This is a genomic window from Streptomyces sp. NPDC001056 (assembly GCF_053598955.1).
On sequence record NZ_JBSFLI010000042.1, the window covers coordinates 1 to 57671 of the forward strand.

Here is a 57671-nt window from a genome sequence, read left to right on the forward strand (position 1 = left end):
ATCTGGCGTTGACTTTTGGCACGCTGTTGAGTTCTCAAGGAACGGTCGCTTCCTTTGTACTCACCCTCTCGGGCTTTCCTCCGGGCTTCCCTTCGATGTTTCCGACTCTATCAGATCTTTTCTCGATCCGATTTCCTCGGCGCTTTCCAGGTTTTCGCTTTCGCGTTTCCCTTTCCGGCGGTTCCGACTTTATCAGAAGCTCTGAGTCGGTTTCCCACCCGGTCCGGGGCACCATGTCCAACGCGTGAAGTGTCGGGGTTCCCACCGGGCGAGGTCGTAAACGTACTGGAGCGGGGCGGCCCGATGCAAATCGAGGCGCCCCGCTCCGGGTCCGAGTCGACGGGACGTCAGACCTCCACGACCACGGGCAGGATCATCGGCCTGCGGCGGTAGTTGTCCGAGACCCACTTGCCGAGCGTGCGGCGGATCAACTGCTGGAGCTGGTGGGGCTCCACGACACCGTCCTGGGCGGACCGCTCCAGGGCCGCGTCGATCTTCGGGACGACATCGACGAAGGCCCCGTCCTCGATACCCGAGCCGCGGGCCTGGATGTGCGGGCCACCGGTGATCTTGCCCGTGGAGGAGTCCACGACCACGAAGACCGAGATGATGCCCTCGTCACCGAGGATCTTGCGGTCCTTGAGCGCGGGCTCACCCACGTCGCCAACGGAGAGCCCGTCGACGTAGACGTAGCCGGCCTGGACCTTGCCGGAGATCTTGGCCTTGCCCTCGACCAGGTCCACCGCCACGCCGTCCTCGGCGATGACGATCCGGTCGTGCGGGACACCCGTGAGCGCGCCCAGCTCGGCGTTGGCGCGCAGGTGGCGCCACTCGCCGTGCACCGGCATCAGGTTCTTCGGGCGGCAGATGTTGTAGAAGTACAGCAGCTCGCCCGCGGAGGCGTGACCGGAGACGTGCACCTTGGCGTTGCCCTTGTGGACGACGTTGGCGCCCCAGCGGGTCAGACCGTTGATCACGCGGTAGACCGCGTTCTCGTTCCCGGGGATCAGCGACGAGGCCAGGATGACCGTGTCGCCGTCGACGATGCGGATCTGGTGGTCGCGGTTGGCCATCCGGGACAGCGCCGCCATCGGCTCGCCCTGGGAGCCCGTGCACACGAGGACCACCTCGTGGTCGGGCAGGTCGTCCAGCGTCTTCACGTCGACCACCAGGCCCGGCGGGACCTTCAGGTAGCCGAGGTCACGGGCGATGCCCATGTTGCGGACCATGGAGCGACCGACGAAGGCGACCCGGCGGCCGTACTCGTGCGCGGCGTCCAGGATCTGCTGGATGCGGTGGACGTGGCTGGCGAAGCTGGCCACGATGATCCGCTTGCGGGCGCCGGCGAAGACCTGGCGCAGCACGTTGGAGATGTCCCGCTCGTGCGGGGTGAACCCGGGGACCTCGGCGTTCGTGGAGTCGGTCAGCAGGAGGTCGATGCCCTCCTCGCTGAGCCGCGCGAACGCGTGCAGGTCGGTGAGGCGGTTGTCCAGCGGGAGCTGGTCCATCTTGAAGTCGCCGGTGTGCACCACCATGCCCGCGGGGGTGCGGATGGCGACGGCCAGGGCGTCGGGGATGGAGTGGTTGACGGCGATGAACTCGCAGTCGAAGGGGCCGATGCGCTCGCGGTTGCCCTCGGCCACCTCCAGCGTGTACGGCCGGATGCGGTGCTCCTGGAGCTTGGCCTCGATCAGCGCGAGGGTCAGCTTGGAGCCGATCAGCGGGATGTCCGGCTTCTCGCGGAGCAGGAAGGGCACACCGCCGATGTGGTCCTCGTGGCCATGGGTGAGGACGATGCCCTCGATGTCGTCGAGGCGGTCCCGGATGGACGTGAAGTCCGGCAGGATCAGGTCGATTCCGGGCTGCTCCTCCTCGGGGAAGAGCACTCCGCAGTCGACGATCAGCAGACGGCCGCCGTACTCGAAGACCGTCATGTTCCGGCCGATCTCGCCGAGACCGCCGAGCGGGGTGACCCGGAGGCCGCCCTCGGGGAGCGGCGGGGGCGGGCCGAGTTCAGGGTGCGGATGACTCAAAAGACTCTCCTCAACCACACGCGCCACGTACCGGTACGGCACGTGGCGCGCATGACGTTCGTGCGAAGCAGTTGTCGTTGTGATACGGGCACCGGTGGCCCGTGCGGGTATGCGGTTGTGTCTTCAGTTGTGAAGCCCGGGGAGCTTCTGGACCGCGAGGGCCCGGGTGGTGCTGAAGTCTGTTGCTAGAGCTGTACCCCGCCGGCGGCAAGATCGATCTTGAGCTGGGCGATCTCCTCGGGCGAGCACTCGACCATGGGCGAGCGCAGCGGGCCGCCGGGCAGTCCGAGCAGGTCGAGCGCGGCCTTGGTGGTCATGACGCCCTGGGTGCGGAACATGCCGGTGTAGACCGGGAGCAGCTTCTGGTGGATCTCGGTGGCCTTGACGACGTCGCCGGAGGTGTAGGCGTCGATCAGGGCGCGCAGGTCGGGGGTGACCAGGTGGCCGACGACCGAGACGAAGCCGACCGCGCCCACGGACAGCAGGGGCAGGTTCAGCATGTCGTCGCCGGAGTACCAGGCGAGGCCGGACTGGGCGATGGCCCAGCTGGCGCGGCCGAGGTCGCCCTTGGCGTCCTTGTTGGCGACGATCCGGGGGTGCTCGGCGAGCCGGACGAGCGTCTCCGTGTTGATCGGGACGCCGCTGCGGCCGGGGATGTCGTAGAGCATGTTCGGCAGGCCCGTCGCGTCGGCGACGGCCGTGAAGTGCCGGTACAGGCCCTCCTGCGGGGGCTTGTTGTAGTACGGCGTGACGACCAGGAGCCCGTGGGCACCGACACGCTCGGCCTCGCGGGCCAGCTCGATGCTGTGGTGGGTGTCGTTGGTGCCGACGCCGGCCACGACATGGGCGCGGTCGCCGACCGCTTCCAGGACGGCTCGTACCAGGTTCGATTTCTCCGCGTCGCTGGTGGTGGGGGACTCGCCGGTGGTGCCGTTGACGATCAGGCCGTCGTTGCCTGCGTCCACCAGGTGGGCGGCGAGCCGCTGCGCGCCGTCGAGGTCGAGTGCGCCGTCCGCCGTGAAGGGCGTGACCATGGCGGTGAGGACCCGCCCGAAGGGGGTCTGCGGAGTCGAGGTCGGAGCCATGGGTAACACGCTACTCGGTGCTCCGTGCGCGGTCTGCCCGTGGGGTATCGGGTAAGTCCGGACAAAGATGGAACCCGGCACTGCCTGCTCGGGGGTTCAAGCAGTGCCGGGTCCGTTTGATCAGGCTAGATGAACTTCTCTAAATGCCGCAATACGGACACTTCAGGAGGCTGACCCGTACATCCGTTCCGTGCGGCCCGACGACGCGCGACAGGGCCTCGTCAGGGGGCCACGCGGCCGTTCGCGTTGTACGCGGCGTACGTCAGCGGCATGAGCTTCGCCCACTCCGCCTCCATCTTCTCGCCCACCATCTCGATCTCCCGCTGCGGGAAGGACGGCACCCTGGCCAGCTCGTGCTGGGTGCGCAGGCCGAGGAAGTGCATCAGGGAGCGCGCGTTGCAGGTGGCGTACATCGAGGAGTACAGGCCGACGGGAAGCACCGAGCGGGCCACCTCGCGGGCGACGCCCTCGGCGAGGAGCTGCTGGTAGGCGGCGTACGACTGCTCGTACGACTCCTCCAGGGTGCCCTTGACCGCGGCGTGCTGCTCCGGGGTGCCCTCGACGAAGACGTACTTTCCGGGGCGCCCCTGCTGGACGAGCTTGCGGGAGGTGTCGGGGACGTAGAAGACGGGCTCCAGCTCGCGGTAGCGGCCGGACTCCTCGTTGTACGACCAGCCCACGCGGTGCCGCATGAACTCGCGGAAGACGAAGATCGGGGCGCTGATGAAGAAGGTCATCGAGTTGTGCTCGAACGGGCTGCCGTGCCGGTCGCGCATCAGGTAGTTGATCAGGCCCTTGGAGCGCTCGGGGTCCTTCTTCAGCTCGTCCAGGGACTGCTCGCCGGCGGTGGAGACGCGGGCGGCGAAGAGGACGTCGGCGTCCGAAGCGCTGGACTTGACCAGCTCGACGGTGACATCGCTGCGGAACGTGAGCGACTCGGGGGTGGTCACGGGGCTTGGGGTCCTTCCCATCACTTCGGTGGTTCGCGCCCACCTTACGGGGGCACCCGCCGGGGCCGGAGCAGGACCTCACCCCAAGAGAACGCACCGACGATTTTTTCTGACATGGGCACCTTTTGCGGTACTCGATCGTCTGTACCGGTGAGACCTGCACGTTCGACCCCGAACCGGGAAAGGAGTAGCACCGCGATGTCCCGTCGGCGCGAGCCCGTACCTTTCGCCTTCCTCGCCGAGGCCGAGACGTTCCGCAGCAATGTGACTCCCCCGCCGCGGCAGCGGGGGTCCTTCGGCGAGACAGCCGGCCGCTGGCTGCTGGGTCTGACCGTCGTGGCCGGGCTGGTGGGCGCGCTGATCATCGGCATGCCGGCGCTGTCCACGCCGTCCGATCCGCCGGTTCCGCAGTCCCAGGCGTCCCAGGGGCGCTGACCCTTACGGCGGCTCCGGGCTGGTGAGCGGGCAGGCGGCCGGATAGCCTCACCGGGCACAGCCCCCGCGAGCACCGAGTGAGGAACCGCCGTGCCCCTGCCCTTCCTGACGGCCGACCGTACCTTCGAGGCGGCCTCCGAGAGCGCACTGCCGTACGACGACCGGAACCGCTGGCGGCGTCCCTACCGTCCCGGTCCCTGGCGGGTGGGCGTGGCGGCACTGGTGCTGATGGTCGCGTCGTTCGTGCTGTTCGCGGCGGTCCTCATCGCGTTGACCGGGTCGTCGTCGTCCGCGGGTGTCGTGCTCGGCATCGGTCTGGTGGTGATCGCCGGGGCCTTGCGGATGCTGCGGGTGGGGGTGTGGGTGAGCCCCCGGGGCGTACGGCAGGTCGGACTGCTGGTGACGCGGACGGTGCCGTGGGAGCGGGTCGTCTCCGTGCGGACGGTGCAGCAGCCGGTGCGGTGGCTGGGACTGCCGCGGACGGTGCAGGGGCAGGCGTTGGTGCTGGCCCGCAGGGACCGGGCGGCGGGGGATGCGACGGCGCTGCTCACGACCCACACGTTGGACTTTCTCGACCGGCCGGCGGCGTTCGACCGGGCGGCGGACGCGGTGGAGGCGTGGGCGGCGGAGCGCGGCCGCTGAGGCCGGCGAGGGCTGCTTGCCCGGCACCGTTCGCGTGCCGCACGAGTGCCCGGAGCAAAAGCGCCCCCCAAGAGGCGCGGAACGGCGCGACGATCCACGACGCACCCGCAGGTACGAGGTCCGCCGGTGTCGCGCAGCGTTACGCGTCGGTCGGGATGCGGCCCGCATGCAGGGCGATGGCCCGTTGCATGGCCTTGCGGGCGCGGGGCGTGTCGCGGGCGTCGTGGTAGGCGACGGCCAGGCGGAACCAGCAGCGCCAGTCGTCCGGGGAGGACTCCGTCTCGGCCTTGCGCCTGGCGAAGACCTCGTCGGCGGAGTCGCGGTCGATGCGGCCGCCGGCCGTGCGGGTGAGCTCGTCCACGGGGAGGCCGCCCTCCGCGTCGAGCTCGGCGGCGAGCCGGTTGGCCCGGCGGACGAACTGGGTGTTCTTCCACAGGAACCACAGACCGATGACCGGCAGGATCAGCACCGCGATCCCGAAGGTGACGGTGAGAGCCGTACCGGTCTCTATGAGCAGCACGCCCCGGCTGCCGACCAGGACGAAGTAGAAGACCAGGACGGCGGCCGTGACAAGGTAGTTGATCTTCGCGCGCATGGCAGGGACTGTTCTCAGCTCAGGTCCAGGAAGTGTTCCAGGCCGAAGGTCAGGCCCGGAGTGGTCACCACGCGGCGCGCGCCGAGCAGGATGCCCGGCATGAAGCTGCTGTGGTGCAGGGAGTCGTGGCGGATGGTGAGGGTCTCGCCCTCGGCGCCGAGCAGCACCTCCTGGTGGGCCAGGAGACCGCGCAGCCGTACGGCGTGCACGGGGACGCCGTCCACGTCGGCGCCCCGGGCGCCGTCCAGCGCGGTGACCGTGGCATCCGGCGCGGGGGCGGTACCGGCCGCGCGGCGGGCCTCGGCGATGAGCTGTGCCGTGCGCGTGGCCGTACCCGACGGCGCGTCCACCTTGTTCGGGTGGTGCAGCTCGACGACCTCGACCGACTCGAAGTACGGCGCCGCGAGCTGTGCGAACTTCATCGTCAGCACGGCCCCGATGGAGAAGTTCGGGGCGATGAGCACCCCGGTGTGCGGGGACTGGTCGAGCCAGCCCTTCAGCTGCGCGAGGCGCTCGTCGGTCCAGCCGGTCGTCCCGACGACCGCGTGGATGCCGTGGCGCACGCAGAAGTCGAGGTTGCCCATGACCGAGGCGGGGGTGGTCAGTTCGACGGCGACCTGGGCGCCGGTCTCCGCCAGCGTCTCCAGCTTGTCGCCCCGGCCGAGGGCGGCCACCAGCTCCATGTCCTCGGCGGCCTCGACCGCCTTGACCGCCTCGGACCCGATCCGGCCCCTGGCCCCGAGGACCGCCACGCGCAGCTTGCTCATCTTCGCTTCCTTACCGATCCTTGCTGACTTACCGGCTCACCGGGCTGCCGGCTTGCCGATTTCCGATGACGGCGGGGGTCAGGCGACGGCGTCGTGCAGTCGCGCGGCCTGTTTGTCCTTCAGCGGGCCGATGACCGACAACGACGGGCGCCGCCCCAGGATGTCGCGGGCGACCGAACGGACGTCGTCCGGGGTGACCGCGGCTATCTTCGCCAGCATGTCGTCCACGGACATCTGCTCGCCCCAGCACAGCTCGCTCTTGCCGATGCGGTTCATCAGCGCGCCGGTGTCCTCCAGGCCGAGGACCGTGGAGCCACGCAACTGGCCGATGGCGCGGGCGATCTCGTCGTCGGTCAACCCGTTGGCGGCGACCTGGTCGAGCTCGTCGCGGCAGATCCGCAGCACGTCGTGCACCTGGCTGGGACGGCAGCCGGCGTAGACGCCGAACAGGCCGCAGTCGGCGAAACCCGAGGTGTACGAGTACACGCTGTAGGCCAGGCCGCGCTTCTCCCGGACCTCCTGGAAGAGCCGCGAGGACATGCCGCCGCCGAGGGCGGTGTTGAGGACGCCCATGGCCCAGCGGCGGTCGTCGGTGCGGGCGAGGCCCGGCATGCCGAGGACGACATGGGCCTGCTCGGTCTTGCGGCCGAGCAGTTCGACCTTGCCGAAGGTGCGGATCGTGCGGCTGCCGTCGCGCGGGGCGATGGGCCGTGCGGCCGGGTCCTTCAGCGCGCCCGCCTTCTCGAAGGCCGCGCGGACCTGTCGTACGACCTTGTTGTGGTCGATGTTGCCGGCGCAGGCGACCACGAGGTGGGTCGGGTCGTAGTGCTTCCGGTAGAAGCGGCGGATGCGGTCGGCGGTCAGGGCGTTGACGGTGTCCACGGTGCCGAGGACGGGGCGGCCGAGGGCGTTGTCGCCGAACATCGTGTGCGCGAAGAGGTCGTGCACACAGTCGCCGGGGTCGTCCTCGGTCATCGCGATCTCCTCAAGGATCGCGCCGCGTTCGACGTCGACGTCCTCCTCGACGATGAGCGAGCCGGTCAGCATGTCGCAGACCACGTCGATGGCCAGCGGCAGGTCCGTGTCGAGCACGCGTGCGTAGTAGCACGTGTACTCCTTGGCCGTGAACGCGTTCATCTCGCCGCCGACGGCGTCGATCGCGGCGGAGATGTCCAGCGCGGAACGGCGCTCGGTGCCCTTGAAGAGCAGGTGCTCCAGGTAGTGCGTGGCGCCGTTCAGGGACGGGGTCTCGTCACGGGAGCCGACGTGCGCCCAGATGCCGAAGGTCGCGGAGCGGACCGAGGGCAGGGTCTCGGTGACGACGCGCAGGCCCCCGGGGAGGGTGGTCTTGCGGACGGTACCGATGCCGCCGGTGCCCTGGATGAGGGTTTGGGTACGGGCGACGGCCCGCGCCTCCGAAGAGGAGCGGGCCGTCACCTTCGAGCCACGGGACGTCACTTCTCGGCGTCGTCCTTCGCCTCGTCGCCGTCCTCGCCCTCGATCACCGGGATGAGGGAGAGCTTGCCGCGCGAGTCGATCTCGGCGATCTCGACCTGGACCTTCTGGCCCACGCCGAGCACGTCCTCGACGTTCTCCACGCGCTTGCCGCCGGCCAGCTTGCGGATCTGCGAGATGTGCAGCAGACCGTCCTTGCCGGGCAGCAGGGAGACGAACGCACCGAAGGTGGTGGTCTTGACGACCGTACCCAGGTAGCGCTCGCCGACCTCGGGCATCGTCGGGTTGGCGATGCCGTTGATCGTGGCGCGGGCGGCCTCCGCCGAGGGACCGTCGGCGGCACCGATGTAGATCGTGCCGTCGTCCTCGATGGTGATCTCGGCGCCCGTGTCCTCCTGGATCTGGTTGATCATCTTGCCCTTGGGGCCGATGACCTCACCGATCTTGTCGACCGGGATCTTGACGGTGATGATCCGCGGAGCGTTCGGGGACATCTCGTCGGGCCGGTCGATGGCCTCCATCATCACGTCGAGGATGTGGAGACGCGCGTCGCGGGCCTGCTTGAGGGCCGCGGCCAGGACGGAGGCCGGGATGCCGTCCAGCTTGGTGTCGAGCTGGAGGGCGGTCACGAACTCCTTGGTGCCGGCGACCTTGAAGTCCATGTCGCCGAAGGCGTCCTCCGCACCGAGGATGTCGGTGAGGGTGACGTAGTGCGTCTCGCCGTCGATCTCCTGGGAGATCAGACCCATGGCGATACCGGCGACCGGGGCCTTCAGCGGCACACCGGCGTTCAGCAGCGACATGGTCGAGGCGCAGACCGAGCCCATGGACGTCGAGCCGTTGGAGCCGAGGGCCTCGGACACCTGGCGGATCGCGTAGGGGAACTCCTCGCGCGCGGGCAGCACCGGCACGAGCGCGCGCTCGGCGAGGGCGCCGTGGCCGATCTCGCGGCGCTTCGGGGAGCCGACGCGGCCGGTCTCGCCGGTGGAGTACGGCGGGAAGTTGTAGTTGTGCATGTAGCGCTTGCGGGTCACCGGGGAGAGGGTGTCCAGCTGCTGCTCCATGCGGAGCATGTTCAGGGTGGTGACGCCCAGGATCTGGGTCTCGCCACGCTCGAACAGAGCGGAGCCGTGCACCCGCGGGATGGCCTCGACCTCGGCGGCCAGGGTGCGGATGTCGGTGACACCGCGGCCGTCGATGCGCTTCTTCTCCTTGATGACGCGCTCACGGACCAGGGTCTTGGTCAGCGAGCGGTACGCGGCGGAGATCTCCTTCTCGCGGCCCTCGAACTCCGGGAGCAGCTTCTCGGCGGCCAGACCCTTGACGCGGTCCAGCTCGGCCTCGCGCTCCTGCTTGCCGGCGATGGTGAGCGCCTGGGCGAGCTCGGGCTTGACCGCGGCGGTCAGGGCCTCCAGGACGTCGTCCTGGTAGTCCAGGAAGATCGGGAACTCGCCGGTGGGCTTGGCGGCCTTGGCGGCGAGGTCGGCCTGGGCGCGGCACAGGACCTTGATGAACGGCTTCGCGGCCTCAAGACCGGCGGCGACGACCTCCTCGGTCGGCGCCTCGACGCCGCCCTCGACCAGCTTGATGGTCTTCTCGGTGGCCTCGGCCTCGACCATCATGATCGCGACGTCGCCGTCCTCCAGGACGCGGCCCGCGACCACCATGTCGAAGACGGCGTCCTCAAGCTCGGTGTGCGTCGGGAAGGCGACCCACTGGCCGCGGATCAGCGCGACGCGGACGCCGCCGATCGGGCCGGAGAAGGGCAGGCCGGCCAGCTGGGTGGACGCGGACGCGGCGTTGATCGCGACGACGTCGTACAGGTGGTCGGGGTTGAGCGCCATGACGGTGCAGACGACCTGGATCTCGTTGCGCAGGCCCTTCTTGAAGGACGGGCGCAGCGGGCGGTCGATCAGGCGGCAGGTGAGGATGGCGTCCTCGGAGGGACGGCCCTCACGGCGGAAGAAGCTGCCGGGGATCTTGCCGGCGGCGTACATCCGCTCCTCGACGTCCACCGTGAGGGGGAAGAAGTCGAGCTGGTCCTTGGGGTTCTTGGAGGCGGTGGTGGCCGACAGCACCATGGTGTCGTCGTCCAGGTACGCCACGGCGGAGCCGGCGGCCTGCTTGGCCAGGCGGCCCGTCTCGAAGCGGATGGTACGGGTGCCGAAGGCGCCGTTGTCGATGACGGCCTCGGCGTAGTGGGTCTCGTTCTCCACTAGCGTTTTCTCCTCGTCTTCGTCCCTGGTCTGCCCGTGTGGCAGGGGGACGGTGGTGGAGAAGCGCGCCTGCGGTGCGGGCCGGTCTTCGATCGAAGCACCCGGGGCTCGCTTCCCCCCGGGGGCCACTACCGAGGACCGGCGGCGGCGTGGTGCGCTTCTCCTCGTTCTGTGTCGTGCGTCCTGCGTTCCTGCGTTGTGCTACCACACTACAAAGCGTGAGTGACACCGCGCACGTTTCCGCACGTACAGCAAAGGGAGCGGCCCCCGAGTCCTGCCGGGAACCGCTCCCCTCACGGCGTCCTTACTTGGCGCCGGCCGCACCGCGGCGGATGCCGAGGCGGTCGACCAGCGCACGGAAGCGCTGGATGTCCTTCTTCGCCAGGTACTGCAGCAGGCGACGGCGCTGACCGACCAGGATCAGCAGGCCACGACGGCTGTGGTGGTCGTGCTTGTGGGCCTTGAGGTGCTCGGTCAGGTCGGAGATCCGACGGGACAGCAGAGCGACCTGGACCTCGGGGGAGCCGGTGTCACCCTCCTTGGTACCGAACTCGCCGATGATCTGCTTCTTCGTAGCGGCGTCGAGCGACACGCGTACTCCTCATAGTCTGTTGAGGCCACCGAGTGCCCCCGGTCTGCATCTCGGGGGAGCTTCCGTGACTCGGAAGGCGGGGATCCGCTGCGCGCGGCCTCCAGGGCACGGGGCTCCGGGGGTGCGTACACGAACGGCCGTCACTCAGGGTACCAGGCGGTGGCGGGCCCGTTTCCCCCGGTCGGCGAACCCCTCCGGGGGGCGGCGCACGGCCACTAGGGTGACCCTCGGGACTGTACGTCACCGGGACCGTACGTTACGTCGGGAAGGGGTCGCCGCGAGATGGCGGAAACGGAAGCCGAGACCAGGGCACGCAAGGAACGCGAGCGCGACGAGCTGTACGCGCTCGACATCTCGGGCGTCGAGTGGCACTGCGCCCCGGGCACCGAGGAGCACGAGGAGCGCGTCGAGATCGCGTACCTCCCCGAAGGAGCCGTCGCGATGCGCTCCTCCCTCGACCCCGACACGGTGCTCCGCTACACGGAGGCGGAGTGGCGGGCGTTCGTGCTGGGGGCGCGGGACGGGGAGTTCGACCTGAAGCCCATGGCGCACAACGGCGGGCTGGACGTGCAGTAGCCATGGAGGAGGTGCGGCGCCTGGGGTGCCGCCCCTTCTCGTGTGGGAGAGGTCAGTGTCCGAGGCCGGCGGTGCCGACGCCGAAGATCGAAACGACCTCTCCCCCCTTGCGCGGGTCGTCGGACTCCAGCTGGTAAGGGGCGAAGAAGACGCGGCCCCGCTCGTACAGGATGAACGAGAACTCGGGGTCGTCCCCCACCTTCCCCCCGTATTTCACGTCGCCCTCCGGCAGGTGGAACAAGAGGTACGGGGTCTCCTTGCCGGTCCGCGGGTTCCAGTCGACCATCGCCGCCGGCTGCACCTCGTCCAGGCTGCTGCGGTAGATGATCAGGTCGTCACCGTTCATACGGACAGGGAGCACCGACTGGAACTGCCGCCCGGAGAACGTGGCGACGGCGGTGCCCTTCCTGACGTCGAATGCCGTGATGTGGTTCGTGGGCTTGAGGACGTCGTCCCCGTCCTTGCCCCTGACGAAGATCCGGTCGCGGCCGACCACGATGCCGGTGCACTTGTCGACGACACCGAAGTAGCCCAGGATCTCCGGGTCGCAGTAGGGCTCGTACTTCTTCAGCGAGATGGTGGCGAGGCGCTCGCCGTTCCCCGGGTCGAGGGTGATCAGGTCCGTGACCATGGTGTCCCCGGCCGCGACGGCGATCACGGGCGGGTCGGAGGACGGCAGGAAGACATCCTGGACGCCCTTGCTGACCGGATACCGCCACACGATCCGGCCCGTGCGCGGCTGGAGCTTCTCCACCCGGTAGGTGCTCTCGTCGTCCTCCTTGCAGACGACCAGGGCCAGCAACGCGCGGCCTCCGGCGTAGCCCGCGTCGTGGCACTGCGACGTGGCGAGGGTGGTGTTCCACAGCCGCCTGCCGCTGTCCATGTCGTACGCCGCCGAGCCCTGTCTCCAGGCGATGGCCACGATGCTCCTGGTCAGAGCGACGTTGGTGTTGGTGACGTAGGCGAAGTCGGCCGCCGGGATCTTCCGCTTCCACAGCTGCTTGCCGGTGTCGAGGTCGAGCATGAGCACCTGGTCGCAGATGCCGTGCGCCGGCTGGACGACGACCGCGGTCCGGCCGTCGACGGTGACGTCACGGCTGACGGCGCAGACGGAGCCGTCGAGGCGCAGGGTCCAGGCCGTGTTGTCGGTGTCGTTCGAGCCGCCGATCTTGTAGCCCGTGATCCGGTCGCCGACCGCCCGCGCGACGATCTTGCCCGTGGCCCACGTGCCGGGCGCATGCCGGGTGGCGCCCTTGGCGACCTCCTCCTCGTGCCTGACGACGGTCTCGCCCTCCGGGGAGACGGGCGCCTTCTCCCTGCTCGCGCGGTCGTCCCGCACGTCGTCCGGGGACTGCCGGATCGCCTCGGCGTCGGTCCGGCCCTTGCCGTCGCCGGACGAGTGGGACCAGAACAGCCCCGTGCCGGCGCAGAGCACGACCGCCACGGCCGCCGCGATGCCGCCCAGGAGACGGCGTCGGCGTCGGCTGCGCGACTGGTCGGCCGCGAGCGCGGACTGGGTGTACATGGACGGGGGCGGGCCGAAGCTCACGCTGGGGGATCCTTTTCTTCGCCGCCTCGCCGGGGGCGGGGGGCCGGCCGTGCCGGGCCTGGGGTCACTTGCTGGTCATCGCGCGGGCCGCCGCGTACACGTCGAACACGGCGAGCGCGAGCGGCACCAGCGTGAGGAGCACGAAGCCCTCGATGATCTCGAGGAAGCGGCCCCAGAACGGGCTCAGGCCCCGGCGCGGAACGATGAGCCCGAGGGCCGCCACGAGAGCCGCCCCGGCCGCGATCGCGGCGGCGAGCCAGACGGCGCGGATGTCGAGGCCGGAGCGGTCGCCGGTGAGCGCGTCGCGCAGGATGGACTGCGGCGGGTTGAGCGCCAGACCGAGGCCGAGCAGCACGAGCGAGCCGAGCCCGGCCGCCAGCAGCGGCGCGACCTGCCCGGTGTAGCGGAAGAGCTGGGCGCGCATCAGGAGCGCCACGGCCGTGGCGAGGGCGAGCAGTTGGGCCCAGATGTCGTCGGAGAAGCCGAGCACCGCGCAGGAGGCGAGAGCGGTCAGCGCGCAGCCGCCGACGAGCCCGACGAGGATCTCGTGCCCGCGGCGGGCCTGGGCCTCGATCCGCTTCATGTCGACCGGTTCCTGGACGACGGTCTCCGTGCCGTAGGCGCTGTTCTGGGCGGAGTTCGGCGGTTCGAAGCCGATGGGCAACCGGGCGAAACGCATGGACATACCCGGCAGGAAGGCCAGGCCGCCGACCGCGAGGGGGGCGCACAGGGCGGCGATGTCCTTGGGCGTCCAGTGCACGAGGATGGCCGTGAACACCGTGACCAGGCCGAGCGCGGACGCGAGGACGAAGGCGACGAACGGGGCGTCGCCGCCCGGCGTGCACAGGGTCAGGACGACCGAGGCGAGCAGAACGGCCGCGCAGGCGAGCAGGAACTGGAGCTTGCCGATGCCCTGACCGTGGGCGAGGGCGAGGAGGCCGGAGCCGGCCACACCGGCGTTGGGCAGGGCGCCGAGGCCCAGGGCGATCGCGGCGCCCCGGTCGTCGTAGACCCGGCCGCGGACGGCGGCGAAGACGACGAGGAGCACTCCGGCGACGCCCGCGAGGATGCCGGGCAGGCTGTGCATGTCGTGCCGGGGATCGGCCTGCCAGGTGACGAAGGCGAGCAGGGTGGACAGGACGCCCGCGCCGACGAGCCCCGCCGCGCGGGTGAGGTCGTCGCTCCACAGGGTGCGGTGCCGCGTCACCGAGGAGGCGACCGCCTCGGAGACGTCGTCGAAGACGGCCGGCGGCAGCGACTCGGAGAAGGGCCGCAGGATGAGCAGTTCACCGTCGAGAATCCGCTGGGCCGCGAAGGAGCGCGCGCTGTCGAGGACGGCGCCGTCCCGCCGCACGAGGTGGTAGCCGACCGGGGCGCCCTCCGCGGGGTCCTGCCGGGAGAGCCGGAGGATCTCCGGGTAGATGTCGGCGACCGGGATGTCGTCGGGCAGCGCCACGTCGATCCGGCTGTCGGGCGCGACGATCGTGACCCGGCAGAAACCGAGCCCCGACCCCGACCCCGTGCCGGGCACCGCTGCTCCCGTGGTCGTCGTGCTCACCTCGTACTCCCCCTCAGTAATGTTCCTGCGCCCGTGATGTGAAAATCCTGCGCCTCTTCCCGGGTGGAATCCACGGGAATCGGCGCGAAGGGCGTCGTCCGGCTCCACCAGGAGTGGCCTGCGGCGACGCCTCGCACGGAATACCCCGGTTTACGGGGTGTGTTCGCGTGTGCTCAAGCGAACACCCGGCACCCTACCCCGCACCGGTCACCCGTGGAGTCAGTAGGATCACGCGGCGGCCTGCGTCCGTCCGTCAACGGGGGACGGACCTCATTCTTGGGGCCCGGCTGAGGAATTGGGGAGCAGTGAGTCACATCGTCGTGAAGCGCCCGCCGCGGGCGCTGCCGTCCGAAGTGCCCACAGGGGAGGTAGTTCTCCAGCCTCCCCCGGAACTACCGCGGGGGCCGCAGGAAAGCGTCCTCATGCAGCTGCTGCCGACGCTCGGCATGGGCGGATCGGTGGTCTTCTTCTTCACGAACGGACAGCCGTTCATGAAGATCATGGGCATGGTGATGATCGCGTCGACGGTCGCCATGTCCATCGCGATGGTCATCCGCTTCCGGCGCGGTTCCCAGGGACAACTCGCCGATGTGCGGCGCGACTACATGCGCTATCTGTCGCAGACCCGCGGCGCCGCCGTGGACACCGCGAAGGCGCAGCGCGATGCCCAGTACTACCTGCATCCCTCGCCCGAGCAGTTGTGGGCGCTGGTCGCCGAGGGCAGCCGGGTGTGGGAACGCAGGCCGGGCGACGAGGACTTCGCCCAGGTGCGCATCGGCCTGGGCTCGCAGGAGCTGGCCACGCCGCTCATCGCGCCCGAGTCCGGCGCGGCCGGCCGGCTGGAGCCGCTCACCGCGGGGGCCATGGAGCGCTTCCTCGACGTCCACGGCACCCTGAGTGATCTGCCGATGGCCGTGTCGCTGCGTGCCTTCTACCACGTCACCGTCAGCGGCGACGCGGAGTGCGCGCGCTCGACCGTGCGTGCCCTGACCGGCTCGCTGGCCGCGCTGCACTCCCCCGAGGACCTGGTCATCGCGGTGGCGGCGGGCCGCGAGACGCTCCCGCGCTGGGAGTGGGTCAAGTGGCTGCCGCACGCCCAGGCGCCCGACTCGGTGGACGGGGCGGGCACCCGGCGGCTGATCGGCTCCGACGCCCTTGGACTCGAAGGCCTGCTGGCCGACCGTCTCGCCGGCCGCCCCCGGTTCCACCCGAGCGGCGCGCCGCTCCTGGAGGAGCCCCACATCGTCGTCGTCCTCGACGGGGTCTCCCTGCCGCAGGACTCCGTCCTGTCCAACATGGAGGGGCTCCAGGGCGTCACGGTGATCGAGGTCGTGCCCGGGGACCTCACCGGCGCCCGCGGCGACCTCGCGGTCATCGCCCAGCCCGGCATCCTGCGCCTGGAGTCCGCGAACGGGGACATCTACGAGGGCACGCCGGACGCCCTGTCGTACGAGTCCGCCGAGGCCCTCGCCCGGCAGCTGGCCCCGCTGCGGCTGGCCTCCGGCGGTGACGACGACGAACCGCTGCTGGCCAACCTGGAGTTCACCGATCTGCTGAACCTCGGGGACGCGGCATCCGTGGATCCGCAGCGCACCTGGCGACCACGGGGACTCGCCGAACGACTGCGGGTGCCGATCGGTGTCGGCCCGGACGGCCGGCCCGTGATGCTGGACCTCAAGGAGGCCGCCCAGGAGGGCATGGGCCCGCACGGGCTGTGCGTGGGCGCGACCGGTTCCGGCAAGTCGGAGCTGCTGCGCACCCTGGTGCTGGGCCTCGCCGTCACCCACTCCTCGGAGACCCTGAACTTCGTCCTCGCCGACTTCAAGGGCGGTGCGACCTTCGCCGGCATGGCGCAGATGCCGCACGTGGCGGCGGTCATCACCAACCTGGCCGACGACCTCACGCTGGTCGACCGCATGGGCGACTCGATCCGCGGCGAGCTGAACCGCCGCCAGGAGCTGCTGCGCGACGCGGGCAACTACGCCAACATCCACGACTACGAGAAGGCGCGCGCGGCCGGCGCCCCGTTGCAGCCGATCCCCTCGCTCGTCCTGGTGATCGACGAGTTCAGTGAACTGCTGACCGCCAAGCCGGACTTCATCGAGATGTTCGTGCAGATCGGCCGCATCGGCCGTTCGCTGGGCGTGCACCTGCTGCTGGCCTCGCAGCGTCTGGAGGAGGGCCGGCTGCGCGGCCTGGAGACGTATCTGTCGTACCGGATCGGTCTGCGCACCTTCTCCGCGGCCGAGTCCCGCGCGGCGCTCGGCGTCCCGGACGCCTACGAGCTGCCGAACGTGCCCGGTTCCGGCTTCCTGAAGTTCGGCACCGACGAGATGGTGCGCTTCAAGGCGGCGTACGTCTCCGGGGTGTACCGCTCCGGGGGCAGGCAGGGCGCTGCGGCCGGGGGGCCGCTGCCCGTCGACCGGCGGCCGGTGCTGTTCACGGCCGCGGAGGTGCCCGTGCACTACGCGCCGGTGCCGAGGCAGCGCACGGATTCGGCGGCGCAGGTCGACGACGCCCTCGCGGACACGGTGCTCGATGTGATCGTGCGCCGACTGGAGGCGCAGGGGCCGGCGGCGCACCGGGTGTGGCTGCCGCCGCTGGACAGCCCGCCCTCGCTGGACGCGCTGCTGCCCAAGCTCACGGCCGTGGAGGGGCGCGGGCTCACGCAGCCCGGCTACGAGGGCGCGGGACGCCTCGTCGTCCCGGTGGGCCTGGTCGACAAGCCGTACGAGCAGCGTCGTGAGCCGTTGTGGCTCGACTTCTCCGGTGCCGCGGGCCATCTGCAGCTCCTGGGCGGCCCGCAGTCCGGCAAGTCCACGCTGCTGCGGTCGCTGATCTGCTCCTTCGCGCTGACGCACACGCCGTACGAGGTGCAGATCTACGGCCTCGACTTCGGCGGCGGCGGTATGGCGGCGGTCTCCGGACTGCCGCACGTGGGCGGCATCGCCTCCCGGCTGGACCCGGAGCGGGTACGGCGTACGGTGTCCGAGGTCTACGGTGTGCTGCGGCGCCGCGAGGAGTACTTCCGGACGGCGGGCATCGCCTCGATCCAGGACTTCCGCACCCGGCGCGAGCGCGGCGAGATCTCGGTCACCGACCAGCCGTGGGGCGACGTCTTCCTGATCATCGACGGCTGGGGCAACTTCCGCACGGAGTACGACAGTCTGGAGCCGGCCGTCCTGGAGATCGCCTCTCGCGGCCTCGGTTACGGCATCCACCTGGTCCTGACGGCGTCGCGCTCGATGGAGGTCCGCGCGAACATGAAGGACCACGTGATGAACCGCCTCGAACTGCGGCTCGGCGACACCATGGACTCCGAGATCGACCGCAAGGTGGCGGCGAACGTCCCGGCGGGCGTGCCCGGCCGCGGTGTGTCGCCGCAGAAGCTGCACTTCATGGCGGCGGTGCCGCGCATCGACGGCCTGACGTCCGACACGGACCTGGCGGACGCGACGGCCGCGCTGGCGGCCGAGGTATCCCGGCACTGGCAGGCGCCGGGGGCGCCGCAGGTACGGATGCTGCCCCGGGAACTCCCCATGGAGCAGTTGCCCGCGGGCGACCGGTTCCCCCGGCACGGGGTCGCCTTCGGCATCGACGAGAACGACCTGGAACCGGTCTTCGTCGACTTCGAGACGGACCCGTTCTTCATGGTCTTCGGCGAGAGCGAGTCGGGCAAGTCGAACCTGCTGCGGCTGCTCATCACGCAGCTGACGCGGCGCTACTCGGGCGACGAGGCGAAGTTCTTCGTGGTCGACAACCGGCGCTCGCTGCTGGACGTCACCCCGGCCTCGCACCTGGCCGAGTACATCCCGATGTCCAACTCCATGGACCACCACATGGTGGCCCTCGCCGACCTGATGAACCGGCGCACGCCCACGGCCGATGTGACGGCCCAGCAGCTGCGGGAGCGCAGCTGGTGGCGGGGCCCGACGGTGTACGTGGTGGTGGACGACTACGACCTGGTGTCGACGTCCAGCGGAAACCCGTTGAGCGGCCTCACCGATCTGCTGCCGTTCGCCCGTGACGTCGGCGTGCGGTTCATCATCGCGCGGTCGACCGCGGGCGCGGGCCGGGCGTCGTTCGAGGCGTTCATGCAGCGGATGATGGAACTCGGCGCCCAGGGCGTGGTGCTGGCCGGCGACCCGAGCGAGGGCGACATCCTCGGCGGGGTGCGACCGCGGCCGATGCCGGCGGGACGGGGGGTCTTCGTGTCGCGCAGGCGGGGGAAGATGCTGGTGCAGACGGGGTTGGTGGACGTGGAGTACTGACGCTCCTGTCTAGGGGCTCGGCAGCATTCCGCCGAGCCTTGGCAAGGTGCAAAGCCTCGGATGAAATGTCGATATGACCGGCTGGTGACCTGTCCGGGGCTTCGGTCTCCGGGAGGTCTCAGGAGACGGGGGAGGAACAACCACATGGCATGGGACGAATGGGAGCAGCTCAAGGCGGACGCGCAGCAGCGCGGTGCCCATATGCAGCTGAACCAGCTCGCAGAGCCGGGCGGAGGGGGAGGCGCGGCCCCCACCGGCGACCTGACCGTGAGCCAGGAGGATCTGAAGGCCGTGGGTGACGCCGCCTACTCGCTGTACACGGACTTCAACCAGTGCAACGACATGGCGCGCATATCGTCGATGAAGGCCGCCGGGGGGCTGACCGATCAGGGCTTCCTCCTGGGCGAGGCCCTCGACCACGTGGCGACACGGTGGGTGGATCAGGTCCAGTCCCTGCTCGACGCGTGCGTGCACATCTATTCGCACCTCGACTTCACCAAGGCCATTCACCGCGGTGACGAAGAGCGGACCTACGCGACCATCAGCAGCATCTCGACCCTGGACAAGGGCTTCGACCAGCACCGGGGGTACTGATGGATCTGAACGCACTGCTGAACGGCGACTTCGCGGAACTCGGTCAAGCCATCACCGACTGGGAGTTGATGACGAAGCGGCTGGCCGCCCTCGAAAGCAACGCGCGGGACAACCTCAAGGCGAAGGCCATGAAGGCGCGTTGGGCAGGCGTCAACGCGACGGTCTCGCGGGAGTTCGTGGCGAAGACGGCGGACGAGTTCACGGACGCGCACACGCAGGCGCAGAGCATCGCCAACATTCTCACGGACACCCGCGAGGAACTCATCAGCTATCGCCAGAACCTCCAGGAGACCCTCGACACCGCGCGCAAGAAGAACCTGACGGTCGTGGACGACGGCTGCGGCATGTTCCACGTCCAGATGATCGTCCATCCCGACAGGGCCGCCAAGGGCACGACCGTGCCCGAGCACACCGACGTCGACGAGGATCTGCTCCGCGAGGAGGTGCAGCGGATCCTCAGCAAGGCAACGGAAAGTGACAGCTCGGCGGCACGGGTGCTCAAGTCCCTCGTGGACAGTGTCAAGGAGGGCTTCGCGGACTCCGCCTACGGGGACCGCGACGCCGCCGTCGCCGCGGAGAAGAAGGCCGCGCAGGACACGAAGGACGCCAAGGAGGCCGCGGGACTGTATTCCCGGCTCGACGGGCTCAACGACGCGGAGATGAAGCGGCTCGTCCAGCTGACGGAGAACGGCAAGGACTCGCCGGTCTTCGCGAGCGAGCTGATGAAGGACCTGGACTACCGCGGCCGGGACGGTCAGGAGGGGCTGCTGCTGCTCGCCCAGAACCTGGAGGGCGGCGGCATGGACGGGCAGATGTCGGACACCGAACGCCGGCTGCGCGACGCCCTGTCAGCCAACCTCGCCACCGCCACGCGTCCCGGCGCGCCCCTCGGTCCCGACGGCGGAGTGCCCTCGGAGTGGGCCCGGAATCTGGTCAAGACGGCCCGCGAGGGCAACGACCTGCCCCAGCAGGTCCCCGGCTCCCTCAGCGGCGGGGGCACCGGCCTGGGGATCCTCACCAAGCTCATGGGCTCCGGCGACGCGGTCTACGACGGCAGCCTGCTGTCGGCCACCGGCGACGAGATACGCGACTACGAGACACACACCAAGCATCCGTACGACGGTATCTCCGACAACTGGCAGGGCACCCAGGAAGACCCCATGAAGGGCCTGATGCAGGCCATGAGCCGCAACCCCCAGGCAGCGGAGTCCTACTTCGACCCGCACCAGAACGACAACCTCAACTACTTCCTCAAGGAACGCGACTGGCCGGGCGGCGATGTCGAGAACAAGATGCCGCAGGACCTGATCGACAGCTCCGCGCGGCACTATTTCGGCGACGCCCTCGAAGCGGCGGCGACCGGGCACCGGCCCGGTATCCAGACTCCGGAGATACCAGCCCGTCACGACCCCGCACAGGCGGCGATCTTCTCCGACGTCGTGACGGCGTACGGCCATGGCATCGCCGGCGATCCGGTGGGCGGCATGCCGGCGGGACTGCACCACTCGATGGGCGGCATGCTCTCCGACTACATCGGCGACGTCCACGAGATCCTCGGTCAGGAGCGCGACACGCCCACCGACTACAGCGGCCTGACCATTCAGAACAAGGACCTGGTCCCCGTCATGCGGGCGATGGCGGAAGACGGTCACGCCTTCGCGCAGGTGCACGACGCCGAGACCTCGTACGTCGCTCAGGAACTCGACAAGTACGACGGCCAGGCGTTCGTGGACAAGAACGCGCCCGGCGCCGACGAACTGCAGGCGTTCGTGGGCCAGTCGAACTCCGCGCTCGGACAGATGGACGCGGTGCGCGCCGACGTCATCTACCAGATGGGCGAGGACAAGAAGAGCATCAACGCCTGGAACAAAATGATGTACTACCACGTGATCGGTGGCCCGGTCACCGGCATCCCGCTGGCCGGAGACACGATCCAGCGCATGGTCGACGTAGGTACCGCCGAGTACCAGAACAACCTCAACTCCCAGGTCGACCAGGAGACGCGGCAGCATCTCGCCGATCACTTCTCCGCCGGTCACCAGCAGGTGGACAAGATGCTGGAGAAAGCCGTGCACGAAAAGCTGCCGCAGAGCCAGTGGCATCTGATGGACCAGGACCCCGGTCAGTTCGAGAACAACCTTCAGGGTGCCGGACTGACCCGCTACCACGACGGCCTGACGAACGGCGTCGGTTACATGGGGAAGCCCGCAGGCTGATGAACCGGAGGAAGAGGACAGGAATCGTCTTGGCCGTGACGGTGGCGGTGCTGGTGGCCGCGGCCGGAGTCACCGTCGCCGTCCTGCGCGGTGGTGGCAGCGGTTCGGCCGCGGAGCAGAAGTCCTTCTGCTGGGGGACGCTGAAGCGTGGCGACGTCGCCGCGCTCGGCACACGTCCCCTCCATCGGTACGCGTCCGACGAGGGAGACCTCATGGGGAGCACGCTCGCCACCTGTCAGGTGGGGGCGGGTCTCGACGCGCACGGGGTGATGAAGCAGTTGCAGTTCTCTCTTTCCGTGGGCGGCTCACCGAGCAACGACGTCTGGCACCTGGCGGACGACGTGGCAGGGGTCTCGCCCTTCCGGGCACCGCTCGCGGGCGTGCCTGGCTGGGTCAACCAGAGCATGGCGGGGGTGCTGCTCCCGGCGTCCTGCTCCGCTCGGCTCCACTTCGGCGGCGCTGCCTACGTCCGGGTGCAGACCCTGGCCGACCAGGACAGGACGTGGCGCGACGGCACGCTGCAGAGGCGGATGGCCGATGTCCTGATGACGGCCGCGACAGGGCTCACGCGTCAACTCGGCTGTTCGAGCGCGTCCTTCAAGACCACGGCCGCCGCCCCGCGGTTGCTCGAAGGCCACGCGCCAGCCGCTGGGAAGGCCTGCGGCCTGCCTGGCTTCGGTGTCCCGGCGAAGTACACGGAGCAGTACGCGACCGACGGTGACTTCAGACTCTGGAGCTGCGCGCTGCGTGCGGGAAGCGACGAGGTGCACTTCACCGTCACCCAGGACCCGTACCTGCTCTGGCTGAAGGGCTCCGGATCCGGCTCGGATCGCTGGTCGGCGACCCTGAACTGTGACGGCAAGAAGACCCTCGTGCAGACCGGTTCCGAGAACGACGCCCTCGCCCGGGGCTTCCGTGCGGCGCTGGCCCATAAGGCCAACTGCAGCTGACAGGACTAGGGTGGGCGCCTCCCGCGCGTGCCCACCCCTCGTCGTCCGTGCGACGCCTGGGAGCACGGGGACTCGCACGGGGTGGGTCACGCAGGCCGAAGCACGGATCGGTCTCGCGGATGCCTGCGCTTACAAGCTTCGCCCCGACGGTGGCGGCCAAGTCTACCTGATCCTCGACACCACGATCGAGTTGCGCAAGCACTTCGACTGGAAGTCCGCAATCCTGGTGCCGCGGGTCAGCCGGGTGCTGACGGAAGCGGCGGAGGGAATCGAGCGGCCAGGTGCGGGCCTCCGAACTAGACGCGGGGGACCTGTGCGGGGATATGGGCCTGGGAGAGGCAGCCCAGCTGGGTTGCCGCGGCGCGGGCAAACGAAATGAGTACGACCATAGGGTCCCTCTCGGTGGCCTTCGGGGAGAGCTGAGAGGGAACAACGAAAAATTCTCCCTCGACGTACGGCACCGTGTCGCCCTTTTTCTCGGCCGAACGGGTCGGACACGCAAAAATGATCTGGGCGCTGCTGTTTTTGCGCGTCCGCGCATAGGCGCCGATCGGATAGTATTTCTCACCTCTTTCCGGGGGCTTATTCTCCTTGATGAGAAAATCCTGCGCGGCAAAACTGACGTCAATCCCGGGCGGGAAGCCATCGGCGTCCGTCTTGGTGAGGTAGCACTCCCATCCTGACGTAAAGTCGCGGAGATTCCCTACCTCTCTTCGAGGGGATGGCTTTCCTGCTCTGCCGAGAAAACCATAACCGTCATCACCGTCGAAAATCTGATAGAACCTGTCCGCTTCGGTCATGCGTCGAAGAGCTGCCGCTGCCGAAGAGTCGAGCGTTGCTCCGCATGCCTCGGAGGCCGCGACCCCCGGATTTCTTGCGGGGTGGCCACTTGCGCTGCAAGCGGAGACACTCAGAACCAGCAGCATCGCGGCCACCACCGGGCGCAAGGCGGTAAGACTTTTTACTCGACCCTGTGATGGGTCGCCTGCCTTCCGTCCGGTCGGCTCTAGCACGGGGTCCGTCCTCGATGATCGCCCTCGGCGGAGCCGCTGGTGTAGGCGTACTTGATGTCCCGCTCCCATTCTTGAGCTCTGGAGGCGTCGACGCCGTGGGAATTTTCCTTGATGTAGGTTGCAAAGGTCTCACCCAGCTGATTCTCGCCATCGGCGTAGAATTTCACGCTGGCGATCTGCCCCTTCTCCGTGGGATCCTGCTGGTTCGAACTGAGACCGCTGTCGATTTCATGACCGAGGAACGTTTTGACCGCCTCTCCGGCAGTGCCCGCGGCGATGGGCGCGATGAAGACCGCGGCAGCCGTGGAACCGGGAAGGGGAATGGCGGCGATACCCGCCCCGACCAGCGCTCCCGTTCCCATCTTGATCCAGTCGCCGGACCGGCTCAGGGACGCGTTGGCGGCAGCCGCGTCATCCTGGTACGTATGCTTGACCTGCTCCACGCGGGAGTAGTCGAGGATGCCGCGCGCGGTGGCGCCTACGGTCATCGCGCTGCGAGCGTGATCGATGTTGGCATCGCTGGTCGCCGGATGGGCGCTGAGAGAACTGAGCGTGTACAGGTTCTGGGCCGCGCTGACAGCACGGTGTGAGTCCTCGTTCTGCCCGAGTACGCTGAGGAAATTGATGGCGCCCTGATTGGTGAAGTTCGCGCGTCCCTCGTATTGCGGGGGGAAGGTGCCTGCGTCCTTGCCGGAGTCCCCGATGCCGGACAATTCATAGTCGATGTCGTCGATGTACGCCCCCGCCATCTTGCCCAGGCTGTCCGCCAACTCGGGCTGGCCGTGCAGCAGTTTGGGGCCGTCCTCGGTGGTGCCGTAGATGTAGGACACCTGTTCCATCACGCCCGCCGTGGCCGCCGTGCGGTGGTCGCCGCCGGCCTTGATCTGATCCGCGGTGGCGTCATACGAATAGCCGGTCGTCGCCGCCTCCAGAGCGTGGCCCAGCGCGTCCCGGCCGGCGACGTACCCGTCTTTGCCCTCAAGAGTGATGTCGGGCGTCCAGACGCGGTCTTCGGTCAGGTACTTGAGGTGGGCGTTCAGCTCGGAGCTCTTGTCGACGGTGGCGCCCGCGCCGCTGGGCTGTGCGAAGAACTGGGCCGACGCGTCAGGATTGTGCCCCAGTGCCTGGAGGAAGCCCGTCACGGGATCGCGGCCGCGGTCGTTCTTGTCCCAGTGGTTGAGGTCGCCCTGGTTGGCGTTGTTGACCCAGAGGCTGATGCCCGCGCCGTTGACCTTCTTGTCGTACGCGAGAAGGTGGTCGCCGTAGTCGTTGAGAAACTGGTCGTCGTAGTCGCCGAACCGCATCAGGTTGCTCATGACCGCGTAGCCGGTCGGATCGCTTGCGTCGTCGATGCCGAGCTGGTCCGGGCCCAGCTCGATCATCTGCTTCTCCCAGCTCTGCATCTTGTCGCTGTCGGAGAGCGTGGCCAGGCCGATGGTGGTGCCCAGGTTCTTCTGCATCTGTTTGGCCTGTTCGGCGCGAGCCGGGTCGTACGTGGCCTGGTAGGGATCGGCTATGCCGGCCCAGAACGTGAGGACCTTCTTGGGGCCGACCTTCCTCGCGAACTCCTCCGCGAACAGGGGGTCGTTCTTGTGCTCGGTCAGCATCCGGTTGAGCGAGGCGAGTTCCGTGTTCGTGACCTTGTGGGGATCCTTCGCGAGGATCTCGGCCATACGGTCGGCGTCGGCCAGGGACTTGGCGGCCTCATCCCGGTTCTGGAAGTGGGCATTGGAGAAGCCGTACTTCGCCTGATCGACGAGCATCCGAAGCGCGTTCGCCGCAGAGGTGTCGCTGGTGGTCGCCTTGCTCAGGATCCGCTGGATCTCGTCCCGCGTGGCGTCGACATCCTTCTGGTCGGCGACGCCCGTGTTGCCGCTCGGGTCGGAGGCCCAGTCCGGCCGGGTGCTGGGCATGACCTCGAAGCTGCCCTTGCCGGTGTCGATGACCGTGATGTTCTTGCCCTGGGCCCGCGAGATGGCGTCGTTCAGCTGGTTCCGGTAGTCGACGAGCTCGTCGTAGGTGTCTTTGAGGATGTTCGTGATGGAGTCGGCCTGGGTGTGGGCGTCCGTGAACTCCGCGGCGGTCTTGTCGATGAACTCACGGCTCACCTGGGCGTTGACGCCGGCCCAGTTCGCCTTGTCGGCCTTGGCCTTGAGATGGTCGTGGGCGTCCTTCTCGACCTTGGCGAGATTCTTGGTCATCTGCTCCCAGTCGGTGATGGCGTCGCTGAGCTGGGAAAAGTTGCCGTCGCATAACGCGTTGAGATCCATCTCCGTCAGCTGCCCTTCCGCTCGTCGAAGCCTTGGTCCAGCTGGGAGATGCTGCTGATCGTGCCCGCGATGTAGTGGTCGTCGCCGGCGTGCTGCTTTTTGGTGTAACGCAGGTGGTTGGAGATATGGGCGCAGGCGTCGCGCAGGGACTGCACCTGGTCGATCCAGTGCTCTGCGACGTGGTCCAGGGCGGAGCCGAGGGCGAACCCCTGGGTCTCCAGCCCGCCCGCCGCCTTCATCGAGGCCATGCGGGCCTGGTCGCTGCACGCTCCGAAGTCTGTGTACAGGTCGTACGCGGCGGACCCGATCGCGGCGAGGTCCGCCTGGTTCACCGTGAGGTCGCCTTGCGGGCTGTCGCCCCCTCCGCCGCCCGGATCCGCGGCCAGTTGGTTGAGCCGCATGTGCGTCGACCGCCCCTTCGCGGCTTCGGCCTTCAGCTGCTCCCACTCGTCCCATGCCATACGCGTTTCCTCCGCTGGTTCCCCGCTACGGGGAGTTCGGCACTGGTCGGCGCTTCCTTTTCGGCCGCCCACCCCCTGGCCGTCTTCCCTCGGTGGACCGTGACGCAGAAGGGGTGGACACCTCCCGCGCGTGCCCACCCCTCGTCGTCCGTGCGACGTCCGTCTTACTCGAAGTAGCTGGCGCCCTTCAGGTCGCCACCGCGGTAGTCACCGCCGGCGGCGTGCACCCGCTGGGTGATGGAGAGCAGCGCCTGGTGGATACCGGTGGCGTGCTGGTCCCACTTCACGGACTTCCGCTGGAACGAGTCGTACGCCTCGCCGCCCCAGCCCTCGGCCACGTCGAGGACGCCCTTCTTCAGCGCGCTGAGGTCGTCCTCCAGCTGCTTGGCGACGTTGCCCAGCTCGGTGGCGAGCGCGTCCATGGCGCCGTACTTGACGGAGAGATCCTGGTAGTGCGGAGTGGTCATGTCTCTTCCTCTTCCTCGGGGATCCGGTCAGTACAGGTTCAGCGCGGAGGTGCTCGCGCCGGCGTCGACCTCGATCTTGCTGATCGTCGAATGCAGCTCGTCCTCCAGCTGGGTCTTGTCCTTCTTGTTCAGGTTGATGCCCTCAAGGAAGTCCTCAAGCATGCGGCCGATGGCGGCCATGTGCTCGTTGATCTCGTGCTGCTTCGTCTTGAACGCGTTGGAGCCGTGCCCGGTCCACTGGGCCTCGATCATGTCGATCGTGCCCTGAAGGCGGCCGAGGCACTTCTTGACCGAGTCGTAGCGGTCGATGACGTTCGTCTGGAGCTTATGTGCGTGCTCATCTACAAACTTACGGCCGTCGGCCATTGCGGCACTCCCCTTCGTGAGAGCTGTGCTCTTGTTGACTGCGCATCACCGGGCGGTGACGCCTTTCCTGTGAACCGTCAGGCACGTCGTCGCGACCGGATCACGGCGAAGGCCGCGCCTCCGATCACCACCAGTGCGGCGGCCGCTCCGACGACGACCCACGTCAGGGTGTTGCCGGACGACTTCGAGCTTGTGCCGGCCGCGGAGGTCTCACCGCCGGAGGTGGATTTGGCGGGGGCCGAGGGGGTGGAGCTGGATGCGGACCCGGAGGGCGAGGTGCCCGGCTTACCGCGCCAGTTCTCCGTGGCGAGGGGATCGGCCGTCGCCGAGCCCGGGTTGTAGTGGGGGTTCTCCAGCACCTTGCGGGGGCGGATGATGCCGTAGCCGAGGTAGTTGCTGGGGGTGCTCTTGGGCCACTCCCGGCCGGCCGTGTCGATCAGCGCGCGAAGGACCTGGTTGGCGGTCCAGTCGGGGTGGGCGGACCAGATGAGGGCGGCGGAGGCGGAGGCGATGGCGGTGGCGTCGCTGGTGCCGTTCACGTGAGAGCAGTACGAGCGGAAGCTCGCGTTGCACCATGCGGGCACGTTCACACCGGGAGCGGCCAGATCGACGGAGAACCCGTGGTTCGAGAACTTCCCCACCGTTCCGGTCTTGTCAATGGCAGAGACGCCGACGACATAAGGATACGAGGCCGGATACATTTTCTTGTTAGTCGTGTCGGCGTCGTTACCCGAGCCAGCAAACATCAACTTGCCTTTTGAAGCGGCATACTTGATCGCCGCCTCTTCATCCTCAAACGGGATGTCGTCTCCAAAGGACATATTGATGATCTTGACATCACTGTCAGCGATGGCCTTGATCACCTTGGCCACGTCTGGTGCCTTGTTCTCCTGGGCAAGGCTCATCCCATCGAGCGCGACGCGGTACGGCACGATCTTGGCACCCGGCGCCAGGCCTTTCAGGCCTCCACCGCGCCCGGTACCGGCGATTTCCTCCGCCATCGTCGTACCGTGACCGTTGATATCCTGCGTAGCCCCGTAGGAAAGAGACTTCGGCACTTCGTCGGCCAGCACCTGCCCCTGCAGAGAGGGGGTCGACGGGTTGACGCCCGTGTCGACGACGGCGACCTTCACCCCCTTGCCCGTGCTCGTCTTCCACATCTCGTCGGCCTTCATCGCCGACAGGTACCACTGCTGCGACTGGACGTCGGCGGCAGCCGCGCTCGGGGCCAGGCCCACCGGCAGAGCCATCAGTGCGCCGAGCGCTGCACACGCGGCGGTCAGTCGTCTCGTGCTCGCTGACAACATGCCTCTCGTACGTCCTCGCTTCATCTCGTTACTCGGTCTCCGGCGCCTGCCGCAAGCGCGACTTCTTGTCGTCGCGGTCCCGTGTGGAGCGTCGGGCTGACGAACGCCCCGCCGTGTGCTCGTCGGCGGCGCGGGTGCCGTTCCTGGCCGTCGGCGCCTTGCTGTTGGGCGTCCCGACCGCCCCGCCGGGAGTCACGGGCCTGCGCGAGGCCTGCGCCTCGGCGCCCTCCGGCATGGCCCCACGGATCACTCCGCGCTGACCGGGCCGCTCGACGGCGTGCGGGTCACGAGCGGCGGACTCGCTGCCGATGACCTTGCCGCGCGGCACCCTGGCTCCGGTGACGCCCTTCCCGGAAGGAGTGGTCGGCCGGCCACCGATGACACCGCCGGTGCGTGCCGCCCCGGTCGGGCCCGGTTCACCGATACGCTCGCCCGGCACGCCCCCGGTCCGAGGCGTTCCGCCGACGATGCTGCGACCGACCGGGCCCCGGCCCACCGGGGCCTTGCCCAGGGGGGACTGACCCATGGGGGTCCTGCCCATCGGCGACGCCGGCCCACGCGCGCCCGCCTGACCAGGAACGACAGGCTGCCGTACCCCGCTGATGGGTCCGCGCCCCGTGCCGGTTCCGCCTTCCGGCTCTTCGACGGGGGGTACGGCCATCCGCGAAGTCCCGACCGGGCCCCGGACGCCGCCCGCTCCGCCGCGCGCCACGGGCAGGCCCACGGTCGGGATCATGGGGCCGGTGGGGAAGGGTGTGATCGGTCCCCCACCGCCGCCACCAGGACCGGGTGCGGTCGGCGGCGCGACCGGCACCGTCGGCTTCACGGTGTCCGGGGGAAGGGTGTTGACGCTGTCGATGGTGGTGCCGACGTGCTGGGACGGGTCCACCTGCCTGTGCTGTTCCGACGGCAGGACCACGTGGTTCAGTTTCGTCTCGGGGCCAGCCCCCTTCGTACCCGGCCCGTCCGGAGCTGCAACAGCGTACTGGCGCGCTGTTCCGCCCGCAGGCAAGTGCGCAGGGGTTGCCTGGCCTTCATCGTCCGAACCGTGAAATGAACCCTTATAAGGCGCAGGCACCCCCATGTCCGGCATCTTCCCGAACTTGGGCTCCTCCAGCCCCTGCAGGTTCCCCTCCGAGACCGCGTAGTACGACGCCAGCCGGTTCATCTGGGTGATCGCCTCTTGGCGGTGGTTCTCGACGGCCTGGGCCTGGATGCCACCCGGATCCAACTTGGCCTGCTCGGCCGGCAGGAGGATCTTGGGCCGGTTGTCGCGGGGCGGCATGGAACTGCTCACCGAGGCGAGTCCCATGCTGGCCGCGGAGACCTGGGTCGCCACGTTGTCCGCGTAGAAGCCGAGTTCGTACGTGTGGTTGACGAGGTCGCCGGCCCAGCTGTGGAACGAGGTGGCTGCCTCGCCGTGCCAGTCGATCCGGCCGATGTGCTCCAGGAGCTCATCGGCGGCGCTCCAGATGGCGTCCCGCGCGTCCCAGAGGCCGTTGGCGGCGTTCTCCAGGTGCTCATGGTTCGCGGACTTCACCATGTCGACCATGTCGTTCAACTGGTGGTTCTCGAAGTCGCTGACCCGGCAGCCGCCGCCCGGCTTGTTGAGGCTCGGCGCGGCGCACTGGCCGCCGCCCATGGCCGACTTCTCTTGCTTGAACTGCTGGTCGGCCGCCCAACGGTCGAACTCGTGCGGGTCCGGCTGCTTGTTTTGGTCACCCATTAGAAGTCCCCGTCGGCCTGCTTGTCGTCGGTGCGCTTCTGGTCCTTGCGCGCATCGCCGAACTGCTCGTTGATCTGCGTGCGGATCTCGTGGAACCGGCGCCGTTGGTCGTCGTCCAGATTGGCGAAACCGACGTCCGCGCCGTGCACGGCGATCTGCATCGCCTCGATCTGCAGCGTCAGCGACTGGGAGAGCGTCATGAGACGGTCGTGGACGCGCGTGTACTGACTGTGCAGTCCCGTGGCCTCAGGGAATCCGCCGTTGCCGCAGAACGACTCGGCGGTGATCGTATGCATCGCCACCTTCTTCGCCGAGCCGGGTGAGTCCTCGAATGTCTTGAGCACCGAGTCCACACGCGTCTTGAAGGTCTTCAGAGCCTCCAGACCAACCTTCAACCCGCCCGTGCCGTCGTCAGGCCGCACGTCGCGCCACCCCCGTTTCCATCCCCTGCTTGAGGCGGCAGCACTCCTCAAGCGTTCGTCTTCGCAATGCAATCACTGTAGTCAACGCTACTGACACCCCCCAACTGACTTGTGTGACAAGTCTGCTGCAGCCCGGCGACCTTCACGCATCTTTCACGCCGCCGGCCGCCCCGGACCGCCCGCCGTCCGCCTGCGCGCGTCGCGGATCGCCACCGACACCCCCGCGAGGGCCGCCACCGACACGGCCGCTCCGACGGCGACGTACGTCGCCAGGCGGGCGTTGCGTTCGTCGGGTGTCTCGCCGAGCACCAGGCGGGCCGGGGTCGGGGCCTCGGCGCGGCTGAGGCCCTCGTGCGGGTCGGGCTTCTCGATGGGGTGTTCGTCGTCCGTCAGGGCGCGTACGGGGTCGACGACACCCCAGCCGACCAGGATGTCGTGCCCGGCGACCGAGCGCTCCGCGGTCTGCTCGATCTGGGCGACGATCTCGCGCGCCGTCCAGTCGGGGTGCTTCGCCTTGATGAGCGCGGCGACACCGGCCACGTAGGGAGCCGAGAAGCTCGTTCCGTTGTCCGAGCAGTGGCCGCCCTTGGGCACGGTGGAGATCATGTCGACTCCGGGGGCGGCGACGCCCACGAAGTCGCCGGACTGGGAGAAGGAGGCGCGCTCGTTGTTGCGGTCCGAGGCGGCGACCGCCAGAACCCCCTGGTAGGACGCCGGGTACGTGAGCTTGACGTTGCCGTCGATGCCGTCGTTGCCCGCGGAGGCGACCACCACGATCTGGTGCGCCAGGGCGTCGTCGATCGCGCGGTGCAGGCCGCCGGCCGGCTGTATGGCGTTCGCGGTGTCCTGGGAGATGTTGATGACCTGGGCCTTCTCCTTGATCGCGTGCTCGATGGCCTGGGCGAGGGTGGCCGCGGTGCCGTCGCCCTCCGCGTCGTTCTGCTTGATGGGGATGATGGTCGCCTCGGGCGCGAGGCCGACGAATCCCGTTCCCTGCCTCGGCCGGGCGGCGATGATGCCCGCCACGCGGGTGCCGTGCCCGACGGTGTCCGTCGTGCCGTTCGCGTTGCCGCGGTCGATCTTCTGGCCCTTGCTGTTCTTCGCCGGCAGGAGGTTGGCCCCGCTCGACGCGTCCACGGCATGGGTGAGTTGGGGGTTCTTGGTGTCCACGCCGGTGTCGATGACCGCGACCCGTACGCCCTTGCCCTTGGACTGGCTCCACAGTTCGTCCAGCAGCACGCGCTGGAGGGCCCAGGGACGCCCGGGATACATCTTGTTCGGGAAATTGCACTGGTCGGCGAAGGAGTCGGCGGCGGCCGGCGGGGCCAGGGCGACTGTGGCGGTGCACAGCGTGGCCGCCGCTATCGCCGCGGTACGGAGCAGACGCGGGTACGACACGTGGCCCCTCCTACGAACCCTGCGGCTGGCTCGCCGCGGTGGTCGACAGGCGCGGTCCCGTCGGCAGGAACAGGGACCAGGCGACCGGGATCGGGGCGGGGTCCAGACCCGCGTACCCGAGCCGTGTCTGGGCCAGTTGGGCCTCCTGCTGCAACTCCTTGCGCTGCTTGTCCGTCATGCCGTACTCGGTGCCCCTGGAGCCGCTGTCGGCGTTGGACTGCATGGCGTAGCGCAGGCCCGTGTCGGTGACGAGGAAGACTCCGCCGGCCTTGGTGTCCGTGCCCTGGAACTGGCGGTAGAGCTGACCCGAACCGGGGGTCACGTAGGCACTCGACGAACCGGTGGGCAGTTCGGCCGGGAAGTCCGTGCCCGCCCAGGTGTTGAGGGTCGTGGTGCCGTGGCCGGGGTCGACGTGGTCGAGGACGTTGCAGACGGTGTCGCGGCTGCCGGTCGCGGTGCCCGCGTCGTTGACGACCTTCGGGGCGAGGCTCGGCCACTTGCGGTCGGCCGCGAAGGCGGTCGGACCGGGTACGAAGGCGCCGGCGCTGACGTCGAGGGCCTTGCCGGCCTGGCCGAGGCCGACGAGGTCCCTGCTGTTGAGGAGCAGCTTGGCGGTGAAGTCCGAGACGGGCAGGACCTTGCCCTGTTCGACGATGTAGAACTGCTGGCCGTCGCCGTTGGGGGCCCGCAGCACCATGCCGACCTTGTTCGCGGCGGCCGGCAGGCTGCCCTGGATGCCGGCGGGGGCGCTCACGGTTCCCTCGATCCGGGGAAACGCGACCGGGTCGCCCGGGTGCAGGGTGTCGAGCCAGTCCCGGGACACGCGTTCGGGCTGCCGGCCGGCGCCGACCAGCGTGCGCAGCAGCAACTCGTTGTTCTTGTCGACCTCGTACGCGGTGCCGTGCGCGTCCACGAGGTAGCGCTGCCCGTCCGGAGCCTCGACGTACAGGACGTCCCCGCCGCCGAGCTTCTGGCGGGGTCCGTCGGTCTTCTTCAGGTCACGGGCGGCGAGCACGAACGCCGCCTTCTGGATGGCCCTGCCGCCCGCGCTCGGGCGCTCGCAGACGGCCCAGCGCTTCTTGGCGCCGGCCTCCTGGCTGGAGGGCAGGCGGTCGGGGGCGTACGGGATGCCGATGGTGACGCCGTGCGGGATCTTGCCGCTGTCGAGGATCGACTCGTCGACGGTGACCACGTCGCCCTTGCCGTCGGCGAGGAGGAGCTTCGCCGACGCCATGTTGAGCACCGGGTGCAGCTGGGTCTTGCCGTCGGTCTTGAGGACGACGTACCGGGTGGTCGACTTGCTGGCGATGATCACCTTTTCACCGGGGGTGTCCCACCCCTGCGGCGCGGTCGGGCGGAACATCCCCCAGGCGCCGAACACGGCCATGACGACCACGCCGACGATGGTGCCGGGCAGAACCGCCCGCAACGGCTTGGGAGCCGCTTCCTCCGAGCCGTCGGAGGAGGGCTGGACGAACGCCGCGAGCATGCGCTGCTTCGCAAAGGTGTAGGCGTTGAGTTGATCCCGCCGAGATGCCATCTGCCCCTGATTCTCCCCGTGTGGCCGTCCGGATACCGGTCGAAGACCACCGTCTCCGGCACACCGTTGTCGGACCGAGCCCCTACTATGCCTGGTGTCTGGCCGGTTCCGTGGAACGGGTAGGGTACCCGGGCCCTCAAGGGCTCTGCTCGGGGGCTGAATTGCAGAAAGTTGTAAGGAAAATGGGGGGATGAGTTGAGGGCTTCCGGGACGCGGGCTCGTACGCGCCGGCATGGACGGGGAGCCGGCCCCTCGACGGCCGGTCCGCAACCGGCGGGATCGCGGCCGGCGCCGCCCGGGGAACAGCGGATCCCGGACACGACCGGTCCGGGCGCCCGTCCGACGCTGTCCGGTTCATTTCGCATGCAACGGCTCGTGCTGCCGGAACTCGCGCTGGCCGCGCTCGTCGTCGGCTGGGTCATCGGCCCGGTCGCCCTGGTGCCCGCCGCGGTCGTCGCCGTCCTGCTGGTCGCCCTCGCGTTCGTCCGGCGCCGGGGGCGCTCGCTGCCCGAGTGGCTGACCACCGCGCGGGAGCTGAAGGCGCGCAAGCGCCGGGCCGCGAACACCCCGATACCGCCGGGCACCGAGCCGTCGCTGGTGCCCGCGCTCGAATGCGAGCCGAGCCTGCGCACGTACGCGTACGGCGGGCGTGACCGCCGTACCGTCGGCATCGTCGGCGACGGCACCTTCGTCACCGCCGTTCTCCAGGTCGAGGCCGACGCCACCGCGTTGCGGGCCGAGCGGAGTCGGCAGCCGTTGCCGTTGGGGCTGGTGCGGGACGCGCTGGAGGTGGACGGGATACGGCTGGAGTCGGCGCAGGTGGTGCTGCACACGCAGCCGGCGCCCGCGTTGCACCTGCCGCAGCAGTCGGTGGCCGTCGCCAATTACCTGCCGTTGCAGGAGCAGACCGGTGCCCCGGCCGTGCGGATCACCTGGATCGCGTTGAAGCTTGATCCGGAGGCCTGCGCGGAGGCGGTGGCGGCGCGTGGGGGCGGGTTGCTCGGGGCGCAGAAGTGTGTCGTGCGGAGCGCGGACCACCTGGCGAGCCGGCTGACCGGGGCGGGCTTTCGGGCGCGGGTGCTCGACGAGGAGGAGCTGATCGCCGCGCTCGCCACCTCGGCCTGCGCCAATCCGCTGGTCACCGCGGAGGCGGGACGCAGCGAGACGCGGGAGCGGCGTACGGAGGAGTCCGGGCGCAGCTGGCGGTGCGACAACCGGCGGCACACCACCTACTGGGTGCGGCGCTGGCCCCAACTGGGCGGCGGGCGCGGCGAGTCGCTGCCGCAGCTGGTCGCGCAGGTCACGGCGATACCGGCGCTCGCCACCACCTTCAGCCTCACCCTCGCGCGCGGCGACCGGCAGGAGGTCTCGCTGTGCGGGCACCTGCGGGTGACCGGGCGCAGCGACGACGAACTCGTGGCGGCGCGGCGCGCCTTGGAGGCGGCGGCCCGGCGGGCCGGGGCCGGTCTGGCCCGCCTCGACCGTGAGCAACTGCCCGGCATGCTGGCCACACTGCCGCTCGGAGGTGCGCGGTGACGACGATTCCCACGGCTTCCCCCGACACGCGGCAGCCGACGGCGGCCGGCGCCGCACCGCGCGGCCTCGGCGAGCGGTTGCGGCACGGCCTCGGCCTGCTCGGCCCCCGGCACGGCCGGCACGCGCTGCCCGCGCAGCTGCTGGACGCCCTCGCCCTGCCCATCGGCGACGACGGCGTGGTGGCCGGCGTGGACGCCGAGGGCCAGCCGGCCGTCCTCGGCATCAACCGGCCCACGCCGTACGACGTCGTGCTGATCGGCGGCCTGTGGACCGCGCAGGTACTGGCGCTGCGCTCGGCGGCCACCGGTGCCCGCGTGGCCGTGGAGACCGGCCGCCCGCAGGCCTGGATGCAGATGGTGCACGCCATGGGCGGCGGGCAGAACGGCCTGGCGGTGTACGACGTCGGACGGGTCCCCCCGCAGGGCGCCTCGGCCGGTACGCCGGTCCTGGTGGTCCGGGACTGCGGTATGCGCCCCCCGCGCGGCCGTGTGGTGGCCGGGCCCTGGCAGTCGGTGCTGACCCTGCTGCCGTACCTCAGCCCGGTCGCGCCCCGGCTGCTGCGCCAGGCGCGGCTCGCCGGCATCCAGCGGGTCTCGCCGGACGAGGCCGCCGAACTCGGCCGCACCATGGGGCTCACCCGCACCGAGGTGGAGTCGCTGCCGGCCCTGCCGGACGGTGTCACCCTCTGGTGTACCGACCGGGATCGGCAATATGTGCTGACCCAACCGACCGACGCCGAGACCGGGTTGCTGGGCACACCGCGACGCATGGACTGAATTGCCCTCGCCTGGAGCGTTTGTTCGTCTGTCTTCTCTTTCCCGTTCGTCGTCCCTCTTCCGGTTGCTCCTGTTTCGTGCGACAACTCGGGTAGCCGGCCGGGGTCTTCGCCATGCCTTCTGAGCGGGTGTGCGCGAGCCGACAGGCGGGCGGGCCTGCCGAGGGGCGGCTCGTGGTGATTAGGCTGGGAGCGGGCGTGATGGCAGGACCCGTGGATCGGACTGCCCCTGACGACTACGGACGACTCGAACGACACGACATGGTCGCCCCGGCACGGCATGAGGGTGCTCGACCACACCAGGAGGAACTGTGAGCAGCGATCGGGACGGGACGCGCGGGGGCTGGGCCACACCCGGCGATGACCAGCCCGACGCGGAGGCCGTCGAGACCACCGGCGAGTTCACCATCGACTACGCTCCCCCGGCCTGGTACACGCAGAACGCGGCCGGCACGGCGGGCTCCGGCGGCTCGATCGGGGGCGCCGGGGGCGTGAACGGCGCGCAGGGCACCGGCGGCTACGCCGAGCAGGGCACCGGCGGCGGGCCGGGGACCGCGGGCGGGTCCGGGCTTCCGTCGTTCTCTCCGTCGGGGAGTACGGGGGTGCCGGGGCCGGAGGCCGGGACGACGCCTGGGGGCACCCCGCCCGTGGGAACGCCGTTCGGTGCTCCCGCCGTCGCCGCCCCGCCCGTCGGTACGCCGCCGCAGGGGACGTCGTTCCCGCCGGTTCCGCCGACGCAACCGCAGCCCGCGCAGTCGATCGGTGATGCCGTTCCGATGCCCGGACTGCCCGACGGGTTCGAGTTGCAGCAGCCGGAGCAGCCGCAGGTCCCGCCCGTCCAGCCCGAGGCTTCGCCGGCCGAGCCCGAGAGCGGCAACGGGGATCTGGAGAGCGGGGCGACCATGCGGTTCTCCGCCGTCGCCCTGAAGCGCGAGATGGCCGAGATCGCCGAGCGCGCCGCCGCCCTCCAGAAGGAGGCGGCCGCCGAGACCGCGGCCGAGGACCGGTCCAGGGCCGCGTCCGAGGCGGAGGGCGGCTCCGAGGGCGGTGCCTCCGCCGTCGGCTCCGTGGCGGGCGAGGACCCGGCCGGGGCGGACGGCGACGCGGCGGCCGAGAAGGGTGAGGGAGGTGAGGGAGGTTCCTCGCCCGAGGGCGCGCACACGGACGCGCATGCGGATGCGACCGGCGCGGTGACGAGCCACGCCTCGGACGCCGTGGACGCGGACGCCCCTCCGCAAGGCTCCGGTCAGGACGGGGCCGAGCAGGAAGAGGCCGAGGCCCCCGCGGGCGTCCAGGACGCCGCACCCCAGGACACCGTTGCCCACGATGCCGTTGTCCACGACGCGGCCCCGCAGGACGCCGCTCCGCAGGACGCCGTCGCCCCCTCCGCTCCCCCGGTGCCGCAGGACTTCCCGCCCGCGTGGATGCCCCCGCCCGCGCCGCAGAACGGCGTGCCCCCGCTGCCCCCGTCGTACCAGCCCGCAGCCCCGGCCCCCGCGGCCCAGTGGCCCGCGCAGCAGCCCATGCCGCAGCAGGGCGGACCGCAGCAGCCCCTGCCCCCGCAGGCCGCACCGCAGCAGCCCGCTCCGATGCCGGGGCAGGGGCAGCCGCAGCCGCCCTTCCAGCCGCAGGCCCCGCAGCCCGCGCCCGCCGCGTGGAACCAGGGGAACCAGCCCGGACAGCCCCCGCAGCCGAACCACGCCGCCCAGCCCCATCACCCCGGCATGCCCATGCCCCCCGCCCAGCCGGGTCCCCAGGGCGTGCCGCAGCCGAACCCGGGCGGTCCCGCCGCGGCCGGCGGCTACGGCTTCCCCCAGCCCCCGGCACCCCAGGCCCAGCCGCCCCAGCCCCAGCCCCACTCCCAGCCTCAGCCCCATCCCCAGCCGGCTCCCAACGCCGCCACCCCGCAGGCCGGTTACGGCTTCCCGCCGCCCGGCCCCGTCAACACCCCTGCCCAACAGGGAAGTTACGGCTTCCCCCAGGGCGCCAACCCCCCGCAGCAGGGCGGCTACGGCTTCCCGCAGCAGGCACAGCAGGCGCCGCAGCAGCCCGATGCCTCCCAGCCCCCCGTCGACCCCCGCACCGGGGCCGCCTGGCCGCAGCCGATCCAGCACGATCAGCGGCAGCCCACCAACCCCGGTGCCGCGCCGCTGGGTTACACCGCCGCCGTGGAACTGTCCGCGGACCGGCTGCTGAACAACCGCCGGCAGAAGGCGAGGAGCGGGCGACCGGCCGCGGCCGGGTCCCGGTTCAAGCTCGGCGGCAAGAAGGAGGAGGCCGAGCGTCAGCGGAAGCTGGAGTTGATCCGCACGCCCGTGCTGTCCTGCTACCGGATCGCCGTCATCAGCCTCAAGGGCGGCGTCGGCAAGACCACCACCACCACCGCGCTGGGCTCCACCCTCGCCACCGAGCGGCAGGACAAGATCCTCGCCATCGACGCCAACCCGGACGCCGGCACGCTCGGCCGACGGGTGCGCCGGGAGACCGGAGCCACCATCCGCGACCTCGTCCAGGCGATCCCGTACCTGAACTCGTACATGGACATCCGCCGGTTCACCTCGCAGGCGCCCTCCGGTCTGGAGATCATCGCCAACGACGTGGACCCGGCCGTCTCGACCACGTTCAACGACGAGGACTACCGGCGCGCGATCGACGTGCTCGGCCGCCAGTACCCGATCATCCTCACCGACTCGGGCACCGGTCTGCTGTACAGCGCGATGCGCGGGGTGCTCGACCTCGCCGATCAGCTGATCATCATCTCGACGCCGTCCGTGGACGGCGCGTCCAGTGCCAGTACGACGCTGGACTGGCTGGCCGCGCACGGGTACTCCGACCTGGTCTCCCGCTCGCTGACCGTGATCTCCGGGGTGCGCGAGACCGGCAAGATGATCAAGGTCGAGGACATCGTGTCGCACTTCGAGACGCGCACCCGTGGCGTCGTGGTCGTGCCCTTCGACGAGCACCTGGCCGCCGGTGCCGAGGTGGACCTCGACATGATGCGGCCGCGCACCCGCGAGGCGTACTTCAACCTCGCCGCGATGATCGCCGAGGACTTCGTGCGGCACCAGCAGGCGCACGGGCTGTGGACCAGCGACGGCAACCCGCCGCCGGTGGCCGCCCCGCCGATGCCGGGCCAGCAGCAGATGCCGGGCCAGCCCTACCCCCAGGGCCCGGGACCGCAGATTCCCGGGCAGCAGGTTCCGGGACAGCAGGTTCCGGGACAGCAGTACCCCGGCCAGCAGTACCCCGCACAGCAGCCCTACCCGCCCCAGGCACAGCAGCCCTACCCGCCCCAGCAGCAGCCCTACCCCCCGCAGCAGGGCCAGCCGTACCCGCAGGGTCCGGGCCAGCCCTACCCCCAGGGCCAGCCCCCGCAGCAGCCATAGCACCGCTCACGGCATGACGAAGGGCGGCCGGTGCACCACGCACCGGCCGCCCTTCGTCGTCGTGACGCAACGAAACCCTTCGGAGCGTGTGAGCGCCCCGGTCCGACTCCGCCGGACCACCGACACCCCGGACGCGTCACGCGGGTCGAAGCCGCTGAAGAAGGACCGCTTCGCAGTGCTCGAAACTTTCGAGCAGATGACCACTCACCGGTCCGTCAGATACGCAACTCCTTGAGTCGACTTCAAAGATCACGTCGGCCGGATCGCCAGAATCTACCTCTGACCAGGAATGATGCCCCCGTCGAGAAAATCCATCGGACAGAAAGATTTCGAAACTTCTACCGAAACTGTTGACACCCGCCGGTCGCCGTCCAGACTGTTCGCCATCGCCGGTGCCCGTCGCCGGCGCTCCGGGCCGCACGCCGACCCGGCCTCCGGTCGCAGCTCTCGGCGGCCGGACGTGTCATGCCCCTGCCATCACGGGTCTCGGCCCGTGACGGCTCGGGGCCCGGCGCACAGCAGGCCCTCCACACCCGCACAGGGAGGAAACACCCCATGAGTACGCTGACCCACGAGATGCGCCGCAGGCGCGGCCTCGTGGCTGCCGTCCGAGGTCTCGTCGCCGCGGCGGCGGCGATGATCGTGGTCGCCTTCGCGCTGCCCGGCGCGGCTCAGGCCGACACGACCATCACCTCCAACAGCACCGGCACCAACAACGGCTACTTCTACTCGTTCTGGGAGCAGTCCAGCGGCGCCACCATGACCCTGGGATCGGGCAGCAACTACAGCCTGACCTGGAACACGGCCTCGCAGAACGTCGTCGCCGGCACCGGCTGGAACCCGGGCACGACCAACACGGTCTCGTACTCGGGCACGTGGAACTGCAACGGCAACTGCTACCTGTCGCTGTACGGCTGGACCACCAACCCGCTGGTCGAGTGGTACATCGTCGACAACTACGGCAACTACAACCCGAGCTCGGGCGCGACCAAGCTGGGCTCGGTCAGCAGCGACGGCAGCACGTACGACCTGTACAAGACGACCCGCACCAACGCGCCGTCCATCGAGGGCACCGCGACGTTCGACCAGTACTGGGCGATCCGTCAGTCGAAGCGCACCGGCGGCACCATCACCGTGGCGAACATCTTCAACGCCTGGAAGAACCTCGGCCTGAACCTCGGCACCCCGAACTACGAGATCCTGGCCACCGAGGGCTACCAGAGCAGCGGCAGCTCCAACATCACCGTCAGCAGCGGCAGCAGCAGCGGTGGCACCACCCCGCCTCCGAGCGGCAGCGGTTGCTCCGCGACCTTCACCAACTCCTCCGACTGGGGCTCCGGCTTCACCGGCTCGGTGGCGGTCGACAACACCGGCTCCTCCAGCATCAACGGCTGGACCGTCCAGCTGACGTTCCCCGGCAACCAGACGGTCACCAGCCTCTGGAACGGCAGCTACACCCAGTCCGGCAACACGGTCACCGTGAAGAACGCGAGCAACAACGGCTCGCTGGCCGCCGGTGCCAGCACCTCCTTCGGATTCAACGCCAACTACTCGGGCAGCAACGGCGCTCCGACGGTGTCCTGCACCGCCGGCTGAAGGTGATCCGCCGCCGAACCGGCCCTGACCGGCGTGACGGCTGGGTCCTGTCCCGCTGATCGGCGTCGCCCCCGGACGGGGATGGCGGCGAGGTGGAGAGCGGCCTGGCGGGCGATGGCACGTATGTCGCATCGTGTCGCCAGGCCGCACCGCTGCTTGAGCCGGTTGATGCGGCGTTCGAGGGTGTCGCGCTGTGTGCAGGCAACAGCGTCGAACCCGGGCGGTCGGCCGCCGCGGCAGCCCCGCCGCAGGCGGTGGCCGACCTGGTCGGACGGCCGCGGGATGACCGCGCGGATGCCGCACCGCCGCAGGTGGCTGCGGATGGCGCGGGAGGAGCAGGCGCGGTCCGCCAGGAGCGCCGTGGAGCGGGTGCGGGGCCTGCCCCGAGAAACGTTCTAGCCCTCCGCCGCCACGATCTCCCTGCACCGCTTCACATCCGCCGCCATCTGCTCCAGCAGCGCCTCCAGCGAGTCGAACTTCGCCTGACCGCGGACGTAGGCGAGGAAGTCGACGGCGACGTGCAGGCCGTACAGGTCGAGGCCGACGCGGTCGATGGCGTACGCCTCCACCGTGCGCTCGGTGCCGTCGAACTGCGGGTTGGTGCCCACCGAGATCGCGGCCGGCATGATCTCGCCCTGGGCGTGCAGGTAACCGGCGTACACACCGTCGGCGGGGATGGCGGTGTGCGGCAGCGTCTCGACGTTCGCCGTGGGGAAGCCCAGCTCACGGCCGCGCTGGGCGCCGCGTACGACGACGCCCTCCACCCGGTGCGGACGGCCCAGGATCTCGCGGGCACCCTCGACGTCGCCCTCGGCGACCAGGCGGCGGGTCAGGGTCGAGGAGAACGGCAGGCCGCCGCCGGCCGCGCCGGACACGTACAGGTCGACGACCTCGACCTCGAAGTCGTAGACCTTGCCCTGCTCGGTGAGGAACTCGACGTTGCCGGCCGCCTTGTGGCCGAAGCGGAAGTTCGGGCCCTCCACGACCGCCTTGGCGTGCAGCCTGTCGACCAGGACCTTGACCACGAAGTCGGCGGGCGACAGCTTGGAGAACTCGCTGGTGAAGGGGAGGATCAGCACCGCGTCGACGCCCAGCTCGGCCATCAGCTCGCAGCGGCGGTGGTGCGGGGCGAGCAGCGGCGGGTGGCTGCCGGGGCGGACGACCTCACTCGGGTGCGGGTCGAAGGTGACGACGACGGCCGGGACACCCAGCTCACGCGCGCGCTCGACGGCGTGCCTGATGATCAGCTGGTGGCCGCGGTGGACACCGTCGTAGGAACCGATGGTGACGACGCTGCGCCCCCAGTCCTCGGGGATGTCCTCCAAGCCACGCCAGCGCTGCACTGTGACCGCTCCTCGAACCCGTGTCCGTGTCTACCTTGACGATTGTGCAGGTCTAAGGGTGCCATGCCGGGTGCCCGGGGCCCGCATCGGCGGGGGCGCTGTGACCTGGCGCACGTCCCCGGAGCAGCTCGGAGGTGGTGTCAGGCCGGTACGCGCGCCCCCGCGAGGTTCTCCAGGGTACGGCGCGTGCTGGGGCCCACCACGGCGGCCCATTCGTCCGGGGTGTCGGCGAGCCACCGGGTCATCCGGGCGGCGAAGCCGGGGACGTGCCGCCCGAGATCGACCAGGGCGCGGTCGAAGCGCGTGGCGCCCTCGGGGGTGCGGCCGAGGAGCAGTCCGGTGCGGTGGACGAGGGCGCGCACCTCCCCGTGGCCGTCGCTCGACGCCGCCGCGTGCAGGACGGCGTCCAGGACGGACGGTTCCCTCTCGCGGCCGAGCAGGAAGTCCAGGAGTTCGCGGCGCAGCGGGCGGGAGGCGCGGGTGCCGGGGGCGGCGAGGACGGTGGCGAGGGCGGCCCGCAGGGGTTCGGGGCCCTCCCGGAGCAGGCCGGTGACCAGGGGGAACAGGACCGGGCGGGCGGCGGGCCCCTGATCCAGGCGGCGGTCGACGGCGGTGGCGACCCGGCCGGCGGCCTCCGGGTGGGGTCGTACCGCCTCCCGCAGCAGGCTCGCGGCGGCGCGCGCGAGGGCCGGGGTGGTCACGTCGGAAAGGAGGCGGCACAGACAGCCGGCGGCCTCCCGGTGCGGGCCGCGCAGCCGGGTCCGGAAGGCGTCCAGGACCGGTTCGGGGTGGGTGGTCAGGGCGGGGAGCAGGGCGGTCGCGGGGATGAGCGGGTCGCCGTCGGCGAAGTGGCGCAGCGCCTCCGCCAGGTGCCGTTCGCGGGTGCCCGGGTCGCCGGCCAGCAGGGCGTGCGCGCCGCCGTGCAGGGCGTGGTCGGCGGGGCGGGCGAGCACGGCGCCCGCCGCGCGGCACAGCAGCTCGCGGTCGGCGGCCGTGCGCAGGTGCGGGGCGGCGCGCAGCGCGAGCGTCACGGCGGCCGTGTGCCGGGCGGGCCGCTCGTCGTGCGCCCAGCGGTCGACGGCCCGGCACAGCGCCGCCGGCTCCTCCTCGGCGAGGACGGTGAGCAGTTCCTGCGCGTGCTGGTGGCTGCTCGCGGCCAGCGCCTCGGTCAGCGCGTCCAGGGCGCCGTGCCGATGGGTGTGCAGCAGGGCCTGCGCGGCCGTCGCCACGGTCGCGTGCGGGGCCGCGGGCAACGGCCGCTCGTCCTCGAACCACCGCGTCAGGTGCGGCTGTACGGCACCGGGTGCGGCGGCCAGCAGCCGGGCCACGGCGTCGAGGTACCGCTCGCCGGGCGCGCCCGCCGCGGGGTCGGCGAGGACGAGCCGGCGCAGCAGGTCCAGCCGTTCGGCGGCGGGCACGGGCAGGCCGGTCCAGAAGGCGGGGCCGAACTCCCCGGGCACCGGCCGCCGTTCGCGCCGCCAGACCACGACGCGCTCGGCGAGCAGCCGCAGCACCTCGGTGTACGGCGTCGCGTCCGGCACCTTCGACAGGGTTTCGGCGAGCAGCCGGGCGGCCCACCAGGAGCCGGTGTCCAGGTCCAGGGCGTCCACCAACTCGCGGAGCCGGAAGGCGAGTTGGCGGGCCCCCTGGCGGCGGTCGAGGTGCAGCAGGGCCTGGACGACGGGCCCGACGCGATGGCGCGGTACGGGTACGGCGTCCTCCTGCCTGGCGCGGTGCACCAGGGCGTGCACGGCCTCGTCCAGGTCGAGGTGCATGCCCTGGAGCCAGTCGGCCAGCTCCTCGTGGGCGAAGCGGTAGCCGCCGCCGGCCGGGACGAGCAGGCCCTCGGCGAGCACGGCGGAGGCCCAGCCGGTGCCGCCGCCGAGCCGGTCGGGGGCCGGCCCCCACGGGAACACCGCCTCGAAGGACTCTCGGTCCAACTCCCCCTGCCCGGAACCGAGTCCCCGCCGGGCGGCCTCGTGCACCTGCCCGGCGACCCGTGCGGCGAGCCGGCGTACGGCGGTGCCGCGCAGTCCCCGCTCGGCGGCGAGCCGCACCGCGACACGCAGGCACATCAGGTCGAGGTGGGCCGCGAACACCTCGTGCCGGTCGACGGGACGGGTGTACGGCGCCGTCCGCAGCGCGGCCCACACCTCGGACAGCAGCCGCAGGGTGAGCGGATGCCGGGCGTCCCGTCCGGCGAGCAGGCCCTCGGGGATCCCGTACCGCACCCGCGCCCTGTCGGCCTCCTCGGCGTCGAGGTCGCCGAGTCGCGTGGTCCGTGCGTCGGCCGAGGAGAACTCGGCGTGCTCCCAGTACTCCTCCCGGCAGGCCACCACCAGGCGGGCGCCGGTCTCCCGGAGCCAGGCGATGGTGCCCTCGGTCCACTCGGAGAGGCGGTGGGCCAGCGCGGGGGGCATCTCCTCGGGACCGTCGAGGAGGAGCAGGAGGGGGCCGCCGGCGCGGGCGGCGAGGTGCTCGGGCGTGAGATCGCCGAGGTCGGGGAGGTCGAGGTGGCGGGCGGCGGCGATGATGCGGGCGGCCCGTTCCAGGGCGCGGCGCGCCGCGTCGGCCACCGAGCGGTCGGTCCCCTCCAGGTCGGCACCGCGCAGCCACAGCGTCGGCGCGGCCGCGCGGCCCCGGCGGGCGGCGAACGCCGCGAGTTCCGTCGTACGACCGCTGCCCGGGACGCCGACGAGGCCGAGCACGGGCCGGTCGCCGTCCGCGAAGTCGGCCAGGTCCCCTGCCACCGCGGCGCGTTCGACCGGCTGGACCAGGGGCCTCGGCGGTCCGTCCTGGCCCACCGAGGTGGCGGTCAGCTCCAGGACGCCGGCGAGGTTGAGGTCGGCGCCGTACGCGGGCACGGTGGCCGCGTTGCGGGCGAGCAGCTCGGCGAGGGGACCGTCGGCGGCCCTCGGCGGCACCGCGAAACCGGCGTCGCGGTGCGGGGCACGCAGGACGGTGCCGAGGACGCCGAGGACCGCGCCCGTACGGGCGTCCACCACGGGTCCGCCCGCCGCCCCGCCCCCGGGCCGCAGCGCGTCCCGGCCCGCCGTCCCGATGGCCAGCTCCAGCGCGTCGCCGAGGAGGTGGCGGCCGTACGACACCTCGGTGGTGGCCAGCACCCGCGCCTCGCGCCAGCGCCCGGCGGCGATCCGCACATAGGTACCCGCCTCGACGTCCTCCCGGGTGGCCAGCGGCAGCGGGGGCACGTCCAGGCCCTCGGTGCGCACCAGGGCCAGGTTCCGGGCGGGCAGCGCGGTGATCTCCTCGGCGGCGACCACGCGGGTGCGGTCCCCGGCGCGCAGTACCAGCCGGTCGAGGCCGTCGACGGCTTCGTGGCTGGTGAGGAGGGTGCCGTGGTGGTCGGCGAGGAACCCGGTGCCGCGGGGGCGGCCGGCGGGGTCGTGGAGGTGGACCAGGGGGTCGGGGGTGGGGGCGGCGGCGTTCGTCCGGCGGATGTCGGGGGCCTCCTCCGGGCGCCGCCAGGTGTCGAGGGCGCCCGCCGGGTGCCGAAGGGCGCCGGGGGAGTCCACCGGGTGCCGGCGGGGGGCCGGGAGCACTCTCGCGCCCCGCGCCCTGTCCGCCGGGACCTCCGTCGGTCCCGTCGCGTCCGCCATGCCACCCGTGCCGTGCGCCGTAGCCCCGCGGGCGCTGCCGGTTCGCGGGTCTCCTGCCGTCATCGTCTTGCCTTCCCGCCCTTGCCCGTGCCTGTGGTGACGGTAGGCGGGTGATGATCGGCGGGGCGGGCCGGTCGGGGAACGCGCCCCCTTCCGCTCCCCCGGTTCACTCCGAGCGCCTGCCCGGACGGGTGAATTGGCGGCGGCGGCTGGATAACCCTAGGAGTGGGGGAAGAGGGGGGACCGTGGAGCGGCGGCAGGGGCGCACCCCGTGCCGGCCGCCGCTCCACGGCGGCGAGCCCTCGCTCAGCCGAAGACGGCCAGGCTCTTGGCCTTGCCCTTGTGCAGCTCCACGAGCGCCAGGAAACGGCCCTCGGGGTCGAACACGGCGACGGGACCGGCGTCCGCGTACTCGTCGGGCATCTCCAGGCGGACCCCGTTCAGCAGCAGCCGGGCGCGCCGGGCGTCCACGTCCCAGCGCGGGAAGGCGGCCGAGGCGGCCTCGGCGATCGGCATCACGGTCAGCTCCTGCTGGAGCTGGTCCAGCGTCCTCGCCGAGTCGAGCTTGTAGGGCCCGACGCGTGTGCGGCGCAGCGCGGTGAGGTGCCCGCCCACGCCCAGGTCGGCGCCCAGGTCGCGGGCGAGGGCACGGATGTAGGTGCCGGAGGAGCAGACGACGGAGACGACCAGGTCCAGGACCGGGGTGCCGTCCTCGGCGACCGCGTCCCGGACGTCGTAGACCGTGAAGGAGGAGACGGTCACCGGGCGGGCCGGGATCTCGAAGTCCTCCCCCTCGCGGGCCCGCTTGTACGACCGCACGCCGTCGATCTTGATGGCGCTGACCTTGGACGGCACCTGCATGATGTCGCCGGACAGCTTGGCGATGCCGGCGTCGATGGCCTCGCGGGTCACCTTGGAGGCGTCGGTGGACGAGGTGATCTCGCCCTCGGCGTCGTCGGTGACGGTGTTCTGGCCCAGGCGTACGGTGCCCAGGTACTCCTTCTCGGTCAGCGCGAGGTGACCGAGGAGCTTGGTGGCCCGCTCGACGCCGAGGACCAGGACGCCGGTCGCCATCGGGTCGAGGGTGCCGGCGTGGCCGACGCGGCGGGTCCTGGCGATCCCGCGCATCTTGGCGACCACGTCGTGCGAAGTGAAGCCCGACGGCTTGTCGACGATGACAAGGCCGTCGGGCGTGGTGTGCTTCTGGGTCATTCCGCGGCGTCGCCGTCCGTCTCGTCGTCGCCCGGCTTGCGGTACGGGTCCGCCTCGCCGGCGTACATGGCGCCGGTGGCGCTCTCGCGCACCTTGGCGTCGGACTGCCGTGCCTTGTCGAGGAGGTCCTCGATGGTCCGGGCGGTGTCCGGCAGGGCGTCCGCGACGAAGGTCAGGGTCGGGGTAAACTTCACCCCGGCCGCACGGCCCACCTCGGAGCGCAGGATTCCCTTGGCGCTCTCCAGGCCCGCCGCGGCGGCCTTGCGCTCCTCGTCGTCCCCGTACACGGTGTAGAAGACGGTCGCCTCCCGCAGGTCACCCGTGACCCGGGTGTCCGTGATGGTGACGTGCGAGCCGAGCCGCGGGTCCTTGATCCCGCGCTGCAGCTTCTGGGCCACCACCTCTCGGATGAGGTCCGCCAGCCTTTTCGCCCGCGCGTTGTCGGCCACTGGTCCAGCTCCCGTTCTTTCCTTGTTCCTGGATCTTCGTTCTATGGTCTGCGGTTGTGCGGTCCGGGGTCCGTGTCAGTCCTCGTCGCCGTGGAAGCGGCGGCGCACGGACAGCAGCTCCACCTCGGGGCGGGCGGCGACCAGCCGTTCGCACCGGTCCAGTACGTCCGTGAGGTGCGCCGCGTCGCCGGAGACCACGGCGAGGCCGATGATCGTCCGTCGGTGGAGGTTCATATGGTCCACCTCGGCCGCGCTCACGGCGTACTTCCGCTGGAGTTCGGCGACGATCGGGCGGACGACGGAACGCTTCTCCTTCAGCGAGTGGACGTCGCCGAGGAGGAGGTCGAAGGACAGAGTCCCCACGTACATGTGTGTATGCCGGTTCACCCGCCGGTACGGGATCGATGGCCCCTGCGCCGGGTGGCCGGGGACATCAAGAAACGGTACCGCGTACCTGGCGGTGCCTCGACAGGGTTTCGACGCGGGCGGACCGGCGACGGCCTCGCCCACCCGCCCGACCGGCCGAAGCACAGGGTCCTGCGGGTGGCCGAGGGCCTGAGGCCCGTCGATCGACCGTGAGCCGGAGGCCCGTTCCGTCGGTCCCGTGCCGGCCGCCGTTCGGTCGGGGACGGCCCGGAGACCCGGGTGCCGCCCCGGCGATGTCCGGGAACGGCACGCCGGCCGACGGGAACACGTCCCGTCGGCCGGCGTGAGCCATCGGCCGGATTACGCCCGCGGCTTCTCGCGCATCTCGTACGTCGCGATGACGTCGTCGACCTTGATGTCGTTGAAGTTTCCGAGGTTGATACCACCCTCGAAGCCTTCGCGGATCTCGGTGACGTCGTCCTTGAAGCGACGCAGACCCTCGATGGTGAGGTTCTCCGCGACCACCTTGCCGTCCCGGATGAGGCGGGCCTTGGTGTTGCGGCGCACCTCGCCGGAGCGGATGAGGACACCGGCGATGTTGCCCAGCTTGGACGACTTGAAGACCTCGCGGATCTCCGCCGTACCCAGCTCGACCTCTTCGTACTCCGGCTTGAGCATGCCCTTGAGGGCCGCCTCGATCTCCTCGATCGCCTGGTAGATGACCGAGTAGTACCGGACGTCGACGCCCTCGCGCTCCGCCATCTGCGCGGCACGGCCGGCCGCACGGACGTTGAAGCCGATGACGATGGCGTCGGAGCCCATGGCCAGGTCGATGTCGGACTCCGTGACCGCACCGACACCGCGGTGCAGGACGCGGATGTCGACCTCTTCGCCGACGTCCAGCTGGAGCAGCGAGGACTCAAGGGCCTCGACCGAACCGGAAGCGTCACCCTTGATGATCAGGTTCAGCTGCTGGACCTCGCCGGCCTTGAGCACCTTGTCCAGGTCCTCCAGGGACACGCGGCGCGTGCGCTTCGCGAAGGCCGCGTTGCGCTCACGGGCGGCACGCTTCTCCGCGATCTGGCGGGCCGTACGGTCCTCCTCGACCACGATGAAGTTGTCGCCGGCACCCGGGACGTTGGTCAGACCCAGGACCTGGACCGGCATCGACGGGCCGGCCTCGGCGACGGTGTTGCCGCTGTCGTCCAGCATCGCGCGGACACGGCCGTACGCGTCGCCGACCACCATGGTGTCGCCGACCCGCAGGGTGCCTCGCTGCACCAGGACCGTCGCGACCGCACCGCGACCGCGGTCCAGGCGGGACTCGATCGCAATACCCTGCGCGTCCTGGTGCGGGTTGGCACGGAGGTCCAGCGCCGCGTCCGCGGTGAGGACGACCGCCTCCAGCAGGCTGTCGATGTGCAGACCCTGCTTGGCGGAGATGTCGACGAACATGGTGTCGCCGCCGTACTCCTCGGCCACCAGGCCGTACTCGGTCAGCTGACCGCGCACCTTGGTCGGGTCGGCGCCCTCGACGTCGATCTTGTTGACCGCGACCACGATCGGCACCTCGGCCGCCTTGGCGTGGTTCAGGGCCTCGACCGTCTGCGGCATGACGCCGTCGTTGGCCGCGACGACCAGGATGGCGATGTCCGTCGACCGGGCACCACGGGCACGCATGGCGGTGAACGCCTCGTGACCCGGGGTGTCGATGAAGGTGATCGCCCGGTCCTCGCCGTTGACCTCGGTCGCGACCTGGTAGGCACCGATGTGCTGGGTGATGCCGCCGGCCTCGCCCGCGATGACGTTCGTCTTGCGGATGGCGTCGAGCAGTCGGGTCTTACCGTGGTCGACGTGACCCATGACGGTCACGACCGGCGGACGGACGACCAGGTCTTCCTCGGTGCCCTCGTTCTCACCGAACTCCAGGTCGAAGGACTCAAGCAGCTCGCGGTCCTCCTCCTCGGGGCTGACGATCTGAACCGTGTAGTTCATCTCGCCGGCGAGGAGGTGAAGCGTCTCGTCGGAGACGGACTGCGTCGCGGTGACCATCTCGCCGAGGTTCATCATGACCGCGACGAGCGACGCCGGGTTGGCGTTGATCTTCTCCGCGAAGTCGGTGAGCGACGCGCCGCGGGAGAGACGGATGGTCTCGCCGCCGCCGCGCGGCAGCATCACGCCGCCGACGCTCGGGGCCTGCATGGCCTCGTACTCCTGGCGACGCTGCCGCTTCGACTTGCGACCACGACGCGCGGGACCACCGGGACGGCCGAAGGCGCCCTGCGTGCCACCACGGCCACCGGGACCGCCGGGACGACCCGCGAAGCCGGGACGACCGCCGCCACCGGGGCCGCCGGCGAAGCCGCCGCCACCACCGGGACGACCGGCGAAACCGCCGCCGCCGCCCGGACGGGCACCGCCGCCACCGCCACCGGGACGACCCGCGAAGCCGGGACGACCGCCGCCACCGCCGCCGCCGGGACGACCGGCACCGGCCGGACCGCGGCCGCCGGGGCCGGGACGCGGGCCGGCAGCGGGACGCTGCGGCATCATGCCGGGGTTCGGACGCGGACCGCCCGGACGGGGACCGCCCTGCGGACGGGGCATCGAGCCCGGAGTCGGACGCGGACCACCGGGAGCCTGCGGACGCGGACCGCCGCCCTGGGCGCCGGGCGCCTGCGGACGGGGACCGGCGCCGGGAGCACCGCCGGGACGCGGACCACCCTGCGGACGGGGCGCCTGCGGGCGCGCCATGCCGGTGGAGCCGCCGGAAGTGAAGGGATTGTTGCCCGGACGCGGGCCGGACGGACGGGCACCCGGACGCGGGGCCTGACCACCGGGACGCGGCGCACCCTGGCCCGGACGGGCCTGACCCTGGCCGGAGGCCGGACGGCCACCGGGCTTGGGGGCACCGGGACGGGCGCCACCGGAACGCGGACCCTGCGCGGCCGGGGCCTGCGGGGTCTGGGCGGCCGGGGCCGGCGGAGCGGTGAACTCCGGGGCGGCCGGAGCCGGACGCGGCGCGGGCTTGGGGCCCGGAACCGGACGCGGACCCTGGGCCGGCGCGGGCGCCACGGGAGCCGCCGGGGCCGCCGGCTGCTGCGCGGCGGGCGTCGGGGGCTTGGGGGCCGCCGGCTTCGGGGCAGCCGGACGTGCCGCCTGCGCCGGAGAGGGCGCGGCGGGCTTGGGGGAAGCCTTGCGCGGGGCGGGCTTCGCGGACCTGCCGCTGCCACCACCCTGGAAGGCGTCGGTCAGCTTACGTACAACCGGCGCTTCGATGGTCGAAGACGCCGAACGGACGAATTCACCGAGTTCCTGGAGCTTGGCCATGACGACCTTGCTCTCGACACCGAACTCCTTGGCGAGTTCGTAGACCCGGACCTTAGCCACTTCGCTCCTTTGAGGTCCGGGTTGAAGCCGGACCGTCGCTAGTTCATGGGCGTACTCATCGCGTACTCATCGAGTGCTCATCGCAATCTCGACCTGCTTTCGACTCGCGAGGTACCAGGCCGCACGGGGTTCCGTACGGCATGTCTTACGGCGTTGCCTCCTCGGCAACTGTTGCCTGCTCGACGTATCGACGCAACGCCTTTGTGTCGAGCGCTCCCGGGGCGCGCAGTGCCCGCGGGAACACCCGGCGGCGTACCGCCTGGTCGAGACAGACCAGGGCGGGGTGCACATACGCACCCCGGCCGGGCAGCGTACCGCGTGGATCGGGGACACATTCGTCCTCGCTCCGCACGATCCGCAGGAGATCGTTCTTGGCCGTCCGCTCCCGGCACCCCACACAGGTGCGTTCAGGGCATGCTCCGGCGTTCGTCCGGCCAGACACGGCTAAGTCTACCTCCCCGCATCGACCTCACCCCTTTGGGGGAAAGATCGAACGGCTGTTGTCGTAATTCAAGCCACCAGCGGCCTGGATTCATTCCCGCGCCGCGGCGCGGCCTACTCCGCCGGCTGCTCGGTGTCGGGCCGGATGTCGATGCGCCAGCCGGTGAGCCGGGCGGCGAGGCGGGCGTTCTGGCCCTCCTTGCCGATCGCCAGCGACAGCTGGTAGTCCGGCACGGTCACCCGGGCGGAGCGGGAGGCGAGGTCCACGACCTCGACCTTGTTCACCCGAGCGGGTGACAGGGCGTTCGCCACCATCTCGGCCGGGTCGTCCGACCAGTCGACGATGTCGATCTTCTCGCCGTTCAGCTCGCCCATCACGTTGCGCACCCGGCCGCCCATGGGGCCGATGCAGGCACCCTTGGCGTTCAGACCCGAGCGGGTGGAGCGGACGGCGATCTTGGTGCGGTGGCCGGCCTCGCGGGCGATGGCCGCGATCTCCACCGAGCCGTCGGCGATCTCCGGCACCTCAAGGGCGAAGAGCTTCTTGACCAGGTTCGGGTGGGTGCGCGAGAGGGTCACGGACGGTCCGCGGACCCCCTTGGCGACCCGGACGACGTACGACCGCAGGCGCTGGCCGTGCGGGTAGGTCTCGCCGGGCACCTGCTCCTGCACCGGCAGGATGGCCTCCAGCTTGCCGATGTCGACCAGCACGTTCTTCGGGTCGCGGCCCTGCTGGACCACGCCGGTGACGATGTCGCCCTCACGCCCCGCGTACTCGCCGAGCGTCGCGTCGTCCTCGGCGTCGCGCAGGCGCTGCAGGATCACCTGCTTGGCGGTGGTGGCGGCGATCCGGCCGAAGCCCGAGGGGGTGTCGTCGAACTCGCGCGGCTCCTGCCCCTCCTCCAGGTCCTCGGGGTCCTCCTTCGCCCACACGGTCACATGCCCGGTCTCCCGGTTGAGCTCCACGCGCGCGTGTCGGCGGCTTCCCTCGGTGCGGTGGTAGGCGATGAGGAGGGCCGACTCGATCGCCTCGACCAGCAGGTCGAAGGAGATCTCCTTCTCCCTGACCAAGCCCCGCAGGGCGCTCATGTCGATGTCCACGGCTACGCCTCCTCCTCTTCCTTGTCCTTCTTGTCCTTGCGGTTGAACTCGACCTGCACGCGCGCCTTCGCGATCTCCGGGAAGGCGATCCGGCGGCCGGTGGCCTTGCGGCCCTTGACGCCAGGCACCTCGACGTCGAGTCCCTCGTCGTCCACGGTCAGGATCCGGGCGACCAGCTCGCCGCCCTCGGCCAGCTGGAACTTCACGAGCCGGTCCACGGCGCGCACGAAGTGCCGGTGCTCGGTGAGGGGGCGCTCCGCGCCGGGGGTTCCGACCTCCAGGTCGTACGCGTCCTCGCCCATCGCGTTGGTCTCGTCCAGCTTCGCCGAGAGCGCGCGGCTCACATCGGCGATCGCGTCCAGGTCCGCCCCGGAGTCGGAGTCGACGACCACGCGCAGCACCCGCTTGCGTCCGACGGAGTCGACAGCGATCTCTTCGAGATCCAGCCCCTGGGAGGTGACGAGCGGTTCCAGCAGCTCTCGCAGCCTCTCGCTCTGGGTGGTGCTCATCCGGGTGACTCCTCGGCCGCGTGTGCTGTTGTGGGATGGGTCGCGTGTCTGGTGAAAGGGTATCCGGTCGCGGGGTGTGTTGCCGTCCACCTGTGGACAACCCGGCGCGGGACGGGTGAGGCCGGGCGGTGCCGGTGAGTGGTATCGGACACATGCGCGGGTACGGTGATCACGGGCGTGCCGTCGGTCGCCGCTCTTCTTCTTGTCGTACGAGTTCCCCGAGGACGTCTGCCGTGCCGTACCCCTCGCCACCGCGCTTCCCTTCGGGGCCGCGCAGAAGAACGTTGCTCGCCTCGGCCGCCGGCGTCGCCCTGCTCGCGGGCTGCACGGCCGGTCCGGACTCCGGCGGCGACGGCCCCTCGGCCACCGCGCGGGCGCGGGCGCGGGCCGCCGGTGACAGCGAGGCGCTGCTGGCACGCTACGACGCCGTGCTCGCGGCGTTCCCGGGCCTCGCGGAGCGGCTGCGCCCGCTGCGCACGGAGGTCGCGGCGCACGTCGCCGCCTTCGCGGACGGTACGACCCCCGCGGCGACCCCCTCGGGCTCCGCCTCCCCCTCCCCCACCGCCTCATCGACTCCCGCGCCGGCGACCGAGAAGGACGCCCTCGCCTCGCTGGCCGCCGCCGAGCGGACCCTCGCCGACCAGCGGGCCAGGGCGTTGCTGGACCTGCCGGGCGAGCCGGCGCGGCTGCTGGCCTCGGCGGCGGCGGCCGGGGCCGCGCACGCGTACCTGCTGACGACGGGGGGCCCGAAGTGAGCGACGGCGACAAGAAGACCGAACTGACCGCGCTCCAGGCCGCGTTGGCGGCGGAGCACGCGGCGGTGTACGGGTACGGCGTCGTCGGCGGCCGCGTCGACGACCGGCGCAGGACCGAGGCGAAGGCCGCATACGACGCCCACCGGGCCCGCCGGGACGCGCTGGCGCGCGAGGTACGGGACCTGGGCGGCCGGCCGGTGGCGGCGAGCGCGGCCTACGCGCTGCCGTTCGCGGTGCGCGACCCGGCCGACGCGGTACGGCTCGCCGCCCGGCTGGAGGAGCGGGTGGCCGGGGTCTACGCGGATCTGGTGCGCTCCTCGACCGGCGCGCGGCGGGCCTCGGCCGCGGGGGCGCTGCGGGAGGCGGCGGTGCGGGCGGTGGGCTGGAGCGGACGGAGCGTAGCCTTCCCGGGGCTCGCCGAACGGGCGGGCGAGGGGACGGACACGGGGACGGGCGCCGCGGGTGCGGCGGACACGTCGGGTGCGGCACCGTCGGGATCGGCGTCGGCGGGCCGCTGAGCGTCGTACGAGAGGACCGCGGGCTCACGGGACCCGCGCGTCGCACGGGATGGACGAGGAAGGGAACGGCTCGCGCATGGCTTTCGAACCGCCGCGGCGCCTGGTGCGGGCGCTCGGGGAGACGGCACCGGCGGGGGACGACTGGCTGGCCCGGTTGCCCGGGATCGCCGAAGGGGCCGTGACGCGGCTGGACTTGACCGTCGACCGGGTGCAGGTGCCGGGTGGCCGCAGCAGCCTGGTGGTCCTGGTGCGGCGTGCGGACGGCACGCCCGCCGTGCTGAAGCTGGCCCCGCCGCGGGCCCGCCCGGAGAGTGAGCGGGCGGCGCTGGCCCACTGGGGCGGACGCGGTGCCGTACAGCTGCTGTCGTCGGACGCGGAGGACCGTGCGGAGGGTGTGCTGCTGCTCGAACGGCTGCACCCCGATGTCTCCGTGCGGTCGCTGCCGGAGGCGAAGGCGCTGCTGGAGGCGGCGGGCACCCTGCGGCGGCTGTGGGTGGAGCCGCCCGCGGACCACGCCTTCGAGACCGTCGCCGAGCGCACGCGGCGGCAGGCGGTGGCGATGCGGGCCGGGGCGGAGCGGGCGCCGGAGGTGGCGCCGCTGGTGGACGCGGCGCTCGCGGCACGGGACGCGTTGCTGGTGGCGCCGCCGGAGCAGCGGTTGCTGCACGGCACGTTCCGGCAGAGCAAGGTGCTGGCCGGGGAGCGGATGCCGTGGCTCGCGGTGGGGCCGGACCCGGTCGTCGGGGAGAACGCGTTCGATCTGGCGCGGCTGGTGCGGGACCGGGTGGAGGACCTGATCGCCTCGCCCGCCGGGGCGTCGATCACCCGGCGGCGGATCAAGCGGCTCGCGGAGTCGCTGGAGGTGGACCAGGAGCGGCTGCGGGGGTGGACGCTCTTCCGGGCGGTGGAGTCCGGGGTCCGCGCGGTACGGGTGGGATGGCCGGGGGCCGGCGAGCTGCTGCTGGAATTCGCCGGGTGGCTCTAGCCGGACCGGACCGCACACGGCGACGCCCCCGGGGAAACCCCGGGGGCGTCGCTTCGGCAGTCCGGTGTTACGCGGTCAGGCGTGCGAGCGCGTCCTCGACGGACAGCTCCTCGCGCTCGCCGGTCTTGCGGTCCTTCAGTTCCAGGACGCCCTCGGCCGAGCGGCGGCCGGCGACGAGGATCTGGGGGACGCCGATCAGTTCGGCGTCGGTGAACTTGACGCCCGGGGAGACGCCGGCGCGGTCGTCGACGAGGACGCGCACGCCCGCGGCGGCGAGCTTGCCGGCGACGTCGAGGGCCAGCTCGGTCTGCAGGGCCTTGCCCGCGGCGACCACGTGGACGTCGGCCGGGGCGATCTCCTTGGGCCAGCACAGGCCCTGCTCGTCGGCGGTCTGCTCGGCGAGCGCGGCGACGGCGCGCGAGACGCCGATGCCGTAGGAGCCCATGGTGACGCGGACCGGCTTGCCGTTCTGGCCGAGGACGTCGAGCTTGAGGGCGTCGGCGTACTTGCGGCCCAGCTGGAAGATGTGGCCGATCTCGATGGCGCGGTCCAGCTTCAGGCCGGTGCCGCACCGGGGGCAGGGGTCGCCCTCCTGGACCACCACGACGTCCACGTACTCGTCGACCTCGAAGTCACGGCCGGCGACGACGTTCCTGGCGTGCGTGTGCTCCTTGTTGGCGCCGGTGATCCAGGCGGTGCCGGGGGCCACGCGCGGGTCGGCGATGTACCTGACCTTCTCGCCGAGGCCCTGGGGGCCGACGTAGCCGCGCACCAGGTCGGGGCGGCCCGCGAAGTCCGCCTCGGTGACCATCTCGACGGTGGCCGGGGCGAAGTGCGCCTCGACCTTGCCGAGGTCCACCTCGCGGTCGCCGGGCACGCCCACGGCGACGATCTCGCCGTCCACCTTGACCAGCAGGTTCTTCAGCGTGTCGGAGGCCTGGACGCCGAGCGAGGCGGCCAGGGTCTCGATGGTCGGGGTGTCCGGGGTGGGGATCTCCTCCAGCGCGGGCACGGCGGAGCCGTCGACGGGCTGGAGTGCGTAGCTGATCGCCTCGGTGTTCGCCGCGAAGTCGCAGTTCGGGCAGTCCGCGAAGGTGTCCTCGCCGGCCTCGGCGGGGGCCAGGAACTCCTCCGACTTGGAGCCGCCCATGGCGCCCGCGGTGGCCGCGCAGATGCGGTAGTCGAGGCCGAGGCGGGCGAAGATCCGCTGGTAGGCCTGGCGGTGCAGGGCGTAGGACTCGGCGAGGCCCTCGTCGGCGAGGTCGAAGGAGTACGAGTCCTTCATCAGGAACTCGCGGCCGCGCAGGATGCCGGCGCGGGGGCGGGCCTCGTCGCGGTACTTGTTCTGGATCTGGTAGAGGATCACCGGCAGGTCCTTGTAGGACGTGCACTGGTCCTTGACCAGGAGGGTGAAGATCTCCTCGTGCGTGGGGCCGAGGAGGTAGTCGCCGCCCTTGCGGTCCTTGAGCCGGAACAGCTCCTGGCCGTACTCGTCCCAGCGGCCCGTGGCGTCGTAGGGCTCGCGGGGCAGCAGGGCGGGGAGCAGCACCTCCTGGGCGCCGATGGCGTCCATCTCCTCGCGCACGACGCGCTCCACGTTGGCGAGGACCTTCTTGCCCAGCGGCAGCCAGGACCAGACACCGGCGGCGGTGCGGCGCACGTAGCCGGCGCGGACGAGGAGCTTGTGGCTGAGGACCTCGGCGTCCGCCGGGTCGTCGCGCAGCGTCTTCGCCATCAACTGGGACATGCGCTGGACCTGTGCGTTGGCCATGGTTCTCGTACTCCTGCCAGGTGGGGATGCCCCCCTTCGGGCGCGACCGAGAATGGGGGACGGTGATGGCATAGGAGGTTAGCCGGGCTCGCCGCGAGGGCGGAAATCGGTTATCGCCTGCGCAGCGGTAGCGGGGCCCCCATGACCGCGTACGGGCGCGATGCGCTCGGGAAGTGGACACGGCGGGCGAGGTCGACGTAGCCCAGGGAGTGGTAGAGGCCACGGGCGGGGCTGTCGGTGTCGATCGCGGAGAGGATCGAGCGGGGTTCGGTGGCGGAGTCCGTGATCCTGGTGATCAGCCGACGGCCGATGCCGCGGTTCTGGTAGTCCGGGTGGACGTGCAGCTCCGTGATCACGAAGGAGTCGTCCAGCCAGAAGTCGTTGCCGGCCGCGCGCAGGTACGGCTCGACGACCGTCGACCACCAGTGTGTGCGCGAGTTCGGCATGCCGTAGACGAAGCCGAC

The 57671-nt window shown here is 70.8% G+C and carries 46 protein-coding genes and 1 pseudogene (1 of these 47 running past the window's edge); 15 read left to right on the forward strand and 32 right to left on the reverse strand.

Annotated features, from left to right (window positions below; all coding sequences use genetic code 11):
• Window positions 1-248, forward strand: a 248-nt coding sequence (locus ACWDD7_RS32990; RefSeq protein ID WP_450460075.1) for a hypothetical protein, incomplete at its 5' end; no start/stop codon positions are given.
• A 99-nt stretch (window positions 249-347) separates the two neighbouring features.
• Here the strand turns inward: ACWDD7_RS32990 and ACWDD7_RS32995 are convergent.
• The 3 genes from ACWDD7_RS32995 to thyX all read right to left on the reverse strand — a co-directional run bounded on the left by ACWDD7_RS32995 (window position 348) and on the right by thyX (window position 4089).
• Window positions 348-2033: a ribonuclease J gene (locus tag ACWDD7_RS32995; protein WP_450460076.1), complete on the reverse strand. Its 1686-nt coding sequence runs from the start codon at window positions 2031-2033 to the stop codon at window positions 348-350.
• A 185-nt stretch (window positions 2034-2218) separates the two neighbouring features.
• Window positions 2219-3118 carry a 4-hydroxy-tetrahydrodipicolinate synthase gene (dapA, locus tag ACWDD7_RS33000; RefSeq protein ID WP_450460077.1) on the reverse strand — a complete coding sequence of 300 codons (900 nt, stop codon included), beginning with the start codon at window positions 3116-3118 and terminating at the stop codon, window positions 2219-2221.
• Window positions 3119-3339: 221 nt separating this feature from the next.
• Window positions 3340-4089 carry an FAD-dependent thymidylate synthase gene (thyX, locus tag ACWDD7_RS33005; protein WP_450460078.1) on the reverse strand — a complete coding sequence of 250 codons (750 nt, stop codon included), beginning with the start codon at window positions 4087-4089 and terminating at the stop codon, window positions 3340-3342.
• Between the two features lie 177 nt (window positions 4090-4266).
• Between thyX and ACWDD7_RS33010 the strand changes: the two genes are divergently transcribed.
• The gene (locus tag ACWDD7_RS33010) at window positions 4267-4503 is read left to right on the forward strand and encodes a hypothetical protein (protein ID WP_351872963.1); all 237 of its coding nucleotides are present in this window, start codon (window positions 4267-4269) and stop codon (window positions 4501-4503) included.
• 90 nt (window positions 4504-4593) lie between these two features.
• A complete protein-coding gene (locus tag ACWDD7_RS33015; protein WP_450460079.1) occupies window positions 4594-5145 on the forward strand; it encodes a hypothetical protein in 552 nt (183 codons plus the stop codon).
• 139 nt (window positions 5146-5284) lie between these two features.
• On the opposite strand, the gene ACWDD7_RS33020 is transcribed toward ACWDD7_RS33015, so the two are convergent.
• The 5 genes from ACWDD7_RS33020 to rpsO form a co-directional block, all read right to left on the reverse strand.
• A complete protein-coding gene (locus ACWDD7_RS33020) occupies window positions 5285-5740 on the reverse strand; it encodes a hypothetical protein (protein WP_351872969.1) in 456 nt (151 codons plus the stop codon).
• 14 nt (window positions 5741-5754) lie between these two features.
• Window positions 5755-6507: a 4-hydroxy-tetrahydrodipicolinate reductase gene (dapB, locus tag ACWDD7_RS33025; RefSeq protein WP_351872972.1), complete on the reverse strand. Its 753-nt coding sequence runs from the start codon at window positions 6505-6507 to the stop codon at window positions 5755-5757.
• A gap of 78 nt (window positions 6508-6585) precedes the next feature.
• Complete coding sequence (locus ACWDD7_RS33030; protein WP_450460080.1) at window positions 6586-7965, reverse strand: M16 family metallopeptidase; 1380 nt, start codon at window positions 7963-7965, stop codon at window positions 6586-6588.
• Window positions 7962-10178, reverse strand: a complete 2217-nt coding sequence (locus ACWDD7_RS33035) for a polyribonucleotide nucleotidyltransferase (protein ID WP_351872977.1) — start codon at window positions 10176-10178, stop codon at window positions 7962-7964. The genes ACWDD7_RS33030 and ACWDD7_RS33035 overlap by 4 nt, the downstream gene beginning before the upstream one ends.
• A 304-nt stretch (window positions 10179-10482) precedes the next feature.
• The gene (rpsO, locus tag ACWDD7_RS33040; protein ID WP_046416809.1) at window positions 10483-10770 is read right to left on the reverse strand and encodes a 30S ribosomal protein S15; all 288 of its coding nucleotides are present in this window, start codon (window positions 10768-10770) and stop codon (window positions 10483-10485) included.
• A gap of 282 nt (window positions 10771-11052) precedes the next feature.
• Between rpsO and ACWDD7_RS33045 the strand changes: the two genes are divergently transcribed.
• Window positions 11053-11346 carry a DUF397 domain-containing protein gene (locus tag ACWDD7_RS33045; RefSeq protein ID WP_351872982.1) on the forward strand — a complete coding sequence of 98 codons (294 nt, stop codon included), beginning with the start codon at window positions 11053-11055 and terminating at the stop codon, window positions 11344-11346.
• 52 nt (window positions 11347-11398) lie between these two features.
• On the opposite strand, the gene ACWDD7_RS33050 is transcribed toward ACWDD7_RS33045, so the two are convergent.
• Together ACWDD7_RS33050 and eccD are read right to left on the reverse strand one after the other, a co-directional pair.
• On the reverse strand, window positions 11399-12895 hold the full coding sequence (locus ACWDD7_RS33050) for an outer membrane protein assembly factor BamB family protein (RefSeq protein WP_450460081.1): 1497 nt from the start codon (window positions 12893-12895) through the stop codon (window positions 11399-11401).
• Between the two features lie 64 nt (window positions 12896-12959).
• Entirely contained in the window at window positions 12960-14453 is a 1494-nt protein-coding gene (gene eccD / locus ACWDD7_RS33055) for a type VII secretion integral membrane protein EccD (protein WP_450460082.1), read from the reverse strand.
• Window positions 14454-14758: 305 nt separating this feature from the next.
• On the opposite strand from eccD, the gene eccCa reads away from it, so the two are divergent.
• The 4 genes from eccCa to ACWDD7_RS33075 all read left to right on the forward strand — a co-directional run bounded on the left by eccCa (window position 14759) and on the right by ACWDD7_RS33075 (window position 22484).
• Complete coding sequence (gene eccCa, locus ACWDD7_RS33060) at window positions 14759-18724, forward strand: type VII secretion protein EccCa (protein ID WP_351872992.1); 3966 nt, start codon at window positions 14759-14761, stop codon at window positions 18722-18724.
• A gap of 144 nt (window positions 18725-18868) precedes the next feature.
• Window positions 18869-19318, forward strand: coding sequence for a hypothetical protein (locus ACWDD7_RS33065; protein WP_351872994.1), 450 nt, complete (start codon window positions 18869-18871; stop codon window positions 19316-19318).
• Complete coding sequence (locus tag ACWDD7_RS33070; RefSeq protein WP_450460083.1) at window positions 19318-21534, forward strand: DUF6571 family protein; 2217 nt, start codon at window positions 19318-19320, stop codon at window positions 21532-21534. Before ACWDD7_RS33065 ends, ACWDD7_RS33070 begins: the two co-directional genes overlap by 1 nt.
• 29 nt (window positions 21535-21563) lie before the next feature.
• Window positions 21564-22484 (forward strand): hypothetical protein, encoded by a 921-nt coding sequence (locus ACWDD7_RS33075; RefSeq protein WP_450460084.1) that lies wholly within the window; start codon window positions 21564-21566, stop codon window positions 22482-22484.
• A gap of 296 nt (window positions 22485-22780) precedes the next feature.
• Here ACWDD7_RS33075 and ACWDD7_RS33080 read toward each other — a convergent pair whose 3' ends face one another.
• The 10 genes from ACWDD7_RS33080 to eccB form a co-directional block, all read right to left on the reverse strand.
• A complete protein-coding gene (locus ACWDD7_RS33080) occupies window positions 22781-23284 on the reverse strand; it encodes a hypothetical protein (RefSeq protein ID WP_450460085.1) in 504 nt (167 codons plus the stop codon).
• Between the two features lie 206 nt (window positions 23285-23490).
• Window positions 23491-25767 carry a hypothetical protein gene (locus ACWDD7_RS33085; RefSeq protein ID WP_450460086.1) on the reverse strand — a complete coding sequence of 759 codons (2277 nt, stop codon included), beginning with the start codon at window positions 25765-25767 and terminating at the stop codon, window positions 23491-23493.
• Between the two features lie 5 nt (window positions 25768-25772).
• Complete coding sequence (locus ACWDD7_RS33090; RefSeq protein ID WP_351873009.1) at window positions 25773-26228, reverse strand: hypothetical protein; 456 nt, start codon at window positions 26226-26228, stop codon at window positions 25773-25775.
• Between the two features lie 164 nt (window positions 26229-26392).
• Window positions 26393-26695: a WXG100 family type VII secretion target gene (locus tag ACWDD7_RS33095; protein ID WP_351873011.1), complete on the reverse strand. Its 303-nt coding sequence runs from the start codon at window positions 26693-26695 to the stop codon at window positions 26393-26395.
• A gap of 27 nt (window positions 26696-26722) precedes the next feature.
• Window positions 26723-27061, reverse strand: a complete 339-nt coding sequence (locus ACWDD7_RS33100; protein ID WP_285560442.1) for a WXG100 family type VII secretion target — start codon at window positions 27059-27061, stop codon at window positions 26723-26725.
• A gap of 77 nt (window positions 27062-27138) precedes the next feature.
• Window positions 27139-28368, reverse strand: coding sequence for a S8 family serine peptidase (locus ACWDD7_RS33105; protein WP_450460087.1), 1230 nt, complete (start codon window positions 28366-28368; stop codon window positions 27139-27141).
• A gap of 28 nt (window positions 28369-28396) precedes the next feature.
• A complete protein-coding gene (locus ACWDD7_RS33110; RefSeq protein ID WP_450460088.1) occupies window positions 28397-30094 on the reverse strand; it encodes a hypothetical protein in 1698 nt (565 codons plus the stop codon).
• Entirely contained in the window at window positions 30094-30516 is a 423-nt protein-coding gene (locus tag ACWDD7_RS33115) for a hypothetical protein (RefSeq protein WP_351873020.1), read from the reverse strand. Before ACWDD7_RS33115 ends, ACWDD7_RS33110 begins: the two co-directional genes overlap by 1 nt.
• 153 nt (window positions 30517-30669) lie before the next feature.
• The gene (mycP, locus tag ACWDD7_RS33120; RefSeq protein WP_450460089.1) at window positions 30670-31914 is read right to left on the reverse strand and encodes a type VII secretion-associated serine protease mycosin; all 1245 of its coding nucleotides are present in this window, start codon (window positions 31912-31914) and stop codon (window positions 30670-30672) included.
• A gap of 10 nt (window positions 31915-31924) precedes the next feature.
• Window positions 31925-33454 (reverse strand): type VII secretion protein EccB, encoded by a 1530-nt coding sequence (gene eccB, locus ACWDD7_RS33125; protein WP_450460090.1) that lies wholly within the window; start codon window positions 33452-33454, stop codon window positions 31925-31927.
• Window positions 33455-33817: 363 nt separating this feature from the next.
• On the opposite strand from eccB, the gene eccE reads away from it, so the two are divergent.
• The 4 genes from eccE to ACWDD7_RS33145 all read left to right on the forward strand — a co-directional run bounded on the left by eccE (window position 33818) and on the right by ACWDD7_RS33145 (window position 40747).
• Entirely contained in the window at window positions 33818-34990 is a 1173-nt protein-coding gene (gene eccE / locus ACWDD7_RS33130; protein ID WP_392217122.1) for a type VII secretion protein EccE, read from the forward strand.
• Window positions 34987-35766, forward strand: a complete 780-nt coding sequence (locus ACWDD7_RS33135; protein WP_450460091.1) for a hypothetical protein — start codon at window positions 34987-34989, stop codon at window positions 35764-35766. The genes eccE and ACWDD7_RS33135 overlap by 4 nt, the downstream gene beginning before the upstream one ends.
• Before the next feature lie 310 nt (window positions 35767-36076).
• On the forward strand, window positions 36077-39151 hold the full coding sequence (locus ACWDD7_RS33140) for an SCO5717 family growth-regulating ATPase (RefSeq protein ID WP_450460092.1): 3075 nt from the start codon (window positions 36077-36079) through the stop codon (window positions 39149-39151).
• A gap of 555 nt (window positions 39152-39706) precedes the next feature.
• On the forward strand, window positions 39707-40747 hold the full coding sequence (locus ACWDD7_RS33145) for a glycoside hydrolase family 11 protein (protein WP_450460093.1): 1041 nt from the start codon (window positions 39707-39709) through the stop codon (window positions 40745-40747).
• Window positions 40748-40791: 44 nt separating this feature from the next.
• Here the strand turns inward: ACWDD7_RS33145 and ACWDD7_RS33150 are convergent.
• The 10 genes and pseudogenes from ACWDD7_RS33150 to rimP form a co-directional block, all read right to left on the reverse strand.
• Window positions 40792-41130 (reverse strand): annotated as a pseudogene (locus tag ACWDD7_RS33150) (IS5/IS1182 family transposase); the annotation flags it as partial.
• A gap of 12 nt (window positions 41131-41142) precedes the next feature.
• Entirely contained in the window at window positions 41143-42090 is a 948-nt protein-coding gene (locus ACWDD7_RS33155; RefSeq protein ID WP_450460094.1) for a bifunctional riboflavin kinase/FAD synthetase, read from the reverse strand.
• 140 nt (window positions 42091-42230) lie between these two features.
• A complete protein-coding gene (locus ACWDD7_RS33160; protein WP_450460095.1) occupies window positions 42231-45710 on the reverse strand; it encodes a trypsin-like peptidase domain-containing protein in 3480 nt (1159 codons plus the stop codon).
• A 306-nt stretch (window positions 45711-46016) separates the two neighbouring features.
• Entirely contained in the window at window positions 46017-46922 is a 906-nt protein-coding gene (gene truB / locus ACWDD7_RS33165) for a tRNA pseudouridine(55) synthase TruB (RefSeq protein ID WP_351879992.1), read from the reverse strand.
• Complete coding sequence (gene rbfA / locus ACWDD7_RS33170; protein ID WP_450460096.1) at window positions 46919-47371, reverse strand: 30S ribosome-binding factor RbfA; 453 nt, start codon at window positions 47369-47371, stop codon at window positions 46919-46921. The genes truB and rbfA overlap by 4 nt, the downstream gene beginning before the upstream one ends.
• 75 nt (window positions 47372-47446) lie before the next feature.
• Window positions 47447-47740, reverse strand: coding sequence for a DUF503 domain-containing protein (locus tag ACWDD7_RS33175; protein WP_285560412.1), 294 nt, complete (start codon window positions 47738-47740; stop codon window positions 47447-47449).
• A 357-nt stretch (window positions 47741-48097) separates the two neighbouring features.
• Window positions 48098-51127, reverse strand: coding sequence for a translation initiation factor IF-2 (gene infB / locus ACWDD7_RS33180; protein WP_450460097.1), 3030 nt, complete (start codon window positions 51125-51127; stop codon window positions 48098-48100).
• Between the two features lie 145 nt (window positions 51128-51272).
• On the reverse strand, window positions 51273-51569 hold the full coding sequence (locus tag ACWDD7_RS33185; RefSeq protein ID WP_450460098.1) for a YlxR family protein: 297 nt from the start codon (window positions 51567-51569) through the stop codon (window positions 51273-51275).
• Window positions 51570-51682: 113 nt separating this feature from the next.
• On the reverse strand, window positions 51683-52669 hold the full coding sequence (gene nusA, locus ACWDD7_RS33190; RefSeq protein WP_351879977.1) for a transcription termination factor NusA: 987 nt from the start codon (window positions 52667-52669) through the stop codon (window positions 51683-51685).
• A 2-nt stretch (window positions 52670-52671) separates the two neighbouring features.
• Window positions 52672-53178: a ribosome maturation factor RimP gene (rimP, locus tag ACWDD7_RS33195; protein WP_351879974.1), complete on the reverse strand. Its 507-nt coding sequence runs from the start codon at window positions 53176-53178 to the stop codon at window positions 52672-52674.
• 233 nt (window positions 53179-53411) lie between these two features.
• Between rimP and ACWDD7_RS33200 the strand changes: the two genes are divergently transcribed.
• The 3 genes from ACWDD7_RS33200 (at window position 53412) to ACWDD7_RS33210 (ending at window position 55436) form a co-directional block, all read left to right on the forward strand.
• Complete coding sequence (locus tag ACWDD7_RS33200; protein ID WP_450460099.1) at window positions 53412-53933, forward strand: hypothetical protein; 522 nt, start codon at window positions 53412-53414, stop codon at window positions 53931-53933.
• Window positions 53930-54451, forward strand: a complete 522-nt coding sequence (locus tag ACWDD7_RS33205) for a ferritin-like domain-containing protein (RefSeq protein WP_450460100.1) — start codon at window positions 53930-53932, stop codon at window positions 54449-54451. The genes ACWDD7_RS33200 and ACWDD7_RS33205 overlap by 4 nt, the downstream gene beginning before the upstream one ends.
• A gap of 76 nt (window positions 54452-54527) precedes the next feature.
• Entirely contained in the window at window positions 54528-55436 is a 909-nt protein-coding gene (locus ACWDD7_RS33210; protein ID WP_450460101.1) for an aminoglycoside phosphotransferase family protein, read from the forward strand.
• Between the two features lie 67 nt (window positions 55437-55503).
• Here ACWDD7_RS33210 and ACWDD7_RS33215 read toward each other — a convergent pair whose 3' ends face one another.
• Together ACWDD7_RS33215 and ACWDD7_RS33220 are read right to left on the reverse strand one after the other, a co-directional pair.
• On the reverse strand, window positions 55504-57207 hold the full coding sequence (locus tag ACWDD7_RS33215) for a proline--tRNA ligase (protein WP_351881476.1): 1704 nt from the start codon (window positions 57205-57207) through the stop codon (window positions 55504-55506).
• A gap of 110 nt (window positions 57208-57317) precedes the next feature.
• Window positions 57318-57671, reverse strand: partial view of a GNAT family N-acetyltransferase gene (locus ACWDD7_RS33220; protein ID WP_351881473.1) — the 3' portion only. It continues 177 nt past the right edge of the window; the window shows 354 of its 531 coding nt (coding positions 178-531); its start codon lies off the right edge, out of view; the stop codon is at window positions 57318-57320.

Bases quoted from the DNA above. Each gene is read 5' to 3' on its own strand.
- dapA (WP_450460077.1), bottom strand. From the start codon at position 3,118: ATGGCTCCGACCTCGACTCCGCAGACCCCCTTCGGGCGGGTCCTCACC.
- thyX (WP_450460078.1), bottom strand. From the start codon at position 4,089: ATGGGAAGGACCCCAAGCCCCGTGACCACCCCCGAGTCGCTCACGTTC.
- ACWDD7_RS33010 (WP_351872963.1), top strand. From the start codon at position 4,267: ATGTCCCGTCGGCGCGAGCCCGTACCTTTCGCCTTCCTCGCCGAGGCC.
- ACWDD7_RS33020 (WP_351872969.1), bottom strand. From the start codon at position 5,740: ATGCGCGCGAAGATCAACTACCTTGTCACGGCCGCCGTCCTGGTCTTC.
- dapB (WP_351872972.1), bottom strand. From the start codon at position 6,507: ATGAGCAAGCTGCGCGTGGCGGTCCTCGGGGCCAGGGGCCGGATCGGG.
- ACWDD7_RS33045 (WP_351872982.1), top strand. From the start codon at position 11,053: ATGGCGGAAACGGAAGCCGAGACCAGGGCACGCAAGGAACGCGAGCGC.
- ACWDD7_RS33065 (WP_351872994.1), top strand. From the start codon at position 18,869: ATGGCATGGGACGAATGGGAGCAGCTCAAGGCGGACGCGCAGCAGCGC.
- ACWDD7_RS33070 (WP_450460083.1), top strand. From the start codon at position 19,318: ATGGATCTGAACGCACTGCTGAACGGCGACTTCGCGGAACTCGGTCAA.
- ACWDD7_RS33080 (WP_450460085.1), bottom strand. From the start codon at position 23,284: ATGACCGAAGCGGACAGGTTCTATCAGATTTTCGACGGTGATGACGGT.
- ACWDD7_RS33085 (WP_450460086.1), bottom strand. From the start codon at position 25,767: ATGGATCTCAACGCGTTATGCGACGGCAACTTTTCCCAGCTCAGCGAC.
- ACWDD7_RS33090 (WP_351873009.1), bottom strand. From the start codon at position 26,228: ATGGCATGGGACGAGTGGGAGCAGCTGAAGGCCGAAGCCGCGAAGGGG.
- ACWDD7_RS33095 (WP_351873011.1), bottom strand. From the start codon at position 26,695: ATGACCACTCCGCACTACCAGGATCTCTCCGTCAAGTACGGCGCCATG.
- ACWDD7_RS33100 (WP_285560442.1), bottom strand. From the start codon at position 27,061: ATGGCCGACGGCCGTAAGTTTGTAGATGAGCACGCACATAAGCTCCAG.
- ACWDD7_RS33105 (WP_450460087.1), bottom strand. From the start codon at position 28,368: ATGTTGTCAGCGAGCACGAGACGACTGACCGCCGCGTGTGCAGCGCTC.
- ACWDD7_RS33110 (WP_450460088.1), bottom strand. From the start codon at position 30,094: ATGGGTGACCAAAACAAGCAGCCGGACCCGCACGAGTTCGACCGTTGG.
- eccB (WP_450460090.1), bottom strand. From the start codon at position 33,454: ATGGCATCTCGGCGGGATCAACTCAACGCCTACACCTTTGCGAAGCAG.
- eccE (WP_392217122.1), top strand. From the start codon at position 33,818: ATGCAACGGCTCGTGCTGCCGGAACTCGCGCTGGCCGCGCTCGTCGTC.
- ACWDD7_RS33145 (WP_450460093.1), top strand. From the start codon at position 39,707: ATGAGTACGCTGACCCACGAGATGCGCCGCAGGCGCGGCCTCGTGGCT.
- ACWDD7_RS33160 (WP_450460095.1), bottom strand. From the start codon at position 45,710: ATGGCGGACGCGACGGGACCGACGGAGGTCCCGGCGGACAGGGCGCGG.
- truB (WP_351879992.1), bottom strand. From the start codon at position 46,922: ATGACCCAGAAGCACACCACGCCCGACGGCCTTGTCATCGTCGACAAG.
- ACWDD7_RS33175 (WP_285560412.1), bottom strand. From the start codon at position 47,740: ATGTACGTGGGGACTCTGTCCTTCGACCTCCTCCTCGGCGACGTCCAC.
- rimP (WP_351879974.1), bottom strand. From the start codon at position 53,178: ATGAGCACCACCCAGAGCGAGAGGCTGCGAGAGCTGCTGGAACCGCTC.
- ACWDD7_RS33210 (WP_450460101.1), top strand. From the start codon at position 54,528: ATGGCTTTCGAACCGCCGCGGCGCCTGGTGCGGGCGCTCGGGGAGACG.
- ACWDD7_RS33215 (WP_351881476.1), bottom strand. From the start codon at position 57,207: ATGGCCAACGCACAGGTCCAGCGCATGTCCCAGTTGATGGCGAAGACG.